Below are 54,617 nucleotides of genomic sequence, written 5' to 3'. Positions count from 1 at the left end.
TCCGGTATCGGCGCCATCGGCGAGCCCAAGGACTTCATCCTGACACGCGCCGAACAGATCGGGCTGCCGACGAACCCCTACGAGTTCCAGGAATTCCCCGTCATCTTCTGGGACCTTTACGGCGAGAAGGGCCATCGCGTCCGCACCACCATGTCGGAGATGGGACCGCTGCTGCTGTCGCGGCTGATGAATGCGACTGACGCGCAGGAAGGCGTGCTCAACATCGCCTTCAAGATCGCCGACCAGGGCGGCCTGCCGCTGCTCGATCTCAAGGACCTGCAGGCGCTGCTCAACTACATGGGCGACAATGCCAGCGCGCTTTCCAACCAGTTCGGCTTCATCTCCAAGGCCTCGGTCGGCTCGATCCAGCGCGAGCTACTGATCCTCGAGCAGCAGGGCGCAGAGCATTTCTTCGGCGAGCCGGCGCTGAAGATCACCGACATCATGCGCACGACCAATGACGGGCGTGGCGCGATCTCGGTGCTGGCGGCCGACAAGCTGATGATGAACCCGCGGCTTTACGCGACTTTCCTGCTCTGGCTGCTTTCGGAACTCTTCGAGGAGCTGCCGGAAGTGGGCGACCCGGACAAGCCGAAGCTGGTCTTCTTCTTCGACGAGGCGCATCTGCTTTTCAACGACGCGCCGAAGGTGCTGATCGAACGCGTCGAACAGGTCGTGCGCCTGATCCGCTCCAAGGGCGTCGGCGTCTACTTCGTCACCCAGAACCCGCTCGACGTGCCGGATACCGTTCTCGGCCAGCTCGGCAACCGCGTCCAGCATGCGTTGCGCGCCTATACGCCGCGCGACCAGAAGGCAGTGAAGACCGCCGCCGACACCTTCCGTCCGAACCCGGACTTCGATTGCGCCACCGTCATCACCAATCTCGGCACCGGCGAGGCGCTGGTCTCGACACTCGAAGGCAAGGGCGCACCGTCGATGGTCGAGCGCACGCTCGTGCGTCCGCCGCAGTCGCGCGTCGGTCCGCTGACCGAGGCCGAGCGGCAGAAGGTGATGGACGTCAGCCCCGTCCGTGGCCTCTATGACGAAGACTTCGACCGCGAGTCGGCCTACGAGATCCTGGCGGCACGCGCCAAGAAGGCAGCCGACGCGCAGGCAGAGGCGCAGGAACAGGCCGAGCAGCAGACGACGCAAGCCAATTCCGGCGGCAGCCGCTGGACGCTGCCGGGCTTCGGCGACGACGAGCCGGAAGCGGCCGGCAAGCAGGCGCGTCCGCGCAGCTCCGGCTACCAGCGCGAGACTGTCGTCGAAGCCGCAATGAAATCGGTCGCCCGCACCGTCGCCACCCAGGTCGGCCGCGCCCTGGTGCGCGGCATCCTCGGCAGCCTCAGCCGGCGCTGACCATGACCGTGAGGGCAACGGTCCCTCGACGACGCTGAGGCGCGGCGGCCGCCGCCTCGTGCAGCGGCCGGACGGAGCATCATGCCCCTTGGAACACAAAGCCCGGCGGAAGAACCCGCCGGGCTTTTGGATTCCGATCGGAATTGAAAAATCAGGCAACCGTCAGCTTGACGTCGATATTGCCCTTGGTCGCGTGGCTATAGGGGCAAACGATGTGCGCCTTCTGGACGAGGTCTTCGAGAACCGCCTTGTCGACGCCAGGCGACGAGATCTCAAGCGCGGCATCGATGCCGAAGCCGGTGCCATCGTCGCGCGGGCCGATCCCGACGGTTCCCGTCACCTTCGTGTCTTCCGGAAGCTTTACCTTTTCCTTGCCGGCGACGAACTTCAGCGCGCCGAGGAAGCAGGCCGAGTATCCGGCGGCGAAAAGCTGTTCCGGGTTGGTGCCGCGGGCGCCGTCGCCGCCGAGTTCCTTCGGCACGGTGAGGGTGACATCCAGAACGCCATCGGCGCTCTTGGCCTGGCCAGCACGGCCACCGGTTGCGGATGCAGTGGTGCGATAGAGAATAGGCATTGGCGGTCTCCTTTGCGTTTCCGAGTGGATGCGAATTAGATATCGCAAAATTCAATTGTGCGCAAATTAATTTTGCAAATTGCATTTTTGGCGTGTTTTTGCGAAAATGCGACGATGACAGACAAGGCGACACATAACGACACCATCCCCGAGGAAGCGCTGGCGCTCGGCCAGCAACTCTGCTTCGCCGTCTATTCGGCGGCGCATGCTTTCAACCGCGCCTACAAGCCGCTGCTCGATCGTTTCGGCCTTACCTATCCACAATATCTCGTGCTGCTCGCGCTGTGGCAACAGGACGAGATGACCGTGAAGCGCATCGGCGAGGAGATCGGGCTCGATTCCGGAACGCTGTCCCCGCTTCTCAAACGCCTGGAGGTGGCCGGATATGTCGCGCGCCAGCGCGATCCGGGTGACGAGCGCCAGGTGATCGTCCGCCTCACGGAAAAAGGCCGCGACCTCAAGAGCGAGGCCTTCGGCATTCTCATGGATATCGGCAAGGCTTCAGGCTGCAGCCTGCAAGAAGCGGGCGAAATCCGGGAAACGTTGCATCAGTTGACGCGGCAGCTCAATTCCGGTCACGACGCGGACTGACAGCAGCGGGAATAGCGAACGCATCCACCGCATGAGCGATGGGACGCAGTGAGCGACGATGCCTGCGGTCTCAGATGACGAGGATCGGCGCCTTGCCGCGCACGCGATCGTAAAGGTCCATGACATCCTGGTTGAGCATGCGTACGCAGCCGGACGAAACGGCCTTGCCGATCGACTTCCATTCCGGCGTTCCGTGAACGCGATAAAGCGTGTCCTGACCATTCTGAAAGATGTAGAGCGCGCGCGCACCCAAGGGGTTGTTGAGACCCGGCGCCATGCCGCCGTTCTTGGCCGAATAGGGTTTCAGATGCGGCTGGCGGGCGACCATGCTGTCCGGCGGGGTCCAGCGCGGCCACTTCTGCTTCCACTGGATGACCCCGCGGCCCGACCAGGCGAACCCTTCGCGACCGAGGCCGACGCCATAACGCAGCGCCCTGCCGCCCGGCTGGATCAGATAGAGGTAGCGGTCGCCGGTATCGACGACGATCGCTCCCGGCTGCTCGCCGAAGGGATCGCTAACCTCCTGGCGATAGAAACGCGCGTCGATCTGGCGGAAGGGAATGGCCGGCACCTGGTAACCGCCGTCGTTTACGGAGGCATAGATGTCGTCGACGTAGAGGTCCTGCGGCGGAAGGCCGGTCGGCAGCGGCCCTGGACCATCCTGCCTCTCATAGATGCCTTCGGCGCGCGGATCGGTAAAGCGTCCCTCGAGCGCGGGATTGCGGAACACCGGCGCCGTCTCATAGCGGAAGACATCCGTGTTCATCGAGGAGGTGCAGCCTGCAAGACCGGCGGAGGCAAGCGCCAATCCGGACGAGCGGAGAAACTGACGACGGGAGAGGAGGACTGAAGAGGACATCGAACTCTGGAGGGCTTGAGTGCGGCCTGAGGAGTGCTGCATGAAATTGCTTAATGAAATGCTACGCACAGCCCCTCGAAATGGGGCGATGCTTGCATCTGCGGCTGGACCGAAGCTTGCGTCGCGGCGTGAAACGGAGAGAACTCAAACGCTGTGGACGTTAAAACGCGGCTGGCGCATCAGCGTTTCAAAATCAGGCGCGGCGAGCGGCCGGCTGAAGAAATAGCCTTGGATCTCGTCGCAACCGCTCTGGCGCAGAAACTCGACCTGGGCCTGGTTTTCCACACCTTCGGCGATGACGCGCAGGCCGAGGTTTTGGGCAAGCGAGATGATCGCCGCGGTGATTGCGTTGTCGTCGAGATCGACTGGAATGTCGGCGACGAAGGACCGATCGATCTTCAGGCGGCGCACCGGGAAGCGCTTCAAGGCGCTGAGGCTCGAATAGCCGGTACCGAAATCGTCGATTGCCAGGTGCACGCCGATCGCCTGCAGTTCGTGCATGGTGGCGATCGCGCCTGGCACGTCCTGCATGATCAGGCTTTCCGTAAGCTCCAGTTCGAGACAGCAGGGCTCAAGCCCGGTTTCGGCAAGAATGGCCGCCACGTGGCCGGCCCAGTTGCGCTCGCGGAACTGGCGCGCCGAAACGTTGACGCTGACGATCAGCGGTGGCAGGCCGGCATCCTGCCAGGCCTTGGCCTGGCGGCAGGCGGCACGCAGCACCCAGTCGCCGATCGGCACGATCAGCCCTGTTTCTTCGGCGAGCGGAATGAACTCGGCCGGCGAGACCGTGCCCCGCTCGGGGTGACGCCAACGCAGCAGCGCTTCGGCTGCGAAAACGCGGCCATTCGCAAGGTTCATCTGCGGCTGGAACTGCAGGAAGAACTCGTCACGCGCCAGTGCCCTGCGCAGTTCCTCCTGCTGGCGCAGCTTTTCGTGCGCCTTGGCAGCCATTTCCTCCGTGAAGACCTGCAGATTGTTGCGACCGAGCTCTTTGGCCCGATACATCGCCATGTCGGCATTGGCGAGCAGCTCGCCAACCGCCTTGCCCTGATTGGGAAAGCAGGCGACCCCCATGCTACAGGTGACCTGCAAGCTCCGGCCCTCGATCTCCATCGGGGCGGCGATGGCGCGGCGAATATCCTCAAGCCTCGCCAGTACGACGTCACGCTCGCAGGGAAGGCCGTTCAAGAGCAGGATGAACTCGTCGCCACCGACACGCACGACCATGTCGGACTTGCGCACCGACGAACGCATGCGCGATGCCGTGACCTTCAACAGTTCATCGCCGGCCGCATGGCCGAGCGTGTCGTTGACCAGTTTGAAATTGTCGAGGTCGAGGAAGGCGAGCACCGCCCATTGACGGGTGCCACGCAGGGCCTCCAGCGCCTCGGCGACCTGCTCCTCGAACAGCGCCCGGTTCGGCAGGCCCGTCAGCGCATCATGATGCGCCATGAAACTGATACGGTCCTCTGCCTGCTTGCGCTCGATGGCTATACCCGCCAGATGCGCCGCCATTGCGATCAGTTCCTTCTGCCCATCGTCGGGAACGCCGACGGAGCCGGAATAGAGCGCGAAGGTACCAAGCACCTTGCGGTCGCGCGAATGGACCGGCGTCGACCAGCAGGAGCGGAAACCATAGGGACGAACGAACTCGCGATAGTCGTCCCAGAGAGGATCGGCGAGAATATCCGAGACGATCACCTGCTCGCCGCGCCAGGCGGCGGTACCGCAGGAGCCCATGCGAGGACCGATCTCGATACCATGGATAGTCGCACAATAGGCCTCGTCGAGGCTTGGTGCTGCGCCGTGGGAGAGATAGCGGCCATCGGCCGACAACAACAGCACCGACCCTTTGATCCCGGGCATCAGCGCCTCGATCAGCAGGATCATGTCCCGGAAGAACTCGTCGAGCGGCCGGCTGTTGGCGATCATCTCCAGGAGGCGGGCTTGCCCTTCGAGCAGGCGCTCGGCGGCCTTGCGGTCGGAGATGTCGCGCGACACGCCGACCACGCCGACGATCTTGCCGCGCTTGTTGCGCAGCGGCACCTTGGAGGTCATCAGCCAGCGGTCGCGGCCCTTGCTGACGATCGCCCGTTCCTCGATGCCGAAAATCGGCTCGCCGGTCTCGATGACGCGGCGCTCGATGTCGGCGATCGCCTTGGCCATATGCGGCGGATGGAGATCGAAGTCGGTCTTGCCGACGATGTCATTCAGCGCCTCCAGCCCGTTGTCGGCAATGGTGACCTGATTGGCGATGAGGAAGCGCCCCTCGACATCCTTGGCATAGATGTAGTCCGGCACATGGTTGATCATCGTTTCCAACCAGTAGTGGCGGTCGGCGATGTCGGGTTCGGCCGGAAAAATGCGCGCAACTTCTTCGGCCAACCGGTGGCTGGCATCGATCAGGCGACGTGTATCCTCATTGCCGCCGCCGTTTAAGGCGGCGTATCGCGGATTGCGGGACGTGTTTTTCGCCAAGCAGCCCTCCCGACGCGTTTCGTCACGTCGCTGGTCGATCTTTCCCCACTTCACGTTAGACGAGCAAGAGTTAGCCCTTCCTAAATAACTTGTAGAAAAATCGTGTAGAGGTTGCAATCTCGAAGTCGCGCCAAGGGAAAGCGACCGGCATGGCGACCGTCGCGAAGATAGGTCGACGATGGGCAGCTTGGCCTATCAAAAGATTTCATGCGTGATATCAGCGGCATCGGCTTCCGCCCTCCCGCGCGCTTGCCTAAGACAGGGGCACGACAACGACGGGAGGAGTTCGACATGCTGACGATCTACGGGGTCTATCGCTCGCGCGCATCGCGCAACTATTGGATGGCGCGGGAGCTCGGCATCGCCTTCAAGTCCGTGCCGGTCATCCAGGCGCGCCGGGTCGCCGATCCGCTTGCCGCCGATGCGCCCATCAACACCAAGTCGCCGGCCTTCCTCGCCGTCAACCCGATGGGGCTGATCCCGGCGATCGACGATGACGGCGTCGTGCTGACGGAATCGCTTGCCAACAATCTCTATCTCGCGCGCAAATATGGCGGCCCGCTGGCGCCGGCCGATATCCGTGAAGAAGGACTGATGGGCAACTGGACGATGTGGGCGGCGACCGAGGTGGAACCGCATGCCGTGCAGATCGTCCTGACCTACGACTACGGCAACGAAGAAACGGATGAAGGCAAGGCAACGATCGCGAGATGCGCCAAGGCGCTCGGTAAGGTATTTGCCCGCATGGAGACCCACCTCGATGGACGCGACTATCTGGTCGGCGATCGCTTCACCGTGGCCGATCTTAATCTCGCAGAGGTCTTCCGCTACACCATGAGCCAGAAGCAGCTTTTCGCGAGATATCCGCGCGTGGCCGCCTGGCTTGCCCGTTGCCATGACCGGTCAGCGTTCAAGGCGATGATGGACGTGCGCCTGGCGGAAGCGGAATAGGCCGCCGGGAACGGCTCGACGGCTCTCCGGGTATCGTCAAGTCATGGTCGCTGCGTCAAAGCGAACACGCGGCGCCCTGAGATCGAGCAGGCGCATGCCCTCTTCCACCTCGTCACGAACCCAGCGCTTGAAGGCGGCTGCGGCTTTGCTTTCCCGCCGGGATGGCGAGCTGACGAAATAGTGGCCGTAGCCCGTCTCGACACGAATGCCGAAGGGCACGACCAGACTGCCCTGGCTGATCGCGAAACCGGCCAGCGTCTGCCAGGCGAGCATGACCCCCTGCCCCGAGATCGCCGCGTCGAGCACCAGCGACGCCTCGTTAAACGTGTGGCGCACGCTCATTTCGGCGCCGGAGAGGCCGACTTCGCGAAGCCACACCTCCCAGCTGAACATCGAGTGACCGTCGATCACGGCAGGGAGCTTTAGAATATCTGCAGGTATGCGCAGATTCTCCGCCATGGACGGCGAGCAGACGGGAAAGACCTCCTGCTGCAACAGCAGTTCGGATTTCACGCCAGTCCATTCGCCCGAGCCGACACGGATGCCGACATCCACATCGGACGTGTCGAGATTGACGAGCTTCGTCGTGGCATCGATGCGCAGGCGAATGTCGGGGTGGCGCTCGGCGAAACGGTTGAGCCGATAAACCAGCCAGCGGGCGGCAAAGACCGGCGCCACCGAGATCGTCAACACGGACTCGTCGCGCCGCCGCGCCGAAGCCACCGCCTCCGCCAGCTCCTGAAAGGCGTTGCTGAGGCGTGCGAGGAACCGCTGGCCAAAGTCGGTCGGGACGAGGCCCCGCGACGTTCGCTCGAACAGGACGCGGCCGAGCTGGACCTCCGCCTTGGCGATCTGCTGGCTGACGGCGCCGGAGGTCACGCCGAGTTCCTCTGCCGCTGCGGCGAGCGAGCCCAGACGACCGGCAGCTTCGACGGCGCGCAGTCCGTTCAGATGGACGGCATTCAGATCTCTCATATAGTTTTTCTAAACTCGTTCGGTACCATTCTCAATTGAAAAGAGAGCGGGACAGGCAGATCATCCAACGATCGAAAGGATGGTCCGCCATGTTGAAGCTTCTCTCGATGTTGACCGCATTCGCCACTTCGGAAAATCGGAAGCAGGATACGCCACTGGCCTGGGCGCGGGACCCGCTGCAGCACCCGGATCTCGAGCGCATGGACGAACGCGAACTCGGTGATCTGCCCTTCCCCGGCTGGCCCTGGCCCCGCGCGGCCGAATGCGCCGGCGACTGCCTGCAGGCCGGGGGCCGGTGACAAACAAGAAGGGCCTTGTGATAGGCTGACGGGATGACCGAGGACCTCGACCGCAATTTCGCGCGCATCGTCAAGCTGGCGGAAGCCGCCGGCCTGCCGGAGGTTTCGGTCGGCACCTCCTACGGCACGCCGGCGCTGCTGGTGAAGGACAAGAGCTTCGCGCGCATGAAGGATGGCGACACGCTCGTCGTCATGTGCGCGCTTGAGGAAAAAGAAATGCTGCTGGAACTCGATCCGCGGCTCTATTTCGAGACGGACCACTACAGGGGCTGGCCCGCCATGCTCGTCCGACTGTCGGAGATCGACGATGAAAGCCTGACCGGGCGGCTGGTTGCCGCCTGGCGGGAAAAGGCGCCGAAGAAGCTTTCTGCAGGCTTGGGCGGCTGAAATCGGCACTTCTTCGCGTGAGCGCGACATCGGCCGGCACCCTTCGGTGTCAAGCCTGCCCGCCGACCTTTTCGATCAGGCAGCCTTTGCCGTCGACATCCGGGGCGAAAATCTCGATGCTGCAGGCGACGCGATCGGATGATGCGGCCTTCCATTTCAGAGCCAGCGCCTATACCGGTGGAAACGATAGCCGCACAGGTGTTCTTCCATGATCGTTCGCGACCGCCCCAACCTTCTGAAACTGTTCTTCATCCTCAGGGGATCGGTAATTCAGCGGATATTTCCGCAGGTATTGTTCGTCTTCGGACTTTCCGCCTTCGTCGTCTGGGCACACCGCTTCGATCCGCAAATCGTGCCGAGCGTCAACAGCGGCCCGTTCGCACTGCTCGGTATCGCGCTTTCCGTGTTCCTCGGCTTTCGCAACAATGCCTGCTACGACCGCTGGTGGGAGGCGCGAAAGGATTGGGGGCAACTGATCTTCACGTCACGCGATCTTGCCCGCCAGACGCTGATCCTGGACGAGGCGGACGAGACATCGGGGAAAGCGGCGCGGCGGCGCCTGCTCAATCTGACGATCGCGTTTGCCCACGCCCTGGTCTGCCACCTGCGGCCGGGCCACCATGCCACCAGGACGCTCGCGCGGATGCCCGACGATCTGGTTCCCGGCTACACAGCGAGCCGCAATCCGCCGGATTTTCTGTTGCGCGAGATGGGCCGCAACCTTGCCGGTCTGCGTGCTTCCGGCACGGTCAGCGATTTTCAGTGGACACTGCTGGACGGTACGGTCGGCAAGATGTCGGCGACGCTCGCTGCGTGCGAAAGAATCCGCAACACGCCGGTGCCCTTCGGCTATACGCTGCTTCTGCACCGCACCGCCTATCTTTTCTGCTTCCTGCTGCCCTTCGGCTTTGCCGATGCGCTCGGCTGGGCGACGCCCTTCGTCACCGCACTGGTTGCCTATACGTTCTTCGGCCTCGACGCGCTTGGCGACGAGTTGGAGGAGCCGTTCGGCGTCCTGCCGAACGACCTGCCGATCGTGGCACTCGCCGAAACGATCGAGATCAACCTGCGCGAGGCGCTCGGAGAAGCCGACCTTCCGCCCCTGCCGCAACCGAAGAACTACATGCTGATGTGACCAGAGCCGCCCGCGGCCTAGAGCGCGGCACAAAGCGGCCGCGCACCTTTGTGCGACCTGTCAGAGCTTGACCGCCGCCAATACCCGGGCAACGGCCGGACGCGCCGTCATGCGATTGCGGTGATCCAGCACTTTCGGAAAAAGGGCGGGGTCGACGCCATCTGCTTCCAGCCAGCCGGCAATGGTGAAAAGGTAGGGATCGGCGATGGAATAGGCCTCGCCCATGACGAAGGGCCCTTCGAACATTCTGTTCTCGATCAGTTCGAAGCAGGCCGTCATGTTGGATGCGACCTTGGCCTTCATCGCCTCGTGCGCGGCGGGATCGTCCGCCCAACGCGCACCACGGCGACCATGGGCATGGGCGACATGCACCGTAGAGCATAGATAGTTCATGAACGACTGCAGCTGGGCAAAAGCAAACGCATCACCCCTTGGCGCCAGGTTCGCCGCCGGATGCGTCTCAGCGATATAGGTGAGGATCGCCGGCGTTTCGGTGACGACGCCGCGGCCGGTCAAGAGCGCCGGCACCCGGCCCTTCGGGTTTACCGCGAGATAATCGGGCTTGGTCTGTTCGGCGGTCGAGAAATCGACGCGGCGCGCCTCGTAGTCAGCACCAGCCTCCTCCAGCGCGATATGCGAGGCCAACGAGCAGGTCCCCGGTGCATAGAACAATTTCAACACTTTAACTCTCCTCTGCGGTCAGGTGGATCGGATGACTTAGCGTCGATCGAGCCGAGCAAACAGTATCAATACTCGCGAATTGAAGCGAATTCGGGCGAAGTCCAACGGGTTTTCTCCGCTCCTATCCCCGCGCGCGGCCCGCAGAAGAACGGATGTCACCCGGATTGACAAGCGGGAACGGATTTCAATAGAACGTCACTGTTACGTTATAACATTATTCGGAGTTACTTATGAAGACGCTCTTTTCCACCTTCATCGCCGCCAGCCTGTTTGCCGCCGCTGCGACACCCGCCTTTTCCCATGGCGCATGGATCGGCGAACGTTGGGGAACGCTCGCCGTCATCTACGGCCACGGCCCGGCGGACGAAGCCTATGATCCGGCCAAAGTAAAATCGGTCTTGGCGCTTGGCGAGGACGGCAAGGCGCTGCCGGTGACGATCGTGCCCGCCGACAACCACGCCTCACTGAAACTCGGCGGCGAACCCGCAATCGTCGCTCTCGAGTTCGACAACGGCTATTGGAGTGAAGGCGCTGACGGCAAATGGGTGAACAAGCCGAAGAACGAAGTTCCCGGCGCCAAGCAGGCGAGCCATTCCGTCAAATACAGCATCGCGCTGGTGCATGCGCATGGCAGCCTGCCGGACTTCCCGGCACAGCCGCTGCAGATCGTTGCTCTCGACAACCCCATCGGCCTGAAGCCCGGTGAAAGATTTCGCGTCCGCCTCCTGCTCGACGGCAGGCCGCTCGAAGGCAAGGAAATCACGCTGGACTACGCCGGACTGCCCGAGCTCGTCTCCGAAAAGACGGACGCGAATGGTGAGGCAGAAGTGACGCTGCGCAATGCCGGCGTCAACATCCTCGCCGTCAGCCACGCGATTCCGCTCGAAGGTAACGCCGCAGCCGACAAGAAGGGGCTGACGGCCACGCTGACCTTCGTCGCCGAGCCGCACGTGCACGAGTAGACCCGCCTCCCCGGTCATGCCGCAGCTCAGCTAGAACATCCACCCTCTGCTTGAGGGCGGCGTGAAGGATTGAACCGCGCATCGGTCCCGAGGATGACGTGCGGAGGCGTTCAGAAGCCACATACTCGGCCCGGCAGGTTATTCCCGCCGGGCCGTTTTCGGTCAGGCAACGAACGCCTCGCCGCAACCGGGCACATCTTCCAGGCGATGGTAGACGGGTATGCCGCGCTCGCGGGCAATGCGCACATCGTTGTCGGCTCCCTTGCTGTCACCCGGCAAGCGCAGCACAGCATCGCAAAGCGCCAGCAGGCGTCCGGCCACCGGGTGGAAGATTTCCTCGTAGAGCTCATCCCCGACCCGCTCGCCGCCCGCCGCATTCCACACCGGCAGCGCCACCCATTCACCGATCATCGGCACGTGCCCGGCTTTAAACAGCGCATAGGACGGCTCTTCCAGCCGCCTCAGGTTGGCGGCCATCTTGTCCGGATCGTCTCCCGTTCCCGAGCGATAGGGGCCCGCGATCAAAATCAGCATGATTTTCTCCACATTTTTGCACGAAATATCCAGATCATTCTGGATATTTCACGATATTTCGTGCAATATCGTGAAGAGTCAAGGAGGCATTCATGCTGACAACACAGAGACGGGCTTTGATTTCGGCACGCCTGACGCGCGACGGCGAGATCGTCGCCAAGCGTCTGGCGGACGAGTTGAACCTCTCGGAAGACACGATCCGGCGCGATCTCCGCGAAATGGCCGCGGAAGGTTTGTTGAAGCGCGTACATGGCGGCGCGCTGCCGCTGGTGCCGGCGCTACCGAACTTTACGGCACGGCAGGAGATCGCCGGCGACGTCAAACGTCGGCTTGGGCGCAAGGCCGCGGCGATGATCGAGGCGGGCCAGACGATCTTTCTCGACGGCGGTACGAGCAATGCGGAAATCGCGCGGGCACTGCCACGGGAGATGCGGCTGACCGTGGTCACCCACGCCCCGACAATCGCCGCCGAGCTCGAACGCCACGAAGCCGAAGTGATCCTCGTCGGCGGTCGGCTCTACAAGCATTCGATGGTTGCTACGGGAGCGGCCCCCTTGGCCGCCATCGCCGACATTCGGGTCGACCTGTTCTTTCTCGGCGTCACCGCCATTCATCCCGTCCATGGCGTCTCGACCGGCGACTTCGAAGAGGCGGCCGTCAAGCGCACGGTCCTAAAGCAGGCCGCAGATACCTATGTGCTCGCGACGCCTGAGAAATTCGGCGCGGTCTCGCCACACCGCGTGGCTGGGATCGCCGATCTGGCCGGCTTCATCGTGGCTGAGGAAATCGAGAAAGGGGTGTTCGCGCCCTATGACGACGCGAACATCGCGGTGATCAGAGCCTGATGTCGCCGACGGATTGACCCGACCGGGACGCTCGCAGACGCAGGAGCCGAGGTCCTCGGCTCCAACATCTCAGGCGGCGAAAGCCTCAGTCACCCTGACATCGCCGACATGGATGCCGTTCCAGTTCCGCATCGAGTGATTGGCCTGCGCCATCAGGGCCGCATGCAGCTCCGGCTCGTCGCGGAAGAAGCGGGCAAGCGTTGCCGCAACCATGGCCTCTGCCGCCCGCGTCGTGCCGTCCTCGCATTTCAAGGCAATCGCAATGCCCTTCTCCGGAATGGCTGCGCAGAAGACACCCTCGGCGCCGGTCTTGGCGAAGATGCGGCCGGGCGCCGTTTTCATGAGCCGCGTGCAAGCACGCTTGGTGCCGGCAACGAAAAAGGGCTCGGCCATGCAGGCGTCGATCAGCCGCTTGGAGGCGCGCGCACGCTCCGGCGCGAGACCGGCGCCGGTCGCCATCTTCGCAAAGCCGTGCGCCAATCCCTTGAGCGGCACGGCATAGGTCGGGATCGAGCAGCCATCGACGCCGCAATTGTCCTTGGCGAGGATCGCACCCGTCAGGCTTTCCATCGTGCCACGGATTTCCCGCTGCAGCGGATGGTCGTAGCCGACATAGCCCTTTACTTCGGTGCCCGAATGGCAGCAGGCGCAGATGAAGCCCGCGTGTTTGCCGGAGCAATTGTTGTGAAGCGCGGTCGGCGCAACGAGGCTGCGGGCCTGGGCGATCAGCGTCTTCTGGTCGGACGACCAATGGGCGCCGCATTCGAGCGCCGAGACATCACGGCCGGCGGCCGCGAGCATCTTGGCGGCAAGCTCCACATGCTCCGGCTCACCGGAATGCGACGAACAGGCAAGCGCCAGTTCCCTGTTGCCGAAGCCGTAGGTGTCAGCGGCGCCGCTTTCCATCAATGGCAGCGCCTGCATTGCCTTGCAGGCCGAGCGCGGGAAGACGGCGGTGTCGGTATCGCCGAGCGAAAAGACGGTGCGGCCGTCGCCATCGACGGCGATCACGAGGCCGCGATGGCGGCTTTCGACGAGGCTTCCACGGGTGACTTCGACGAGAACGGGATTCGACATGCCTTGCCCTCAAATATCCGAAATTGCTCCGTGCATTTAACAGGATTCCAGCGACAGGAAACGGAGTTTTCATGAAATTCGCCCGCAGGCTCGCCGCCCTCTTTCTGGTCATCTACCTGTTGCCGGCGCTGGCCTCGGCCGGCTGGTGGTACATGCAGGATCGGCCGCAAAGCTGGCGCGATGCCGATTGGTCCTCGGCCGGCATCCTGCCAAAGGCCGCGGAAAGCGCCGATGCGGCCGTCTACGTCTTCTCGGCAACGACCGGCGGCATGAAGGGCGCTGTTGCCAGCCACGCGTGGATCGTGACTAAGGAACAGGGCGCCGCCTCCTACAATCGCTACGACAAGGTCGGTTGGGGCAAGCCGATCCGCCAGAACGCCTATCTGCCTGACGCCCGCTGGTATTCCAACGAACCGCGGCTGGTCGTCTCCGTGACCGGCACCGAAGCCAGCCGACTGATCCCGAAAATCGAGGCGGCCATCGCCGGCTATCCCTATGCCTCGCCCGGCGGCTACCGAATCTGGCCAGGCCCGAACTCCAACACGTTCGTCGCCCATGTGTTGCGCTCCGTGCCGGAACTCGGCGCGGTGCTGCCGCCCGACGCCGTCGGCAGGGATTATCTGCCCGAGGGCAAACTGTTCCAGATCGATGCCGATGGCCGCGACATGCACGCAACGCTTTATGGTGTGGCCGGCATTTCGGCCGGGGCGCGCAGCGGCCTCGAGCTACATTTCTTCGGCCTCGTCGCCGGTTTCGATTTTGCCAGACCTGGCATCAAGATCCCGGCACTTGGGCGTTTCGGGGTCTGATCTGCAAGCTTCGCCATATCTGGAGGCCCGGAAGCGGAATGCCGGAAATGGAAAAGGGCCGCCCGAGGCGACCCTTCCATGAGTTCTGGCCAAGTGAGTGGCCCGGGCTTTAGGCCCGAAGGAAGGCGGGGATCAGGCCGAGGGCTGCCTCGACGTGTTCACCTCTCCCATGCCCTTCACCAAGACCGAAATCTCATTAGACATTGGACCACCTTCCTTTCTGTTCGTTGCTGATGAATTGAAGGTAAGCGATCCGTCTCCAATTACAAGACCGACGATAGTCGGAGATCGCCGCAATCCTCGCGATCACATGAACCTGATGATCGGCGCGATCACAGGGGCCTGATGACCGTTCCGATCACAGGGACATGATGATCTTGCCGATATGGTCGCCGCCCTCCATCTGGCGATGGCTGTCGGAAACCGCGCTGAAGGGCAGGACCGAATGGATGATCGGCGCAACCTTGCCCGCCTCCAGCAGCGGCCAGACCTTCTCCCTAAGGCCGTCGCGGATCGCCTGCTTCTCCGCCGCCGTGCGCGGGCGAAGGGCCGAGCCCATGACATGGAGCCGTTTCGTCAGGATCGGCGCGATGTTCGCCCCTTCGACCTTGGCGCCGCCGAGGAAGGCGATGATCGACAGGCGTCCGTCTTTCGCAAGCGATGCAATGTTACGATCGAAGTAGCGCCCGCCAACCATGTCAAGGATGACGTCGACGCCGCGTCCGCCTGTTTCCTCGAGCGCGACGACCTTGAAGTCCTCGTCGCGATAGTTGATCGCGCGCTTGGCACCCAGCGCCTCGCAGGCCCGGCATTTCTCGGCGCTGCCGGCGGTGACGAGAACCTCGGCACCAAAGGCCTTGGCGAGTTGGATCGCCGTCGTGCCGATGCCGCTCGAGCCACCATGGACGAGGATCGTCTCGCCCGCCTTAAGGCCGGCCATGTCGAAGACATTGGCCCAGACGGTGAAGAATGTTTCCGGCAGGGCGGCCGCCTTCACCGCGTCATAGCCCTTCGGCCAGGCGAGCGCCTGGGTCGCGGGCACTGCCGCATATTCCGCATAGCCGCCGCCATTGGCGAGCGCGCAGACCTTGTCGCCGATCCGAAAGCCCTCGGCTCCCTCGCCCAACGCCACGATCTCGCCCGCCACTTCGAGCCCGAGGATCGGGCTTGCGCCCGGCGGCGGCGGATAGTCGCCCTTGCGTTGCAACACATCGGGACGGTTGATGCCGGCCGCCTCCACCTTAACGAGGATATCGCCGGGCTTGACGTCAGGCAACGGCCCCTTCTTCAGGACCATGTTTTCCGGTCCGCCCGGAGCCGGAAGATCGACGAAATTCATTTCTGACGGAAGGGACATGGCATCACCTCATGCTCGCTGATGTGCCACATCTAGCGCCGGCAATGCGTCGCGGAAAGAACTTCCTTCGAATCGATAGAGCTGCCTTCAGCCGACAAAGGCGAGTATGTGTTCGGCCACAAGGACGGGGCTCTCCCAATGCGGGTTGTGGCCGTGTCCGTCCAGCGTGATCGAGCGGGCCGAGCCGAGGGTGGCGGCAAGCTGCTGGCGATGCCCGGCATCGAAAAGCGGATCCTCGCTGCCGGCGATCGCAAGCACCGGCATCCGCAGTTGCCGCGCACTGGCGCGCAGGTCCGTGGCTGCAAGGCCGTCTAGGATGGTGCGCCACATTCGGGTCGGTATGTCCGCGGCCTCGTCGCGCATGTAACCCAGAAATTCGCCATCGACCGGACGGCTGCAGGCGTGCCAGCTGTCGAAGAATGCATTGTCCCGATGAAGCGGATCCTTCAGCGCGCGGATCGCCTGCGCCGTCGGATTGGTCGCGTCGAGCCCGGGTTGCAGGGTGCCGGACAGCAGGACGAGCGCGCGGACCAGATCCGGCCGCAGGGCGGCAAAGGCGATTGCTGTCATCGCCCCCATGGAATGGCCGACGACAACGACGTCGTTTAGCGCCAGCCGGCCTGCCAGGCAATCGAGGTCCCGAGCGAAATCGGCAACAGTCGCCCCCTGCCCCGCGTGCGAGGCGCCGTGTCCGGCAAGATCGGGAATGATGAGGCGACGGCCGGGCAGATGGGGCACAATTAGCGAGAAACTGCGACTGCTGTCAGAATAGCCGTGCAGAAGCAACAGCACCGGACCTTCGCCCTGATCGACATAGGCGAACTGACGCCCGCCAGGCAGTTCGAGCCGCCTCTTCAGTGAAGCCCAGTGCTGTTGGTCGATGCCGGTCACAGCCCGAGCGCGGCCTTGACCGCGGCAGAACCCGGCTGCCCATCGAATGTCGTCACGCCGGCGAGCCAGGCGTCGAGCCGCTGCGGTTCCTCCTTGATCGCCTTTTGCCCGGCCTCATCCGGCGCCAGCCCATCGTTCATCAGGTACCCCATGCCGCGGTTCTCGAAGTCGACGTCGAACACCAGATTGTTGAGGAGTTTCGCCACGTTCGGGCACTCCTGCAGGTAGCCTTTGCGCACCTGGGTCGAAACGGTCGCCGCGCCAAAATCCGGCCCGTAGAACTTGTCGCCGCCGGTCAGATACTTGATCGAGAGCGCCGTGTTCATCGGATGTGGCGCCCAGCCCTGAAACACGACGAAAGATTTGCCGCGAACGCGGCGGGTGACCTCCGCCAACATCCCCTGTTCGCTCGATTCGACCACTTCCCAGCCATCGAGACCGAGACTCGGATCCTTGATCGCATCGAGCATCAGCTGATTGGAGCCCGGCTCGATGCCGTACATCTTCTTCTCGAACCTGTCGGCGAAGGTCTTCAGGTCGGCGAAGTCCTTGACGCCAGCGTCCCAGACATAATCGGGCACGGCGAATGTATATTTCGCGCCCTTGAGGTTGGTGCGCACGGTCTCAACCGAACCGTCGTCCTTGTAGGGCTTGTAATAGCTCACCATCGCCGGATCCCAATAGCCGAGAAAGACGTCGAGATCGCCGCTACGCAGGCTGGTGTAGATGACATCGATGCCGAGCAGCTTGCTCTCCGGCTCATAGCCAAGCGCCTTCAGCACCGTCAGCCCCACGCCCGTGGTGAAGGCCAGGTCGTTCCACCCGGGCTCTGCGAGCCGCACGCGTCGACAGGCTTCGGGGTCGCCGGCAAGGACCGGGCTGGCGGCGGCAATGAGCGCAACGGTGGACATCAAAAGTTTCATGCCTGGCATCGCATCCTCCGTATTGTCCCTGGGGACTAAAAATTGACCCATGGGTCAACAATTGATCTTTCCGGAAAGTTTGTCAATGTGAGAATCGTTTGGAGAGGCCTATGCGACTGACAAAGATAAGCGAGATCAGGCGGCGCGAGCTGCGCCGGGCTGCCTTCGAGGTGCTGCAAAAAGAGGGCATGGCCGGCGCGACGCTGGAGAAGGTGGCAATGCATGCCGGCGCCTCCAAAGGCATCGTGCTGCATTATTTCGCCAACAAGCAGGAGCTCTTCGAACATGCGATGCGCGAGGCGAATGCCGCGCTGAAGGAAGCGGTAGTCGAACGGCTGAACCGGGCGCGCACGCCCCGCGAGCGGCTAGAGGCAATCATCGAGGCGAATTTCGAAGACCGCTTCTTCCAGCCCTCGGTCTGCCACGCCTGGCTTTCGCTCTGCGCGGAGGTGCCACGCGAGCCGCAGTTCGCCCGCATCCAGAAGGTCATTCACGCCCGTATGCGCTCGAACCTTCTCTCCGCCCTGGCGCATCTCCTGCCGCCAGACGAATGCGAGGCCGCGGCGCTCGGCATCACCTCGCTGATCGATGGGCTATGGCTGCGGCTCGGTTTGCAATCAGGCGGGCTGACGCGCGACGTAGCGCTCGCGCAGATGCGTGACTATCTCGCCCACCGCCTGCCCGCTAAGGCGACCTGAACGGTTCTTTGTTTAAGCTTCAACCGCCGATCGCGTCCATGACGAGCCCGGCTTCGCTGGCCTTGGCGCGGGACTTGATTTCGGCGATACGGGCGCTGACGACCTGGGCGTCGGAAAAGACGAAGCCTTCCGGCAGCCCGAGCACCGCGATCGAGCAGCGCATCAGCGGAAATTCCTTCGGCGAGCCGTCGCGGCCATAGCCGCTGATGCACCCTTCCGCCTGATGCTCCGGCGAATAGAGCTGGCGCACGTCGGAACGGAAGTCATCGAGCAGGCGGTTCAGCACCGCCTCCAGTTCCTCGACCGTACAGCCGCTGACGCCGACGAAGAAATCATCGCCGCCGACATGGCCGAGGAACTTTTCCTCGCCGATGAAGTGCCGGCGCAAGAGCGCGGCGAAGAGCGTGATCGCGAGATCGCCTTTCTGGAAACCGTAGGTGTCGTTGAAGGGTTTGAAGTCGTCGAAGTCGCAATAGCAAAAGTAACGCGCCTGATCGCCGTCGAGGATCGCGTCCTGGACGTAGTCGCGGATGGCGCGGTTGCCGGGAAGCCCCGTCAACGGATTCTGCTCCTGCGCCATCTTCAGCTGCTTTTCGTTGATGATCTTCAGAAGCGACGAAGCCGAGAGCGTGCCGGCATAGCGCATGTTCTCCGTCAGAATCAGACAATCGCTGCCGTCCATGCCGGCAAAGATCTTCAGCATCTCGTCCGCGGGCGTATCGAGATCGGCGATCGGCGCCGGGCTGACGAAATGCGAGATCCGCCGCTGGTAGATCCTGTTCTTCAGGAGATCGCGGCCGAAGGGGTGATAGATCAGCTCCTTGACGTGATATTCGTGCAGGATGCCGCGCGGTTCGCCATTGGCGTTGAGCACCGGGAAAAAACCCTGGCGCGGGTTCCGCCGGAAGAGATCGAAGACGGAATCGAGCTCGTCGCTTTCGCGCACCGTCGGGAGCTGCTCGATCTGCTTGCGGATCAGGATGCCGTCAAGCGAGGACGAGGAGCGTCTGCCGCTCACGCTCTGATCGAGATGCGGATAGGCCGGCAGAAGCTCGCTGAGATGTGTCGTCGGCCGGGCGACGTAATAGCCCTGCACGAGGTCGCAGCCGAGATCGCGGCAGGTGAGGAACTCCGCCTCCGTCTCGACGCCCTCGGCGATGACCCGCGTGCCGAGCACGTGGGCTGTGTTGACGGTATGGCGGACGAGATGGCGCTTGCGGGCATCCGCTTCGATGCCGGAGATGAAATGCCGGTCGATCTTTACATAGTCGACGGGCTGGTCGCAGAGCAGCTTCAACCCGTTGAAACCCGCGCCGAAATCGTCAATGGCGAGCTTGAAGCCGGCAAGCCTGAGGTCGCGCACGAGTGCGGAAAAATCCGGCATCTTGCCGCCGTCGAAACGCTCGGAAAGCTCGAAGCAGAGCGACGATGGGGCAATGTTGGCGCGCTTCAAGTGGTTGACGAGCCGCTCGACGATATCGCCCTCGCCGCCGACGAGGCGCGAGTCGAAATTCAGAAACAGCGTACGGGCGGAATGATCGGGAAGCGTCGCGAAGCCGGCGACGGCGCGGCTGTTGATCATGTGCTCCAACGCCAGAAGCTGCCCCGCCTCTTCCGCCTTGTCGAGCAGCTCCAATGGCGAGGCAAAGCCCAGCTTGTGGAAGCCGCGCATCAGGGATTCGTAACCGAAGACGGTGCCGGTCGCGGCTTCTGCGATCGGCTGGAAGGCGCTCTCGATCACCAGCTTGGCGAGCGTGACGATCTGGTCGTCGCCGAACCGGCGCAGCGAGAGGATTTCGGCGGGGGCGGCGGACATGCCGGGCTCCAGAGGCTTAAGAACGGACGATCGGACACCGGCAGCATGGCTCCCAAGAGTCAACGAAGTCTTTCCCCATTATGAAGCTTTGATGAAAGCTATGCGACAGCCGCAATCGCCCAAAACAAATCAAAACACTCTAATGAAATCAGTAGTTTCATGAGCGATTGCTGCCATGGGTCAACGTCCGCCCGGATATCGATCCTCGACCGGGATCGGGTCAGGCGAGAGCAAGCAGCGCCAGGTATCCGGTACCGATAACCAGGCAGAGGGGACCGTAAATGCGGCGGTCGAGCGTCGCGAAGGGTTCGGTGCCGTGGCGTCGGTGAAAGGCCGTCGTGAAAGCCAACACCCCGCGGACGACAAAGATGGCCGCAAGCACGGCAAGGCCGCTATAGGCCAACATCGGCGGCAACGCCCCCTTCAAGATGGGTGTGACGAACAACGGCACAAGCGCTGCGGCGAAAATGAGCGCGGCAACGACGAACGTCAGCCAGACCGGCGGCATCACCGAGCGATGTTTTGTCCCGACCACTGTGCGCACCAGCGATGCCTCGTCGTGACAGGGCCAAAGCCCGCCCAGTGCCCAATAGGCGTGCAGCCCGGCGATACCGGCAAGAACGAGGAAAAGCAGGATCGAGATCGCCGTCAACATGGCAGGTACCTCTTTTCGCCTGTTTGTGGAAGCCGCCTCAGGCGGCCGTGGTTGATGGAGGCCTTCTGCCCGGCCGCGCGCCGATCGCCGCGAGTGCGGCCATGGCGGCGAAGGCCAACCATTGCGGCGTGGTCCAGAGAGAGCCGAGATAAGCCAAACCATAGCTGATGAAGAGGGCCGCGTAGGCGAGATATTGCGCGATCACCGCACCTGCCAGGGATACGCGATAACGCCCGTTCGCGGCGGCAAACAGTAGCGCCAGACTGTTGATCAGGAGGATGGCGCTCGTCGCGTGCCAGAGAAGCGAGACATAGGTCTGCAGCAGCGGCGGTGGGCTGCTTGCTAGCAAGGGCACATGCACCTCGGGCCCGCCGGCGAAGAGATGGATACCCGTAGTCACCAGGGACAGAACGCCCGCCACCAGAAGCCATCCGTTCATGAGTTCATCTCCACTCGTCACCATACGGCAGCGTATGTACGCCGCCAAGTTGCGTTGGTCAATACGGCGGCGTATGGAAAGCCATGATGACAAAAGACACCCTCACGAGCGATGACTGGATCAAGGCCGCGTTCCGCGCTTTGACGGCGGGCGGCGTGCAGGCGATCCGCGCCGAGGCGATTGCCCGTGACCTGAAGGTCAGCAAGGGTTCTTTCTATTGGCATTTCAAGGACGTGGCGGACTTGAAGGCAAAGATGCTTGCCCATTGGGCGTGCGAAGCGACCGACGCCATCATCGCCGAGGTCGAAGCCTCCCAACTGCCGGCGGAAGACCGTTTGCGGCTCCTGGTGCTCGCCGCGACGGATGACCGCACCCTCCCCTATGGCGGGCTGCTTGCCGACAGCGCCGTGCGCGAATGGGCGCGCTTCGACGCCGTCGCCGCAATGACCCTCAAATCAGTCGACGAACGCCGCCTTGGCTACATCGCCGATCTGCTCGGCCTTTGCGGATTTTCGGCAAAGGGCGGCCGCAGTGGCGCCAGCGCGCTCTACGGCGCGCTGATCGGCCTTGAGGCGCTCGCCGCAAACGGCCTGGCCGATCTGCGCGCCGATCTGCTCCGGCTGCTCGAAGCGCTGCTCGACAACCGTGCCACGCGCTAGACTCAGCCCTTCGCCAGCACGCCGAAAGCGATCAGCGACAGACCCTGCATGACGAGGTCGACGGCCAGGAACAGGCCGAGGATCCAGAGGCTGTTGACCGGCCAGCCGGCAGCAATGATCAGGCCGGCCGCAAGTGTGACCAGACCGCCGAGTGCCACCCAGCCCCAGCCCTGCACCGGCCGGAGCTTGAGACCGACCCAAACGCGGAAGCAGCCGGCGACGATCAGCGCGATCGCCATCACGAAGGTCAGGAAGGACGAGGCGAGCAGGGGATTGATGAAGGCGAAGAGGCCGGCGATCGTATAGCAGGCGCCGCTGAGGCTCCAGTAGAGCACGCTGTCCCAGCCCTTGACCTGGAAGGCGTGGGCGAGATTGAAAAGCCCGCCGACCAGCATGATGATCCCGACATAGTAGACCGAAGCGACGGTGGCCATCAGCAGATTGCCGAAGGCGAGACCACCGCACATGATCAACAGCACGCCGAGTGCTACGAACCATCCCCATTTGCCGGCAATCGCTGTCTTGTCGGCCTGATCGAACGCATGGGACATTTCAACCTCCAGTTCTTATGAGCGCAGGATCGCTACCGGGAGGATTGAGCCGGATTTCTTCGGAAAAGGAAAGCAAAAACACCGAAGATTTTTATTGATTGATGAGTCAATCAAAAATAAACTTACCAACGTCAGGGGAGAGAAGGATGCCGAAGGTCGGAATGGAGCCGGTGCGCCGCAAGGCGCTGGTGGACGCAGCACTTCGCGTGATCGGCGACCAGGGCACGCTGACCGTGACCATGTCCGAGATCGCCCGCCATGCCGGCGTCTCCCCTGCCCTCGCCCACCACTATTTCGGCAGCAAGGAACAATTGCTGATCGAGACGATCCGAAGCCTATTAAGGCAGTTGCGCGACGACACGGTGACGGCGCTTCGCACGGTGGCGGGCCCGCGCGAAAGGCTGAGCGCGCTCATCCGCGTCTCCTTCCAGGCAAGCCAGTTCGCCCCCGACACCATCGCCGCATGGCTCGCCTTCTATTCGGAGGCGCAAAGGTCGGAAGAGGTGCGGCGGCTGCTCGTCGTCTATGCCCGGCGCCTGCGCTCCAATCTGATGGCGAGCCTCAAGGCGCTTTGTACCGATGATGACGCGGAACGCATCGCCGAAGGCGCTGCTGCGATGATCGACGGACTTTATATCCGCCAGAGTCTGCACTCCGCGCCGATCAGCATCGAAGCCTCGATCGCGCTTACCGAAGACTACGTCACCTCGCACATCGATCGGCTCAATCGCCGGGGGCTCGCTCAACACGGCCCCAATCACCAGGGAACGGCCGCATGACCGCAAGACCGAACATCCTGATCATCATGGCCGACCAGTTGAACGGAAAATTCTTTCCGGATGGACCGGCCGCGTTCCTGCATGCGCCGAACCTGAACGCGCTCGCCGCCCGCTCGGCCCGCTTCCGCAACAACTACACCTCGTCGCCGCTCTGTGCGCCTGCCCGCGCTTCCTTCATGGCCGGGCAATTGCCGAGCCGCACCCGCGTCTATGACAATGCCGCCGAGTACCAGTCCTCGATCCCGACCTATGCGCATCACCTGCGCCGCGCCGGCTACTACACGGCGCTTTCCGGCAAGATGCACTTCGTCGGCCCGGACCAGTTGCACGGCTTCGAGGAACGGCTGACGACCGACATCTACCCGGCCGATTTCGGCTGGACGCCGGACTATCGCAAGCCGGGCGAGCGCATTGACTGGTGGTACCACAATCTCGGCTCGGTCACCGGCGCCGGCGTAGCCGAGATCACCAATCAGATGGAGTATGACGACGAGGTCGCCTTCCTCGCCAACCAGAAGCTCTACCAGCTCTCGCGCGAGAACGACGATGCGGACCGCCGCCCCTGGTGCCTGACCGTCTCCTTCACCCACCCGCACGATCCGTATGTCGCGCGGAAGAAGTTCTGGGACCTCTACGAGGACTGCGAACATCTGCTGCCCGAGGTCGGCATGCTGCCGGAGCACCAGCAGGATCCGCATTCCAGGCGCATCATGCATTCCTGCGACTACGGCAATTTCGACCTGACGGAAGACAATATCCGCCGTTCGCGCAGGGCCTACTTCGCCAACATCTCCTATCTCGACGAGAAGGTCGGCGAACTCTTGGACACGCTGACGCGCACCCGCATGCTTGACGACACGCTGATCCTTTTCTGCTCGGATCACGGCGACATGCTCGGCGAGCGCGGCCTGTGGTTCAAGATGAACTTTTTCGAGGGCTCGGCCCGCGTGCCGCTGATGGTCGCCGGTCCGGGCGTCCCCCCGGGCCTGCACCTGGCGCCGACCTCAAATCTCGACGTAACGCCGACGCTTGCCGATCTCGCCGGCATTTCGCTGGATGAGGTCAAGCCCTGGACCGACGGCATCAGCCTCGTGCCCATGATCAACGGCGAGGAACGCTCGGAACCGGTGTTGATGGAATATGCAGCGGAAGCGTCCTATGCGCCGCTCGTCGCCATCCGCGAAGGCAAGTGGAAATACGTCCACTGCGCGCTCGATACCGATCAGCTCTACGATCTCGATGCGGATCCGCTGGAACTCAAGAATCTCGCCGCCAATCCGGAAACGCCGGTGCAGGCGGCGACGCTGCAGGCGTTCCGCGACATGTGCGCCGCCCATTGGGACATGGAAGCCTTCGATGCGGCCGTGCGCGAAAGCCAGGCGCGGCGCTGGGTCGTCTACGAGGCCCTCCGCAACGGCGCCTATTACCCCTGGGATCACCAGCCGCTGCAGAAAGCATCCGAGCGCTATATGCGCAACCATATGAACCTCGACAATCTCGAGGAATCCAAACGCTATCCGCGAGGAGAATGAGATGAAAGCCCAACCGCAAGCCTCGCATTTCATCGACGGCGAATATGTCGAGGACATCGCCGGCACCGTCATCGAGAGCATCTATCCGGCGACCGGCGAAGTGATCGCGCGCCTCCATGCGGCAACGCCCGCGATCGTCGAGAAGGCGATCGCCGCGGCCAAGCGCGCCCAGCCGGAATGGGCGGCGATGAGCCCGACGGCCCGCGGCCGAATCCTTAAGCGCGCGGCCGAGATCATGCGCGAGCGCAACCGCGAGCTCTCCGAGCTTGAGACGTTAGACACCGGCAAGCCGATCCAGGAGACGATCGTCGCCGATCCGACATCGGGCGCCGACAGCTTCGAATTCTTCGGCGGTGTCATCGCCACCGCGCTCAACGGTGATTATATCCCGCTCGGCGGCGACTTTGCCTATACCAAGCGCGTGCCGCTCGGCGTCTGCGTCGGCATCGGCGCCTGGAACTATCCGCAGCAGATCGCCTGCTGGAAGGGCGCACCGGCGCTGGCTGCCGGCAATTCCATGGTCTTCAAACCTTCGGAGAATACCCCGCTCGGCGCCCTGAAGATCGCTGAAATCCTGATCGAAGCCGGCCTGCCGAAGGGACTCTACAACGTCATCCAGGGCGATCGCACGACCGGTCCGCTGCTCGTCAACCATCCTGACGTCGCCAAGGTGTCGCTGACCGGCTCGGTGCCGACCGGCAAGAAGGTTGCCGGTGCCGCCGCTGCCGAGCTCAAGCACGTCACCATGGAACTCGGAGGCAAGTCGCCGCTGATCGTCTTCGACGATGCCGATCTCGAAAGCGCCATCGGCGGCGCCATGCTCGGCAATTTCTATTCGACCGGGCAGGTCTGCTCCAACGGCACCCGCGTCTTCGTCCAGAAGGGCATCAAGGAGCAGTTCCTGACGCGGCTCAAAGCCCGCACCGAGGCGATCGTCATCGGCGACCCGATGGATGAGGCAACGCAGCTCGGGCCGATGGTTTCCATGCCGCAGCGCGACAAGGTCTTTTCCTATATCGAGAAGGGCAAGGCCGAAGGCGCGCGGCTCGTGACTGGCGGCGGCATTCCGAATGCCGTCAACGCAGACGGCACCTATATCCAGCCGACGGTCTTTGCCGATGTCACCGACGACATGACGATCGCCCGCGAGGAGATCTTCGGGCCCGTGATGTGCGTGCTCGACTTCGACGACGAAGCCGAGGTGATCGCGCGAGCCAATGCGACCGAATTCGGCCTTTCGGCAGGCGTCTTCACCGCCGATATCACCCGCGCGCACCGCGTCGTCGATCAGCTCGAGGCCGGCACGCTGTGGATCAACACCTACAATCTCTGCCCGGTGGAGATCCCCTTCGGCGGTTCGAAGCAGTCCGGCTTCGGCCGTGAGAATTCGGTCGCCGCGCTCAACCACTACAGCGAGCTGAAGACCGTCTATGTCGGCATGGGGCCGGTGCAGTCGCCGTATTGAGATTGGGGTTTGCCCTCACCCTAGCCTTCTCCCCGCAAGCGGGGAGAAGGTGCCGGCAGGCGGATGAGGGGCGCATCCCATCACCCGCGCGGATGACGGGCATGCCGAGGGGCATTCAGCTAGAAGAAAGACCACGCTTATGCAGGCAGATTACATCATCATCGGCTCCGGCTCCGCCGGCTCGGCGCTCGCCTATCGCCTTTCCGAAGACGGCAAGAATACCGTCATGGTGCTGGAATTCGGCGGATCGGACATGGGCCCCTTTATCCAGATGCCGGCGGCGCTTGCCTGGCCGATGAGCATGAAGCGCTACAATTGGGGCTATCTCTCCGAGCCCGAGCCGAACCTCAACAACCGGCGCATCACTGCGCCGCGCGGCAAGGTGATCGGCGGCTCGTCCTCGATCAACGGTCTCGTCTATGTGCGCGGCCACGCGGAAGACTTCAACCGCTGGGAGGAGCTCGGCGCGCGCGGCTGGGCCTATGCGGACGTGCTGCCCTACTTCAAGCGCATGGAGCATTCACATGGTGGCGAAGCCGGCTGGCGCGGCACCGACGGGCCGCTGCACGTCAAGCGCGGGCCGGTGCACAATCCGCTGTTCCACGCCTTCATCAAGGCCGGAGAGCAGGCGGGCTTCGAGCTCACCGACGATTATAACGGCTCGAAGCAGGAAGGCTTCGGGCTGATGGAGCAGACCGTCTGGCAGGGCCGGCGCTGGTCGGCGGCAAATGCCTATCTGAAGCCGGCGATGAAGCGGCAGAACGTCTCGCTGGTGCGCTGCTTCGCTCGCCGGATCATCCTTGAGAACGGCCGGGCGACCGGCGTCGAGATCGAACGCGGCGGCAAGATCGAGGTCGTGAAGGCGAACCGCGAAGTCGTCGTCTCAGCGTCCTCGTTCAACTCGCCGAAACTGCTGATGCTCTCGGGCATCGGCCCGGCCGAGCACCTCAAGGACATGGGCATCGAGGTGAAGGTCGACCGGCCGGGCGTCGGGCAGAACCTGCAGGACCATATGGAGTTCTATTTCCAGCAGGTCTCGACCAAGCCGGTGTCGCTCTATTCCTGGCTGCCCTGGTTCTGGCAGGGCGTCGCCGGTGCGCAGTGGCTGTTCTTCAAGAAGGGCCTTGGCATTTCCAACCAGTTCGAGGCCTGCGCCTTCCTGCGCTCCGCCCCCGGCGTCAAGCAACCGGACATTCAGTACCACTTCCTGCCGGTGGCGATCAGCTATGACGGCAAGGCCGCCGCCAATACGCACGGCTTCCAGGTCCATGTGGGCTACAACCTCTCGAAGTCGCGCGGCAACGTCTCGCTGCGCTCCTCCGACCCGATGGCCGATCCGGTCATCCGCTTCAACTATATGAGCCACCCGGAGGACTGGGAGAAGTTCCGCCACTGCGTGCGCCTGACCCGCGAGATCTTCAGCCAGAAGGCCTTCGACCACTATCGCGGTCCGGAGATCCAGCCGGGCGAGAACGTGCAGTCGGACGAAGAGATCGACGCGTTCCTGCGCGAGCACCTGGAAAGCGCCTATCATCCCTGCGGCACTTGCCGGATGGGCGCGAAGGACGATCCGATGGCAGTCGTCGATCCGGAAACCCGCGTCATCGGCGTCGATGGCCTGCGCGTCGCCGACAGCTCGATCTTCCCGCACGTGACCTATGGCAATCTCAACAGCCCTTCGATCATGACGGGCGAAAAGGCGGCCGACCACATTCTCGGAAAGCAGCCGCTCGCCCGTTCCAACCAGGAGCCGTGGATCAACCCGCGTTGGCAGGTCAGCGACCGCTAGGTCACTTCGCCGGCTCACCGAGTTGAGGTGATCCAGCTTATCGAGGAGGCGCAATTCCGGACGGAAGCCTTGTCACTGGAATTGCTTCGGACGGCTATCCGACGAAGCCGATCCAGCGGCCGGCGAGCAACGCACCGAGCCATAGGGTGAAGGAGGCCAGCGCCTGCACACGCAGGCGCAGCGATTGTTCCGCCTGCGATGGCGGCAGACCGGCCAAGGCTCATGCGAACCGAAAGCGCGTTTAACGTGCCGAAGCACCAGAAACGCGAGCTTGGTCAGGAATGCCGGATTGGCGAGATAGGCGTAAGGCCTGGCACTGAAGAGGCAAAGGCCGGTGGCGACGGCCAGCACGAGGCCAATGACTGCTGCCTGAGCAAGGAACGGGCCGAGCACCGCGACCGGCGCCACCTTGAGCCGCAGCCTCGCCAGCGCCTATCGCGGCACTGGGCAGCCGCAAGCAGGACGGCTGGGCCGAATTCTGACGGTCGGTGCAGAGAAGGCACGAACCGCCTGGGGCGCGCCTTCTCTCGTTACACGGCTCCATGGCCGCAATTAAAGTATAAAATCTAGTAATTTACTAGTCTATATTCGGTTTTTCGCTGCCTTTCGTTCTGAGAGGCAGATTTGCTCCAAACAAAGAGCATTAGAAACCGCTATTTCTGTCCATTGCCGCATTGGGCTGCGATATTCCGATCAAGTTGGAACAGGACGCAGCCATGACCACGTCATCCCTCGAAACCACCGCCAAGGCACTGAACGAGGCGCTCGAAGGCCTGGATCTCGCCGGGCGGCTGGCGCTTGTCGCGAGCCTTGAAAGGCGTGCGGTTTTCACGACCTCGCTCGGCATTGAGGATCAGGTGATCACGGCGGTCATCGGCAACGACAAGCTTTCCGTCGATGTCGCAACGCTGGAGACTGGTCGCCTGTTCAACGAGACGGTCGCCCTCATCGACAAGACCGAAGAAACTTACGGCATCCTGATCAAGCGCTATCATCCGGAGCAGGCCGACATCGACGCCTATGCGGCGCGTTACGGCCTTAACGGCTTCTACGAGAGCGTCGAAGCCCGGCATGCCTGTTGTGACGTGCGCAAGCTGAAGCCGCTTGCGCGCGCGCTCGAAGGGGCAACCTTCTGGATCACCGGCCTGCGCCGCGGCCAGTCCGGCAATCGCGCGTTGACCCCGTTCGCAGAAGCCGATATCGATCGTGGCCTCATCAAGGTCAACCCGCTGGCAGACTGGGACATCGAGACCATTCGCGCATACGTCGCCGCCAATGCCGTTCCGGTGAACCCGTTGCACGCGCGCGGCTATCCGTCGATCGGCTGCGAGCCCTGCACCCGCGCCATCAAGCCTGGCGAGCCGGAGCGCGCCGGTCGCTGGTGGTGGGAAAACGACGAGAAGCGCGAATGTGGTCTGCACGTTCCGGAAGCCGCCGCAAGTTCCATCATCCCGAATTCGAGCAGCGCCGCCTGAGGCTGGCGCGCTCTTCTGAAGACAAATCCTCCCGGAGACTGAAATGCCCCATATCCATCCGGAAACGGAACTGCATAACCCGCAGAGCACCAAGCCGCCGCTCGACCCGCATCTGAAGGCGCTGGAAAACGAGGCGATCCACATCTTCCGCGAAGTGGCGGCCGAGTTCGAGCGCCCGGTGATGCTCTATTCGATCGGCAAGGATTCCTCGGTGCTCTTACATCTGGCGCGCAAGGCCTTCTATCCTGGCCGCGTGCCCTTCCCGCTGTTGCACGTCAACACCGGCTGGAAGTTCGCCGAGATGATCGCGTTTCGCGACGAGATCGTCGAGCGCTACGATCTCGATCTGATCGAGCATATCAACCCGCGGGGTGCTGCCGAGAACGTCACGCCGTTCAGCCACGGTTCGGCGCTCTATACCGACATCATGAAGACCGAGGCGCTGCGCCAGGCGCTCGACGCCGGCCAGTTCGATGCGGCCTTCGGCGGCGCGCGGCGCGACGAGGAGGCGAGCCGCGCCAAGGAGCGCATCTATTCGTTCCGCACGCCTGACCATCGCTGGGATCCACGCAACCAGCGTCCGGAACTCTGGAACGTCTACAACGGCATGATCCGCAAGGGTGAAAGCGTGCGCGCCTTCCCGCTGTCCAACTGGACGGAAGTCGACATCTGGCGCTACATCCAGGCCGAGGACATTCCGATCGTACCGCTTTATTTCGCCGAGAAGCGCCCCATCGTCGAACGCGACGGCATGATGATCCTTGCCGAGGATCCGCGCCTCGAACTGCTGCCGGGCGAGACCAGGCGCGAAGAAGTGATCCGCTTCCGCACGCTCGGTTGCTTCCCGCTGACCGGCGCCATCCGCTCGAACGCCACGACGCTCGACGACATCATCTCCGAACTCGAAACCGCGACCGTTTCCGAACGCCAGGGCCGCGCCATCGACCGCGACCAGTCCGGCTCGATGGAAAAGAAGAAACGCGAAGGATATTTCTGATGACTGCACCCGCAACCGCGAATGCCGTTCAGGACGTTGCTGCCGGCGAAGTCCTCGCCTTCCCGGCGCAGGAGTCGGTGCGCGCCACCCGTGACAGCCGCCCGCTTCGCCTGATCACCTGCGGCTCGGTCGACGACGGCAAGTCGACGCTGATCGGCCGCCTGCTCTGGGACACCAAGGCGGTCAAGGAAGACCAGGCGGCGACGCTGCAGCGCGATTCCAACGGCAAGCAGAACGATCTCGGCCTGCCCGACTTCGCGCTACTGCTCGACGGCCTGCAGGCCGAGCGCGAACAGGGCATCACCATTGATGTCGCCTATCGCTATTTCTCGACCGACAAGCGCTCCTTCATCGTCGCCGACACGCCCGGCCACGAGCAATATACCCGCAACATGGCAACCGGCGCCTCGACCGCCGACCTCGCCGTGCTGCTCGTCGACGCCCGTGTCGGTCTGCTCGAGCAGACCCGCCGGCATGCGACGATCGCGACGCTGATGGGCATCAAGCAGTTCGTGCTGGCGGTCAACAAGATCGACCTGACCGACTACGACCGCGCCCGCTTCGAGCAGATCAGCCACGAATTCAAGGAATTGGCGCTGTCGCTCGGCGTGCGCCAGGTCACGGCCATTCCGGTCTCGGCACTGAAGGGCGAAAACGTCGTCTATGACGGCAGCGCCTCCATGCCGTGGTACGAAGGCCCGACGCTGATCGAGGTGCTGGAACTGGCAACGACGCGCTCGGCCCAGACCGTCGGTTTCCGCCTGCCGGTACAGCGCGTTTCACGCCCGGGAGAAAGCTTCCGCGGCTATCAGGGCACGGTTGCCGGCGGTTCGGTGAAGCCCGGCGACAGCGTCGTCATCCTGCCCTCCGGGATGGTCGCCAACGTGACCAAGATCGTCACCTTCGACCTCGTGCGTAACGCCGCCGTTGCCGGTGACGCGATCACGCTCGTGCTCGACCGGCAGGTCGACGTGTCGCGCGGCGACATGATCGTGGCGATCGACAGCCAGCCGCTGACCGGCCTTGCCTTCGACGCACAGCTCGTTGCCCTGCAGCCGGAAGGCATCCAGCCGGGCAAGCGCTACTGGCTGAAGAGCGGCAGCCGCCGCCAGCGCGTCCAGGTCCAGCCCATCAGCCAGCTCGACCTCAAGACCGGCAAGTGGAACCATGCGGAGCAACTGCCGATGAACGCCATCGGCAAGGTGCATCTCGCCTTCGACGAGCAGGCGATCTTCGACACCTACGAGCAGAACCGCACCACCGGCGCCTTCATCCTGATCGATCCGGACACCAACAACACGGTGGCCGGTGGCATGATCACGGCGAAGCGTTCGGCGCTCGGCGGCATTCACACGGAAGACGCCCGCGTCATCCTCTCGCTGCCGGCCGACCTCGCCGATCAGTTGATGGCGACCGAACTGTTCTCAGGCCGCCGCGAGGAGGCCGAAGTCCGACGCGTAAGCGCCGGCAAGGCAATCGAGATCATCGACAACATCGACGGCTGACCGACAGCCGCAACAGATAGAAAAAGGGGCCCGGTCGGGGCCCCTTTTTTGTTGCAGGAACGGCGACCGCTCCTGGACGCCTTGGCCTTTGCAACCTGACCTTCCGCCCTATCTCCCTGCTGCATGGGAGAAGCACCATGAAGACGGAACATCAAGGCGAAGATGCGCGGCCGAAAGGCTTTCGCGGGCGCATGATATCGATCCAGGCATTTGCGCGGAAATATCGGCTCAATGCGGAGGAGGCCGACCGACTGGAGGACCAGTTCGGTCCGGCAGCTGGCGAAATCGACCTATTGCAGGCGGCCCGGCGCAACGGCATGCCGGAGGAGTGATGCCCTGCCGGCATTCATCATTAAAGCTGCTGCTCGATCGCCGGAAGGACCATCGTCAACGGCGCAGGCTCGGCGTGCTGCCAAAGTTGATAGCCGACGACGCTGCCAAGGATGGCAGTCCATATGGCGATCTCGCGAAAGGTGAAGATCGGTTCCTTCAACATCTGAGCCTCTCGGGCAAGAACAAGTGTTGAGCGGAATATCGCCCTGATTGTTCACGTTGATAAGACGCCATTCCGTGAACAGGTCGTTTCAAAGTGAACAATAAAACGGCGCGCATCGCTCGCGTAAGAGGGAATCGCCCCGGGATGGAGCGCCGGCTGACACGGGGCCCCGACCCGCTTGTCTGCAGCAGGCTGCCGTGACGCCCTGGAGCCCACACCGTCCCAAAACGGGACAGGGCAGGCAATCGCTTCACCCTGACCCGAAATCGCACAGATCGCACCTTTTCATCCGTCCGCGCATTCGTAAGTTGGCGCGTCGATCATGAGGATCGATAGGGCTGTTTCACCGTTTCTGGACGTCGTGGGACAGTCCGCCTGACCGTGAGCCGGCAGCGGGGATGCGCCCGGCACGCACAGTTTTCCCAGGCCTCTCTCCGCACAGCGGTCCATGTATCTGACATGGCGGTACCGATGGACAGAACCGACCTCTCCGGCGTATCTGGACGACTCTCGCGCGACGATGCGCCGAATCAGGGAGACGAGAAGGTGAGCACGGACAAGCAACCGGAAACCACCGTGAAGGTCGAGAAACGTATCGACGGCAAATGGTGCTTCGTCATCACGTATCGCGGCGTCACCTATCCCGCCCAGGGCAATTTCACGTCGATGCTGCAAGCGCAGGCCGCTGCGCAATCGGCGCTAAAGGCGATCGAGAGGTAGCTCTGACACGCGGACGTAGCGTTGCCATATCGATGATGGAAACGCTCTCCTGCCCCTACCTGTGCGCCGCGCCCGCCTGGTCCTTACTCGACTGCGGCGCGGATGATGTTGCAGAGCCCCTCCTGCACCACCTGTTTGGTGGCCACCTGCCCCACCTGAATATCGAACATCGCATCAACCCTCGTGCCTGAACCACGCTTGCGGGCAACGACGCGCAGCGTCTGCAGCCGTCCGGAGCCGGCGGTATCCTGATAGGCCTCGATGGTGCCCAGCGACTTGTTGACCTCGATCCCCGAAAACCCTTCCGCGGCGACCCCCCGTGCCATCCGCTGCAACGCGGTCTCGGGCTTCAGCTTCGGAAACTCCTGCCAGGTCTTGTAATAGACCGGCGTCACCAGCGGCACGCCCGAGGCCTTGAAATTCTTCTCGCAACTCTGCGCAACTGCCACCGAATGGCCGGCCATAAGCAAAATCGCCGCAATGGATAGGTGCTTGATCGACATTCCCGTTCCTCGTCATTGATCGAATGACGGGAACCTAGAACCTTCGCTTGCGTGCAGACAGGTCGACCCAGGCGCCAATACACGGCTATTCGACAAACGGCTTGGAAGAAGCGACGAACGGCCGAGGCTGGCGGGTGAGAGGGTAAGGATCGACGCCGAACGAGGGGCAAAGATCAAGCGCAATCGGTCCGCCGCCAGGGGCGGAGTACATCAAAGCAAATGTCTAAGGGATTGATTTGGCTGGTCGGAGTGGCAAGATTCGAACTTGCGACCCCCACGTCCCGAACGTGGTGCGCTACCAGACTGCGCTACACTCCGTGACCAGCGGCGCCTCTATAGAACAGGCATTTTGATTTCACAAGCGCCTATCTCGAAAAACCTTGCACCTTTTTCAAAAAATTTGTGGCGGTGGAAAACTCGTGCGGAAATTGCCGTTTAGCGAGGGCCAGCGGCGCCTGAAAGCACGCCCGATAGGGACTTTGTGCAACGCTTCATATTTTCCTGAAATGCAAGGCGCGGCACGGATTTCCTTTCGCCTGGTTTGGCGCTAGAGGCACAACGGAAAGCGTGGAAACCCGGGGGATACGGGCTTCCGCGCCATGCCTATTTCAGAACGAGAGCCAAAGGGACAGAAACATGAACTTCCGCATGATGACGGTGGCGGGCCTTGCGCTCGTGCTTGCCGGCTGCACGACGACAACGACTGGGATCAGCAAGAACGCGGTCGAGGCGCGTTGGCTGGGTCAACCGGCCGGCGGCTTCTTCGCTCAATATGGTCCGCCGATCTCCGACGTCGAAAGCGGCAGCTCCACCGTCTACAGCTGGAAGGGCGGCTACAAGACCCGCAAGGTTCCGGCGCAGTACGAAACCACCAAGGACGGCAAGCGCGGCAAGCGCATCGCCTCGGCTCGCACGGAGTATCTGAGCTGCTCGGTCCAGCTCACCGTCTCGTCCGACTATGTCATCCGCTCGATCCGCATTGCCGGCGACCACAAGCGTGCCGATGGCCCGAGTTGGTGCGAAGAGTTCCTGGGCGCCCCGGCGCAGACCAAGCCGGCGGCAACCGCAGGCTAAGCTCCATGAAACAAAAAACCCGCCGGTGAAAATCGGCGGGTTTCTTCCAGGAGAGTGTGGTCGAACTCAGCTGGTGCTGTTGTCCTCTACGGGCGCGTCGGGACCGTTCTTCTTGATTGAGTCGATGGCGTTCTGCGCGCTGGCCTTGGTCTTGTAGCCTTCGGTCGAGAACATCACTTCGCTGTTGTACTTGAAGCGAACCCGGTATTCACCAGCCTTGTCTTTGTAGATTTCGAATTTGTGAGCCATCTTCTCCCTCATACAAGTAGGAATCACCGCGGTTAGCGTGTCAGTTGCAGCGTCACTTGACAAGAGAACAAGTAGAGTCGGCGCGCGCTGGGCCGTTTCGGATCGGATGATTGGAAGAACGTTGCTGCAGCGCCTGAAGCCCCCAGCTACCTTGAGCAGATGAAGAGCGGCGGCTGGAAGGTTTCTGTCCCGGTGCCGCCTGAACTGGTCAAGGCGATAGGCAAGACGCACCCTGCAGAGTTTCTCTCGACGCCCGCAGCCACACAGAAGCGACCAAGCAAAAGTACGCTGTCGTCGCTGAATTTCTGGAGATTATCGAAGCTGCGCCGACTGGCGTGCACCGCCTCCCTAGGAACTGCTTTTGGTATTGCTGCCCCCGCTGCGTCTTGCCGGTCGTTTTCTGCGGGGTACCAGACGGCTTTTCACGCTCCATAAACAGGCACGCCGTGATCCGATCTATATCGAGCGCCGAATCACGATCGTTCCCTTGAACAAAACTCTCTCCCTGAATTCTTGAAGTATTATTGCGAAAAATAGCCAATTGCATTTGTGAATATGACTGATAATATAGGTACGTTATTCTAACTTAAGTATAATTAGGTGGATCATGTCGAAAGATAATACAAAAGCATTAGAAAACACCCCCGAAGAACTGACATCAGAAGCTGAAGCCCGCCGAAACTTTCTCATGAAGGCTGGGCGTTTTGCCGCTGTAACCCCTCCAACGATAACCCTACTGCTTGGCACAAGCTTAAATTCGCGTGCCATTGCCAAGTCCAGCGGGGGAGGCCCGCGTGGTCATGGAGGGGGAGGCCAGAGCAATGGTCAGCCCAGCCTTCCAATTCCCTTGAACACTTCGCCACCCGTTTCCAAATCGAGCAACAGGCCGGCTTGGACAGAAAGGGAAGATCGCTATTCTCGAGAAAACAGCGACAGCAGGTCATCCCATAGCCGCTGGTAAAGACCGCCCAACCAAAGAAGAAATCGCCCGGCGCTGGGGGCTCGTAGATGTCCCCGACCTCTCCCGCCCTGTGGCCGCAGAAGCGAACCGTTGAGCAGAAAGACCGAGCGCGCGCTGAGGCGCGAGCTTCATCCATGGAAGCGATTGATGCTATCTACTTGAAAATAGATGGCTGGGGCGCCAGGATTCGAACCTGGGAATGCCGGTACCAAAAACCGGTGCCTTACCGCTTGGCGACGCCCCAACGGATTGACGGGACGATACGTCCGCCAAATCGAGCGCCTGATTATCAAAGCTCGCCGCTGGTCACAATCACTAAGTTGGCACTAAGTTGAATTTTCGGCGGATTTGTTGCGCCTTGTGCAAAAGGCAGTCCGGCTCCCTCACATGGCTCGCGCATCCACCCTTCCCTTCGCCGACCGCACCTCCTATTGTCCCGGCGAATGGAGAATGCCATGAGCCAGTTTCGCGCCCGCCCCCCTGCCGTTCCGAGCGTGCTCGTCGATGACGCGGTTGTCAGGATCACCCGCTGGGATTTCGAGCCCGGCGCCGATACGGGCCATCATGTGCACGGCCCCGGCTATGTCGTCGTGCCGATGACCGATTGCCAATTCCTGCTCGAAGAAGAAACGGGCAGCCGCCGCGTCGATATCGCCAAGGGGGCTGCCTATCGCCGCGAGGCGGGCGTGGCGCACAATGTCGTCAATGCCGGCAGCGAGCCGATGTCGTTCATCGAGATCGAGTACAAGTGAAAGCCAGGAAGAGACGCATGCAGGGGCCCGACTTCGATCTCGATTTCCAACCGGCCCATGGCGAGGCCGTGACGGTGGCGGACGACGTGCAGCGCATCACCGTCAACAATCCCGGCCCCTTCACCTTCCACGGCACCAACAGCTACATCGTCGGCAAGCGCTCCGTTGCCGTCATCGACCCCGGCCCGGACGACGAGGCACATTTTCAGGCGCTGATGGCGGCCCTTGCTGGCCGCGAGGTCACTCACATCGCCGTCAGCCATACGCATCGCGACCACTCGCCGCTCGCGCGCCGGCTGAAGGCAGCAACCGGCGCGCTGATCGTGGGCGAAGGCCCGCACCGCTCCGCCCGCCCCCTGCACACGGGCGAAACCAATCCCTTTGCCGAAAGCTCGGACATGGAGTTCGCCCCCGATCTCGTGCTTGCCGATGGCGGGCGCATCGAGGGCGATGGCTGGAGCCTGACGGGGCTGACCACTCCAGGCCATACGGCCAACCACATGGCCTTCGCGCTCGATGGCACCGGCATTCTCTTTTCCGCAGACCACGTGATGGCCTGGGCGACGACGATCGTCGCACCACCGGATGGGGCCATGGCGGACTACATGGCCTCGCTCGAAAAGCTGCTTTACCGCGACGACCATCTCTATCTGCCCGGCCATGGCGGCCCGGTGACCGAGCCGGCTTCCTTCCTTCGGGGCTTGCGCGCCCACCGCAAGATGCGCGAGCGCGCCGTGCTCGAACGCATCCGTGCCGGCGACAATCGGATTCCAGATATGGTCAAGGTCATCTATGCCTCCACCGATGTCCGGCTGCATGGGGCCGCCGCGCTCTCGGTCCTTGCGCATCTCGAAGACCTGATCGAGCAGGGACGGGTGGAGGCCGATGGGCCGCCCTCGCTCCTCGGCACTTACCGGCTGGCGCCCGGCGGAGCCGGCTGATCGTGCGGCGGCAGGCCTACAGCTATCGCAGCGATGCCTCTGTGCCTGCCTTTGCCGATGACAAGCCGCTGATCGTCTTCGACGGTGAATGCGTCCTCTGTTCCGGCTGGGTGCGTTTCCTGCTTCGCTATGACCGGCGCGCGCGGTACCGCTATCTCACGGCGCAGTCGCCGATTGGCCAGGCGCTCTATCGGCACTACGGGCTCGATGCCGGCAGCTTCGAGAGCAACCTCCTGATCGAGGACGGCGTCGCCCGATTCAAATCCGACGGATCGATCCGAACGCTTGCGCGGCTGGGTCTGCCATGGCCGCTGGTGAACGTCTGCCGTATTCTGCCCGCTGCCCTTCGCGACTCGCTTTATGATCTCGTTGCGAAAAATCGCTATCGCATCGCCGGGCGCCGTCAGAGCTGCATGGTGCCGACGCCCGAGGAGCGTGGGCGCTTCATCGCATGAACGCGGAAATCATGGGCCAATGGCAGAGCCGCTGCCAGCAGATCCTCGGGCGCGATTGGGATCCCACCGCCGCATTCGATGATCGCGGCGCCGTTGTGAGCGATTGACGTCACCTGCCGGCACGACGCCGATCAGTCGCCAGCGATGCCGAGCAGCTCGGCATCGAGCGCCCGCAGGAATTGGTCGGCGAAGGCTGCCCCCATGCCGAGGTCATGCGGACCGTAGCGGGAGGCGACGCGCAGGTCGACGAAGGTCGTCTCGGCCTCCTCGCGCAGCCGGATCAACACATCGAAACGGAAGCCGGCAATCAGCGTGCGCCATTCGCCCTGGAGCACGACGTCGCTGGCGCGGCGTCCCGCAATCGCGCCTTCGAGCGACAGCTCCGGCCGCGCCGCCGGCACCGGGACGTTTTCCGGCTCGACGGTCGTCTCCGCTCCGGCATTCGGCCGGACGGCCAGGTCCTCGAGATCGGCGCGAGCGTTTTCGACGCCAAGCTCCTCGGTGATGCCTACGCGGTTCTGTTCGATGACGGTGCGCACGCCCTGGTAAACGCGATCGAGCGCGCCATCATAGCGCCGGCCGGTGAGGCCCGGATAGGCAAGGATCTGCGCTTCCCGGTCCTCGGGCGTCACGGCGTCCTTGCGTTTCAGCCAGCTCTCTTCGGTCTGCGGCACCTTGAGCCATGGCGGCGGCGTCACCGTATCGGTGCTGACATCGTAGATCGCCGGGCGGGTCAGATATTGCACGGCGCCGAAACCGATGAAACCGAGTGCCGGCGCGGCATAGACGAGGGCTGCAGCGGACGCGAGACCACCGATCGCAGCCACCTGCCAGAGGCGGGCAAGGCCGACTACGGCAAGCAATACGCCAAGCAGCGCAAAAACGCCGGACAGGCCGACGAGGGCCAGGAAATGCGGTGTCGTCAATGGCCCGAAGCGGTGTGCGAGCAGCGAGAGCGCGAAGAGCACGAAGGAGACACGGGCGAAACGACGCGCCCAGTGGGCGGCATAGGAATAGGGACGCTCGTATCGGATCATCATGTAGTTGAATCAATCCCCTGCCGCGAAACAGACCGCATTCTTAGACCATGCCCCGTGCCGTGAAAACAGGCAATGCGCCAGTCGACGGCCGTGCCGCGGGCCGCACCTCGGGCCTCGCCGCAAAATCGCCATTCTCGTTAACCACCTATCAACACATGGGAATGTGCCCGCGCGCGCCCAGGAATGGGCCGGCACGCGGAGTTTCAATCGGAGGCAACGGCCGCGCACGGCAGAGAGAGTGCGCGGCGATCGACGGAGAACCGACATGGGCGCATCGCAAGCAGCCGTGGCTATTGCCACCCCCGCCCCTCTTCCTTCGGGTGACGGCGGCATTCCGATGGGGCTCCTCGAATTGGAACTCTCCCTCGACGGTTTTTCCGGAAACAGAGACGATTTCCCTGGTTTTGTCCGGACTGTTGCCGACAATGTCGGCGGCGAGTTTCTATTTGCATTGCCTGCCTCGGAGCTGATCGATGACTGCCTGAGTATCGCCGTACTCCGGCTCGGCGAGGCGGACGCCGAAACCTCGATCCTGTTTGCCTGCCTTGATGAGCAGGGCACGGCCATACGCATCGAACATCCGAGCGATGGCACGCGCGACCTGGAGCGCTTCGCCGAGTCCTTCGTCGGCGTGCTCGAGCGCATGTGATCGCCGCACGGCGGCGCCCTCCACCGGATTTGATGCAAGCGGTTGCACGCCAACGCAGCGAAGCGTTTCGTCGAGAGCTTTCCGTCAGCGCCCTCGCTGGTGCTGCACCTCCACCACTGCCGGCAGACCTGCCGAGAAACCCACCGTCAGCACCACGTCCGTCGGTCGCATGGCACCGTCTGCATACAACCGAAACTCGCCGCAGATTTGCCGCGGTTCGCTTCGATTTTCGGTGCAACACCCTATATTAATTACGATTCGAGAATGAATCCGGCCTCGGCGCGCCGGCACTCTGGAGGCACGAAGATCATGACGACCCGTTTGACGATCCTTGTCGCGGCTGCCTTGCTGCTGACGGCGTGCCAGACGATGACACCGGAAGAGCGGCGCATCGCCGACGGCAATACCTGCGCCTCCTACGGCTTCGCCGCGGTACCGACGCCTTTGCCACCTGCCTGCAACGCATCGAACTCGACCGACGCGCTGAGACGCGCGCCTTCCGCTACGAAAACGACATGATGATGTGGGGCTGGGACCGCCCCGTCGTCATCATGCGCTGACTGGACGTCGTTCAAGCGGAGCAAAGCAGGCGCCGTCATGCCGGCACCGGTTCGCAGGCGTCGGCCTCTAGCCTGCGTAGTCCTTCAATCGTTGCCGGCTAAAGACAACATGCTGCGTTGACCGAGCGCGTCCGAGGAGACGCGCGGCGCCGCAGTCTACCCCTTGCCGTTGATCGCCGCCTGGGCGGCAGCAAGGCGGGCGATCGGCACGCGGAAGGGCGAGCACGAGACGTAGTCGAGACCAGCGTCCTCGCAGAAGCGGATCGAGGCCGGGTCGCCGCCATGTTCGCCGCAGATGCCGAGCTTGAGGCCGTTCTTGGTGCGCCGTCCACGTTCGGCGGCGATCTGGATCAACTCGCCGACGCCGTCGAAATCGAGCGAGACGAATGGATCCTGCTCGATGATGCCCTTCTGCTGATAGGTCGACAGGAACTGCGAGGCGTCGTCGCGCGAGATGCCGAAGGTCGTCTGCGTCAGGTCGTTGGTACCGAAGGAGAAGAAGTCGGCCGCTTCGGCGATCACGCCGGCGCGCAGTGCTGCGCGCGGCAGTTCGATCATGGTGCCGACGAGATAATCTATGTCGATCCCGGCCTCGCCGATCACTTCCTTGGCGACCGCATCGATGCGTTCCTTGACGTAGTCGAGCTCTGCCTTGAGGCCGACCAGCGGCACCATGATTTCGGGGACGACGGCCGCGCCGGTCTCGCGCGCCGCCTCGACGGCAGCCTCGAAGATCGCGCGCGCTTGCATCTCGGCGATCTCCGGATAGGAAATCGCCAGACGGCACCCGCGGTGGCCGAGCATCGGGTTGAACTCATGCAGTTCGTCGACGCGCTGGCGAAGTTCCGACGGGTCGAGCGAAAGGGCGCCAGCGACGTCGGAAATTTCCCCGTCGGTCTTCGGCAGGAACTCGTGCAGCGGCGGATCGAGCAGACGGATCGTCACCGGCAGGCCGTGCATGATCGAGAACAGCTCGGCGAAATCCGAGCGCTGCATCGGCAGGAGCTTGGCAAGTGCCAGGCGCCGGCCAGCCTCGTCGTCGGCAAGGATCATCTCGCGCATGACGTTGATACGGTCGTCCTCGAAGAACATGTGCTCGGTGCGGCAGAGGCCGATGCCTTCGGCGCCGAAGGAGCGCGCGGCGCGCGCATCCGCTGGCGTTTCGGCATTGGTCCTGACGGTCATGCGGCGGCTGGCATCCGCCCAGGCCATGATCTTGCCGAAGTCGCCGGAAAGCTCCGGTTGCAGCATGGCGATCGACCCCTTCAGCACCTGGCCGGACGAACCGTCGATCGTGATGATGTCGCCCTTGCGGAGCGTCACGCTTCCGGCCGTCAGCAACTCGTTGCGAAGATCGACGCGGATGCTGCCGGCGCCGGAAACACAAGGCGTGCCCATGCCGCGCGCGACCACGGCCGCGTGGCTGGTCATGCCGCCGCGCGTCGTCAGGATGCCTTCGGCCGCATGCATGCCGTGAATGTCTTCCGGGCTGGTTTCGACACGCACGAGGATGACCTTGCGGCCCTCCTTGTCGGCCTGAACCGCTTCTTCGGAGGTAAAGACGATCTCGCCGGTGGCGGCGCCCGGCGAAGCCGGCAGGCCGGAGCCGATGATGTCGCGACGCGCATGCGGGTCGATCGTCGGGTGCAGCAGTTGGTCGAGCGAAGCGGGGTCGATGCGGGCGACGGCCTCCTGCTCGGAGATCAGTCCCGCCTCCGCCATGTCGACGGCGATCTTCAGCGCCGCCTTGGCGGTGCGCTTGCCCGAGCGGGTCTGCAGCATCCAGAGCGTGCCGCGTTCGATGGTGAACTCGAGATCCTGCATGTCGCGGTAGTGCCGCTCGAGCGTATCGCAGATCGAACGGAACTCGGCAAAGGCCTCGGGCATCAGCTTTTCGAGCGACGGCTTGTCGGAACCGGAGGCGATGCGGGCCGCCTCGGTGATGTTCTGCGGCGTGCGGATGCCGGCGACGACGTCCTCGCCCTGGGCGTTGACGAGGAACTCGCCGTAGAGTTCGCTTTCGCCGGTCGAGGGATTGCGGGTGAAGGCGACACCGGTTGCCGAGGAATTGCCGAGATTGCCGAAGACCATGGCCTGGACGTTGACGGCCGTTCCCCAGGCAGCGGGGATGCCGTGCAGGTGGCGATAGGTAATCGCGCGGGGGTTCATCCAGCTCGAAAAGACGGCGCCGATCGCACCCCAGAGCTGAACTTCCGGATCCTGCGGGAAGGGCTCGCCCAGCGCCTCTTCGATCGCCTCCTTGTAGCGCGCGATGACGTGTTGCCATTCGACGGCGGAGAGCTCCGTGTCCTGCTCGTGGCCGAGGCGCGCCTTTTCATCTTCCAGGATCTCCTCGAAGACATCGTGGTCGACGCCCATGACGACATCGCCATACATCTGGATGAAGCGGCGGTAACTATCCCAGGCAAAGCGCGCATCGCCGGCGTCATGGCCAAGCGCATGCACCGACTGGTCGTTGAGGCCGAGATTGAGAACGGTATCCATCATGCCCGGCATCGAGGCCCGGGCGCCGGAGCGGACCGAAAGCAGCAAGGGGTGGGTCGTGTCGCCGAAGACCCGTCCGGTCACCTCTTCCATCCGGCTGATGCCCTCGCGCACTTGGTCGCGCAGGCCTTCCGGCATCTGCCTGCCGTTGTCGAAGAAGCTGTTGCAGGCATCGGTGACGATCGTCAGGCCGGGCGGCACCGGCAGGCCGAGGTTGCACATTTCGGCAAGGTTTGCGCCCTTGCCACCCAACCGCTCGCGGTCACCTGCACGTCCCTCGGCCTTGCCCCCACCGAAGGTGTATACCCATTTCGTCATACCTGCTCTCCACCCAGAAACAGTCTTTTATGACGATTTACAGTATATGTTTCAGGCTGAAAATGCATCCGGTGAAGAATTATGCTGCACCGCATCATTTTGTGTAACAATGCAACATATTGGCGGTCTGCAGCGCCGTGCGTCTTATCAGACGCGCAAAGGCCGCAGTAGCACTTTGAATTGCTGTGTGTCTTGGTCCTTAAATCGATTCCGATTTGCGGAATCGTGCAGCAATGCCCGCTAGAGGCCTAGCCGCCCACGTTGCCGGTCCATCACGAAAACTGCCGCAACCTCACGCGATGGGGCGCATTCAAGAATAACCCGTCATGGCAATCCGCTTCAGTCAGCCCGACCTTAATCGATCAGGTCGGGGGACCTCTGATCAGACCACTTCGCGCAGCCGTTCCGCCGTCTGCAGATCGACGGAGACGAGTTGGGATACGCCCTGCTCGGCCATGGTCACACCGAAGAGGCGGTTCATCCTGGCCATGGTGATCGGATTGTGGGTGATGATGATGAAGCGGGTCTCGGTCGAGGCCGCCATCTCGTCCATCAGGTTGCAGTAGCGCTCGACATTGTGGTCGTCGAGCGGCGCGTCCACTTCGTCGAGCACGCAGATCGGCGCCGGGTTGGTGAGGAACACCGCAAAGATCAGCGCCATCGCCGTCAGCGCCTGCTCGCCGCCCGAAAGCAGGGTCATCGTCTGCGGCTTCTTACCCGGTGGACGGGCGAGGATTTCCAAGCCCGCTTCCAGCGGATCATCGCTCTCGATCAATTGCAGTTCGGCGGTGCCGCCGCCGAAGAGATGGGTGAACAGCCGCTGGAACTGCACGTTCACCACGTCGAAGGCGGCGATCAGGCGTTCGCGGCCCTCGCGGTTGAGGTTCTGGATGGCGCTCCTGAGCTTGCGGATCGCCTCGATGACGTCGTCGCGCTCACGGAGGATGAGAGCGAGCTTTTCGGAAAGCTCCTTCTGCTCCTCTTCGGCGCGCAGGTTGACGGCGCCGAGCCGTTCGCGTTCGATCTTCAGCCGTTCGAGTTCACGCTCGATGTTGCGCATGTCCGGCAGAGCTTCGTCGACCGCGAGCCCGGTCAGGCGCATCACCTCATGCGGCGCACAGGAGAGCGCCTCCTGGATGCGCGCTTCGATCTCGACACGGCGTTCGCGGGCCGAGACCAACCGCTCCTCGGCGCGGCCACGCTTCTCGCGCGATTCCGCAAGCTCGGAAAGGGCGGTTGCCGCCTGTCGATCCGCCTCGCGCTGGTGGTTTTCGGCCTCGGCGAGGAGGTCGGCCGCCTCGCGTCGGGCCGCCTCCGCCTTCTGCAATTCGCTCAGCAAGGAGCGGCGCTTGTCATCGAACTCGTCAGGGGCGTCGATCAACTCTTCCACTTCATCGCGGGCTTCCGCTTCGCGGTCGCGCAGCGTCGAGATGTGTTCCTCGGCGCTTGCGGCGCGCGCCTTCCAGGTCTGGCGCTCGTTGGCTATCGCGGTGATGCGTCGCTGGCGCGCCTCGTTCTCACGCGCCAGACCGTCATGGGCGGCACGGGCTTCGGCGACGGCGGCGCGATCGGCGGCGACGTCGGCCGTCTGTGTGCGCAGTTTCAATTCCAGTTCAGAGAGATCGGGCGCATCCGCCAGCGCGTCGTTCGCCGTTTCGATCTGCTCGGCCACTTCCTCGACCTGGGCCTCGATCTGGCTGCGGGTTTCCGCCAATACCGCGCGCCGGCGGCCAAGATCGCCCGAGGCGCGCTCGGCAGCCGCAAGCGCGTCACGGGCTTCGGCGAGCTGCCGCGTGATCATGCGCTGAGCATCACGCGAGAGCCGCAGTCTTTCGTCTTCGGCACGAATGCGCGTGCCGGCGGCTGCAAGTTCAGCCTCGGCGCGGCGCAGCGCCTCTGCGGCACTTTCGGCCTCCATGTCGAGTTCGGCGAGGCGGTTCTTCTGCGCCAGCCGCAGGGCGGCGGCACTCGGCGCCTCGGAACCGGTCACATGCCCGTCCCAGCGCCAGACGGAGCCTTGCTTGGTGACGAGGCTCTGACCGGACTTCAACAATGGCAGCAGCCGCTCCGCTTCCGCCTCGGTTGCCACGATGCCGATCTGCTTCAGCGCACGCGTCAGCGCATCCGGCGCCTTCACATGCGCGATCAGCGGGCTTGCGCCTTCGGGCAAATCGGCGTCGCCGGCATGATCGCCCGGCGCGCGCCAGTGGGCCGGCGCGTGCCTGTCGAGCGGCGAATCGAGATCGTCGCCAAGCGCGGCACCCAATGCGGTCTCAAAGCCGCGGTCGACCTCCATCTCCTCGACGACAGCCGGATAGGCGCCACCGGCCACAGCTTCCAGCATGCGGCGGATCGTGCGCGCTTCGGTTTCTATGCCGTTGAGAGCGGCACGTGCGCGATCGACCGGCGGACGCGCCTCAACCTCCGCGCGCCGCGCGTCAGCCAGAGCCTCCTCGACCGCAAGCACATTGGCTTCCGCTTCTTCGAGCGCGGCCTCGGCGACCTCGACCTGCCCCTGCTTCTCGTGCGGATCGGGAAGTGCAGCCATCTGCCTGTCGAGTTCGTCGAGATCGCGCGACTGCTCGCTGAGCTGCCGGGCAAGCCGGGCCTGTCGCTCCGAGAGATCGCGCAGCGTCCGCTCAAGCTGGTTGCGACCGGCCTGGGCCTCGGCGCGTTCAGCGGTCAATCGCGCCAACAACGCTTCGCTGCCGGCGAGCCTTTCATTCGCTTCCTCCAGCCGCTCACGCGCTTGCGTCGCGCGATCGTCGGCCTCGGCAAGCAAATCGCCAAGTTCGGCCTCCTCCTCGTCGAGCCGCGTCAGAATGCCGGCATTGTCGACGACGAGCCTCTCTTCGCGGGCGATGTCTTCGGCAAGCTGCGCCAGACGGCGCTGCAATTCATCGCGCCGTCTGAGGATCCTGCCGGCATCCTCTTCGAGCTGCGCGCGGGCGATCTGCAGGCGTTGAAGTGCTGCCGCGAACCGCGCCTCGTTCTCGCGCAGTTCCGGCAGCTTCAGGCTGGCAATCGCCTGTTCCTTGGCCGCCTGCATCTGGAACTGCGCCTTTTCGGCGACCAGTGCGGTGATCTGGTTGAGCTGGCTCGTCGCTTCGGCCTCGGCCTCCTTGGCCTGCACCCAGCGGATATGGAACAGGATTGCCTCATGCTTGCGGATATCGGCCGACAGCATCTTGAAGCGATTGGCCTGGCGCGACTGGCGCTTGAGGCTCTCGATCTGGCTTTCGAGCTGCGACGTGACGTCGTCGAGGCGCTCGAGATTGGTCTCCGCTGCCCTGAGGCGCAATTCCGCCTCGTGCCGGCGCGAATGCAGGCCGGAAATGCCGGCTGCCTCTTCCAGAAGCTGGCGGCGGGCCTGCGGCTTGGCGGCGATCAGTTCGCCGATACGCCCCTGCCCGACCATCGACGGCGAACGCGCGCCGGTCGAGGCATCGGCGAAGAGCAACTGCACGTCCTTGGCGCGCGCCTCCTTGCCGTTGATGCGGTAGACAGAGCCCTGCTCGCGCTCGATGCGGCGCGTCACCTGGATCTCGTCGCTATCATTGAAGGCCGCGGGCGCCGTGCGATCGCTGTTGTCGAGATAGAGGCCGACTTCCGCCGTGTTGCGCGCTGGACGGTTGCCGGATCCGGAAAAGATCACGTCGTCCATGCCGGAGGCGCGCATGTTCTTGTAGGAGTTCTCCCCCATCACCCAGCGCAGCGCTTCGACGAGATTGGACTTGCCGCAGCCATTCGGCCCGACGACGCCGGTCAGGCCCCGCTCGATGATGAATTCGGTCGGTTCGACGAAGGATTTGAAGCCAAGCAGGCGGAGCTTGTTGAACTTCATGCGGTGGACGCTGGGGCCAGATACCCCCCTCTACAGGGCCGCGAAACGAAAAAAACGGGCGCACGGCTGCTGCCGTCGCCCGTTTTCAGGAAAAGCGAAGGATCAGAGCTTGCTGTCGATGAGGGCCGACATAACGTCAACCGACATGTCCCCCGAATAGTGCTCACCATTGACGAAGAAGGTCGGCGTCGCCTTTACGCCAAAATCCTTTGCGCCCCGCTGCATGACAGAGTTCACATCATCCAGAAGTTTTTGGTTCGTCAAGCAGGCCTCGAAGCTCTCCTGTGTAAAACCGGCGAGTTTGGACATCTGCAGCAGCGCGTCACGGCCGTTCTGGGCCGCGGCCCACTGCTGCTGCTGCTTGAAGAGCATGGAGATCATCGGGAAATACTGGCCTTCGGGCGCACAACGCGCCAGCATGAAGGCAGCCGCCGCGCGCGGATCGAACGGGAATTCGCGTACGATAAAGCGGACCTTGCCGCTGTCGATGTACTTCGTCTTGATCGCTTCGAACGTCTCGTTGTGGAAGGCCGCGCAGTGCGGGCAGGTCATCGACATGTATTCGACGATCGTCACCGGCGCATTGGCTTCGCCCAGCGCCATTTCCGGCAAAGCGCCCGGCTCGAGCAGCTTGGCCTGATCGACCGAACCCTCCGAGGAAGGAAGCTCGACCTTCGCGGGGGCGGTGGTCGACTGAGCGACTTCGGTGCCTGCGGCCGGCTTGGCTTCGCTGCTTGCCGGGGTCGCAGTCGTCGATCCGGTCGTGGTGGCGTCCGTTGCGGGCTTTGCCGCCGTCTCGGTCGGCGCGGTCGTCGAGGCCGTTTCCTTCTTTTCGTCGCTGCAGGCAGCAAGCACCAGGGCGACGGTTGCGATGGCGGCACCGCTGAGCAGGCGTTTCGTAAGGTTCATTGCGGAAGCGGACATGAATTTGACCCGTGTTCGGAGGGATTATGCTGCGGATTCGATATCTTGCTGCGCGCAGGGCGGCAAGTGGCCGGGCGTCAACAGAATTCAAAGAATTGTGACCGACTGATGGCCCTATCGCCGTCGCGGCGCCAGCACGGCCGTCCCAAGCCGCCGCAAGGCTGCCTTCAGTTCTTCGCTCTCGATGCCCTCGACCATCTCCTCCAGCCGGCGCGCGGGCTCGCCCGAAAGCGGCTTCGGCTTGCCGCGGTGTCTGGGCTGCGGCGAGACGGGCTTCTGAACGATGCGCAGTTGCCCGATGGCATAGAACCCGAAGAAGCCGTTGATGCGCTGGATCAGTTCCCCCTGGGCATGGGTCAGGAAGAGCGCACGCGCGCCTTCGCAGGCAACCGTCAGCACGCCGGGCTGGTAACCGCCCTCACCCGAGATTTCCGAGGCACGGCGCGGCCAAGCGATCTTCTCCGGCCGCGTGCAATCGGCGAAGTCTTCGCCGGCGATTTCGTCCCAGGAGCCGAGCAGCATGGTGTTGATGCCTGCGCGCTTGGCAAGCACGGGGTCGATCAGGCCGTTGGCGACCTCGCTGATCTGGACGACACCCTTGCGGGGCTTCTGCTCACTCACGAAAGCGACTTTCTGTATGCAATGTCGATTGAGCCTTGATGCCGCGGCTCCGCTTCGCCAAGTATAGGCCGGAAAAAGAACTCCCGGCAAATCATGCACGATCCGATACCGGCGGCCGACGCCGCACCCCTTCTTTTGGAATGGTACGACAGGCACCACCGCGACCTGCCCTGGCGGGTCTCGCCGCCTATGGCCAAGCGAGGGGTCGTCGCCGATCCCTATCACATCTGGCTGTCGGAGGTCATGCTGCAGCAGACGACCGTCCAGGCGGTAAAAGCCTATTTCGAGAAATTCCTGTCGCTGTGGCCGACCGTCGAGGACCTGGCGCGCGCCGACAATGAGGACGTGATGAAGGCCTGGGCCGGGCTTGGATACTATGCCCGCGCCCGTAACCTGAAGAAATGTGCTGAAGCCGTCGCGAACGACCATAGCGGCCGCTTTCCCGACACGGAGGAAGGACTGAAATCCCTTCCAGGCATCGGCGATTACACAGCCGCCGCAATCGCCGCGATCGCCTTCAATCGCAAGAGCGCGGTGCTCGACGGCAATGTCGAGCGGGTGATCTCGCGGCTCTATGCAATCGAAATGCCGTTGCCGGCAGCGAAGCCCGAGATGCGCGCCCGCGTCGCCGCCCTTACGCCCGATGACCGTCCGGGCGATTTCGCCCAGGCGATGATGGATCTTGGCGCGACGATCTGCACCCCGAAGCGGCCCGCCTGCTCGCTCTGTCCCTTCCGTTCGCACTGTCGGGCCCTCTCTGTTGCTGATCCCGAGACCTTTCCGCGCAAGGCGCAGAAGAAGGACAAACCGCTCCGGCGCGGCGCAGCCTTCGTCGCGATCGATGCCGACAATGCCGTCTATCTGCGCAAGCGGGTCGAGAGCGGCCTGCTTGGCGGCATGACCGAGGTGCCCGGTACCGACTGGACGGCACGACAGGACGGCGACACCTCGCTCGCCTCCCAACCCTTCGCTGCGCACTGGGAAGACTGCGGGACCATCAGCCACGTCTTCACACATTTCGAGTTGCGTCTCTCCGTCTACCGCGCCAATGTCGCGCGCGCCGGAACGGACGGCGACGGCTGGTGGGAACCCGTTCATTCGCTGAAGGCCCAGGCGCTGCCGACGGTCATGAAAAAGGCGATCGCCCAGGCGATCCCGCATGCCTTCAAGGCGGAACGCTAGAACGGGATATAGAGAAGGCGGGGTCCTCGCCCGCATCCCGGCCTAACTTCTGATCTAAAAGACCAAGTAAGGAATACGTCCATGAGCAGCATCGAGATCCGCCACATCGTCTTCGACATCGGCAAGGTGCTGATTCATTATGATCCCAATCTGCCGTTCAGCCGCATCATCCCCGACGAGGCGGAGCGGGAATGGTTCTTCGCCAATGTCTGCACCCATGACTGGAATATCGAGCAGGATCGCGGCCGCTCCTGGGAGGAGGCCGAAGCGCTTTTGATCAAGGATTTTCCCGATCGCGAAGTGCAGATCCGCGCCTTCCGCAAATATTGGCAGGAGATGGTGCCGCACGCCTATGTCGAGACGGTTTCGCTGCTGGAACGGCTGATCGCCGAGGGGCGCGACGTGACGATGCTGACCAACTTCGCCTCAGACACGTTCCGCGAGGCCCAGACCCTCTATCCCTTCCTGACCCTGCCGCGCGGCGTTACAGTTTCGGGCGACGTCAAGCTCATCAAGCCCGATATCGCCATTTACGAAACGCATGCGCGGACCTTCGGCCTGACGCCGTCGGCGACCCTCTTCATCGATGACAGCGTCGCAAATGTCGAAGCCGCTCGGCTCGCCGGCTGGCACGCGGTGCACTTCGTCGACCCCGAGAAATTGAAGGCCGACCTCGCTTCATACGGCATCCATCCCTGACGCAAGCCGTTTCGCCCGGTCGATGGAACGGCGGCCAAGCTACGGCGCGCCTTCAGCTTTCGGGCGAAACGACGCGCCACGCCAGCCAACCGGCAAGCGCTGCGGCCGCCAGCCAGATGCACAGGATCGCGACCAGGCCGCCGCGGCTGGATGGACGCTCCTCCAATGCCGTCGCCCGGTCCCGAAATTCGTGCATGAGCGCCGGCGGCACGAGACGCACCGCCAGCAGGATGCCGAGCGGAACGATGAGCAAATCATCAAGGTAGCCGAGCACCGGTATGAAATCGGGAATCAGGTCGACCGGCGATAGCGCGTAGGCGGCGACGGCGCCGGCAACGAACTTCGCTGAAAGCGGCGTTCGAGGGTCGCGCGCGGCGAACCAGAGCGCGACGACGTCGCGCTTGATTTGACGCGCCCACTGCTTAGCGCGCTGGAGTCGATCGGGCGAGGTCATGCGGATGCAACCCTTGTTCGGGTGAAGACTGGTTTCTCCGAAACCTATTTCCGGACGCCGGGATTGGCAATCGGCGAAGCTTCCCAGCCTCTCGCGTCAACCGTTCCGGCCCGAAAACATACAAATGCCCGGAATCCCCTTTGAGGATTCCGGGCATTTAAAGCTCTCCTTCCGGGACTGAAGGTACAAAAACCGGTCGGAGCGCCTTTCGAAGGATCTGGCCGAACTGGTTGATCAGTTCAGTTTTGCCAGATCATTTCGAATGACGGTTCTGAGTTCGTCGATGGGCTTCAGGGTGTTCCCCTCTTCGAAGTGCCAGAATGTCCATCCATTGCATGCGTCAAGCCCCTGGACCTTGGCGCCCAGGCGATGAATTGAGCCGGCCTCACCGCCGGAAGCGACCGTGCCGTCGGCGCGGACAATGGCGCTGTAGCGGCGCTTTGCATCCGTGAGCACCGTGCCGGGCTTGATCAGCCCGCTTTCGATCAGCGTATTGAAGGCGACACGCGGTTCGGCCTTCTTGCCGGTCATGACCGACAGCATGGCCTTGCCGAGCGGTTCGACGGCATCGATGCGCGCCGAGGCCGCGTCGATGTAATCCTGCTCGCGCTCGATGCCGACGAAGTGACGACCGAGACGCTTGGCGACGGCACCGGTCGTGCCGGAACCGAAGAAGGGATCGAGCACGACGTCACCCGGTTTGGTCGAGGCCATGAGGATGCGGGCGAGCAGCGCTTCCGGCTTCTGGGTCGGATGCACCTTCTTGCCATCCTCGTCCTTCAGCCGCTCGTGGCCGGAGCAGATCGGGAACAACCAGTCGGAGCGCATCTGCACGTCGTCATTGGCGGCCTTCATCGCATCGTAATTGAAGGTGTAGCCCTTGGCATTGGCGTTCGGCGTCGCCCAAATCAGCGTTTCATGGGCGTTCTGGAAACGGCGGCCCTTGAAGTTCGGCATCGGGTTGGTCTTGCGCCAGATGATGTCGTTGAGGATCCAGAAGTGCAGATCCTGCAGGATGGCGCCGACGCGGAAGATATTGTGGTAGGAGCCGATGACCCAGAGAGTCCCGGTCGGCTTCAGCACGCGGCGGCAGGCGAGCAGCCATGCGCGGGTGAAGGCGTCATAGGCTTCGAAGGAGGCGAACTGGTCCCATTCGTCGTCGACGGCATCGACCACCGACTGATCGGGACGGGTCAGCATGCCGCCGAGCTGGAGGTTGTAGGGCGGGTCGGCGAAAACGACGTCGACCGAATTGTCGGGAAGCGCATTGAGCGCCGCAACGCAGTCACCCTTGATGATGCTGTCGAGCCAACCCAGCGGGCGGGTGGAGCGGGAGACTTCGGCAAGCGAAACAACTGAAGACATGGACAACTCGCAAATACGCTTACTCGGAACGGACTATGGAGCTTATGGTTACCGAAGATGGTTACCAAAGCCTGAAGGCCGTTCCGAAAAAGTGCGTAGTCACGCCATGTTAGTGAGAACTTTTGCTGCGACGATTCATTTGGAGTCGTGAAAGGCGCGGCTGTCGGCCGGTGCTTCACGGCGCTCGTTCAACCCGTAATCGCGGATGACGGAAGCGATGCGCAGGCGATAGTCGGCAAAGACGCCGTGACGTCCCGCATCCTGGGCGGCGCGGTGTTCGGGGCCATTCCGCCACGCTTTCACCGCCTCCTCGTCGCGCCAGAAGGACAGCGACAACACCTTGTCCGGATCAGCCAGGCTCTGGAACCGCTCGATCGAGATGAAACCGTCGATGTCGTCAAGCAGAGGACGCAGGTCGGCGGCAATGCCGAGATAGGTGTCGCGCTGCCCCGCGGCCGGCAGGACTTCGAAGATGACGGCAATCATGATTCACTTTCCTCCGATGGCCGCGGATACGTTCTTCAGGAAAATGCGGTCTTCCTTCAGGATAAACCGTTCGCGGCGGGCGAAGGCATAATTTTCCCTGCCGAGCGGATCGGCTGCAAGTCTTGCCCGATAGGCCTCGTAGGCCGCAAGACTCTCGACATTGTAGACGCCGTAAGCCGTCGTCGCCGACCCCTCATGCGGCCCGAAATAGCCGATGAGATCCGCGCCGCAGCGCGGGATCGCCTCGCCCCAGTTGCGCGAATAGGTGGCGAACTCCTCCTTCTTGAAGGGATCGATTTCGTAGCGGATGAAGCAGGTGATCATCGTCGTCTCCTTGCGGCCTGGCCCGTTGCCCGGCCTTCGATGGGACAACTATGCACGCTTGTCCGACGGGGATGCTTCGACTACGATCGAAGTATGAAGGAAGGTCCTGACATCGCTCTCATCGGCTCCCTGATCGGAGATCCCGCCCGCGCCAACATGCTGACGGCGCTGATGGGCGGTCGGGCGCTTACCGCGACCGAACTTGCCACCCATGCCGGGATCACGCTTCAGACCGCAAGCTCCCATCTTTCCAAACTCGAGACCGGTGGCCTGCTCAGCCAGCGCAAACAGGGGCGACACCGCTACTTCCAGCTCGCCGAGGATGAAGTCGGCCTGATGCTCGAGAACCTTATGGGCTTCGCGGCAAGCCGCGGCATGAACCGCCACCGCCCCGGCCCGAAGGATCCGGCGCTGCGAAAGGCGCGCGTCTGCTACAACCATCTCGCCGGCGACTATGGCGTGCGCATGTATGACAGCCTGATCGCCGAGAAGCAGATCGAGATCAACGGCGACGACCTCGCATTGACGCCGGCTGGCCAAAGCCGGATCGAGGCATTGGGCATCGACTATTCGGCACTGAAGAAATCGCGCCGCCCGATCTGCCGCACCTGCCTGGACTGGAGCGAGCGCCGCTCGCATCTTGCCGGCTCGCTCGGCGAGGCGCTGCTGACGCTTTTCATCGACAAGGGCTGGGCGAAGCGCGAAGCAAACAGCCGCGCCATCCGCTTCACCGCAAGCGGCGAGAAGGCGTTTTCGGAGCTGTTTCCGCAATAGGCGACCGTAGCGCGAACGCGATCTCAGCCAACAATCGAGAAGGCTTCGCGGGTTTCGCCCGCAGCGGTCCTGACCGGCGTCTTGCCGATCCATCCCACGTGGCGCTCGAGGATCTTCGCCGCTTCGTCGCCACGGCCTTCGCGCAAGGCGGCAAGGATGGCGCGATGGTCATGATCCGTGCGCGCTTCCCAGCTCGTGCGCCAGGCGGAGAAGAGAAAACGGGCGCTCGCCGCATGCAGATCGTCGATGGCCGCGAGCAGCCGCGGCATGCCGCAGGGCTGCAGGATCAATCGGTGAAAGGCGCGGTTCGCCGCTTCCCAGGAGCGCACGTCCCGCGAGGTATCGGCGGCAACCGTCGCCGCTTCCGCCCGGTCAAGGATCGCCGGCGTCAGATGCGGGATGGCGTGGCGAAGGGCCAGAACCTCGAGAACCGCACGCATTTCGGCAACCTCCCTCACCTCCTTGAGATCGAAGGAGGCGACGCGAACGCCGCGGCGCGGTTCGCTGACGGCAAGCCCCTGGGCCTCCAGCCGCCGAAAGGCTTCGCGAACGGGAACATGGCTTGCGCCGAATTCCTCGGCGATATGATCCTGCCGCAAGCGCTCGCCAGGCATCAGGATGCCGGAGATGATCCTCTCGGCGAGAGCCCTGCTGATGCGACTTGCAAGCGTATC

General features: G+C 63.1%; 55 protein-coding genes, 2 tRNA genes and 1 pseudogene (2 of these 58 only partly in view). 29 read left to right on the top strand and 29 right to left on the bottom strand.

The features are described 5' to 3' along the window. On the top strand, positions 1 to 1,359 hold the 3' portion of the coding sequence (locus ACQ5BM_RS03715; protein ID WP_429807950.1) for a helicase HerA-like C-terminal domain-containing protein. Its footprint begins 213 nt before the window's first position; 1,359 of the gene's 1,572 nt are visible here — the last part of the coding sequence; the start codon falls outside the window, past its left edge; it ends in the stop codon at positions 1,357 to 1,359. A gap of 151 nt (positions 1,360 to 1,510) precedes the next feature. Here ACQ5BM_RS03715 and ACQ5BM_RS03710 read toward each other — a convergent pair whose 3' ends face one another. Beyond that, entirely contained in the window at positions 1,511 to 1,933 is a 423-nt protein-coding gene (locus ACQ5BM_RS03710) for an organic hydroperoxide resistance protein (RefSeq protein ID WP_173515898.1), read from the bottom strand. A gap of 114 nt (positions 1,934 to 2,047) precedes the next feature. Between ACQ5BM_RS03710 and ACQ5BM_RS03705 the strand changes: the two genes are divergently transcribed. Continuing rightward, positions 2,048 to 2,524 carry a MarR family winged helix-turn-helix transcriptional regulator gene (locus tag ACQ5BM_RS03705; RefSeq protein ID WP_429807946.1) on the top strand — a complete coding sequence of 159 codons (477 nt, stop codon included), beginning with the start codon at positions 2,048 to 2,050 and terminating at the stop codon, positions 2,522 to 2,524. Between the two features lie 70 nt (positions 2,525 to 2,594). Here ACQ5BM_RS03705 and ACQ5BM_RS03700 read toward each other — a convergent pair whose 3' ends face one another. Further along, complete coding sequence (locus tag ACQ5BM_RS03700; RefSeq protein WP_429807944.1) at positions 2,595 to 3,383, bottom strand: L,D-transpeptidase family protein; 789 nt, start codon at positions 3,381 to 3,383, stop codon at positions 2,595 to 2,597. Between the two features lie 144 nt (positions 3,384 to 3,527). Then, positions 3,528 to 5,861 (bottom strand): EAL domain-containing protein, encoded by a 2,334-nt coding sequence (locus ACQ5BM_RS03695; RefSeq protein WP_429807941.1) that lies wholly within the window; start codon positions 5,859 to 5,861, stop codon positions 3,528 to 3,530. A 291-nt stretch (positions 5,862 to 6,152) separates the two neighbouring features. On the opposite strand from ACQ5BM_RS03695, the gene ACQ5BM_RS03690 reads away from it, so the two are divergent. Beyond that, entirely contained in the window at positions 6,153 to 6,812 is a 660-nt protein-coding gene (locus tag ACQ5BM_RS03690) for a glutathione S-transferase family protein (protein ID WP_429807938.1), read from the top strand. 36 nt (positions 6,813 to 6,848) lie between these two features. Here the strand turns inward: ACQ5BM_RS03690 and ACQ5BM_RS03685 are convergent, their stop codons facing one another. Next, positions 6,849 to 7,787, bottom strand: a complete 939-nt coding sequence (locus tag ACQ5BM_RS03685; protein WP_429807935.1) for a LysR substrate-binding domain-containing protein — start codon at positions 7,785 to 7,787, stop codon at positions 6,849 to 6,851. A gap of 89 nt (positions 7,788 to 7,876) precedes the next feature. On the opposite strand from ACQ5BM_RS03685, the gene ACQ5BM_RS03680 reads away from it, so the two are divergent. The 3 genes from ACQ5BM_RS03680 (at position 7,877) to ACQ5BM_RS03670 (ending at position 9,608) form a co-directional block, all read left to right on the top strand. Then, positions 7,877 to 8,086 carry a hypothetical protein gene (locus ACQ5BM_RS03680; protein WP_429807933.1) on the top strand — a complete coding sequence of 70 codons (210 nt, stop codon included), beginning with the start codon at positions 7,877 to 7,879 and terminating at the stop codon, positions 8,084 to 8,086. A 33-nt stretch (positions 8,087 to 8,119) separates the two neighbouring features. Continuing rightward, positions 8,120 to 8,473 (top strand): MmcQ/YjbR family DNA-binding protein, encoded by a 354-nt coding sequence (locus ACQ5BM_RS03675; protein ID WP_429807930.1) that lies wholly within the window; start codon positions 8,120 to 8,122, stop codon positions 8,471 to 8,473. 208 nt (positions 8,474 to 8,681) lie between these two features. Further along, a complete protein-coding gene (locus ACQ5BM_RS03670; RefSeq protein ID WP_429807927.1) occupies positions 8,682 to 9,608 on the top strand; it encodes a bestrophin family protein in 927 nt (308 codons plus the stop codon). A gap of 60 nt (positions 9,609 to 9,668) precedes the next feature. On the opposite strand, the gene ACQ5BM_RS03665 is transcribed toward ACQ5BM_RS03670, so the two are convergent. Then, complete coding sequence (locus tag ACQ5BM_RS03665; RefSeq protein ID WP_429807924.1) at positions 9,669 to 10,289, bottom strand: glutathione S-transferase family protein; 621 nt, start codon at positions 10,287 to 10,289, stop codon at positions 9,669 to 9,671. Between the two features lie 230 nt (positions 10,290 to 10,519). On the opposite strand from ACQ5BM_RS03665, the gene ACQ5BM_RS03660 reads away from it, so the two are divergent. After that, positions 10,520 to 11,251 carry a DUF4198 domain-containing protein gene (locus ACQ5BM_RS03660; protein ID WP_429807921.1) on the top strand — a complete coding sequence of 244 codons (732 nt, stop codon included), beginning with the start codon at positions 10,520 to 10,522 and terminating at the stop codon, positions 11,249 to 11,251. Positions 11,252 to 11,413: 162 nt separating this feature from the next. Here ACQ5BM_RS03660 and ACQ5BM_RS03655 read toward each other — a convergent pair whose 3' ends face one another. After that, positions 11,414 to 11,785 carry a DUF4406 domain-containing protein gene (locus ACQ5BM_RS03655; RefSeq protein WP_429807918.1) on the bottom strand — a complete coding sequence of 124 codons (372 nt, stop codon included), beginning with the start codon at positions 11,783 to 11,785 and terminating at the stop codon, positions 11,414 to 11,416. Positions 11,786 to 11,877: 92 nt separating this feature from the next. Here ACQ5BM_RS03655 and ACQ5BM_RS03650 point away from each other — a divergent pair, with 92 nt between their 5' ends. After that, complete coding sequence (locus tag ACQ5BM_RS03650) at positions 11,878 to 12,630, top strand: DeoR/GlpR family DNA-binding transcription regulator (RefSeq protein WP_429807916.1); 753 nt, start codon at positions 11,878 to 11,880, stop codon at positions 12,628 to 12,630. 69 nt (positions 12,631 to 12,699) lie between these two features. On the opposite strand, the gene ACQ5BM_RS03645 is transcribed toward ACQ5BM_RS03650, so the two are convergent. Further along, positions 12,700 to 13,707: an asparaginase gene (locus tag ACQ5BM_RS03645; RefSeq protein WP_429807914.1), complete on the bottom strand. Its 1,008-nt coding sequence runs from the start codon at positions 13,705 to 13,707 to the stop codon at positions 12,700 to 12,702. A 71-nt stretch (positions 13,708 to 13,778) separates the two neighbouring features. On the opposite strand from ACQ5BM_RS03645, the gene ACQ5BM_RS03640 reads away from it, so the two are divergent. Then, positions 13,779 to 14,516 carry a DUF3750 domain-containing protein gene (locus tag ACQ5BM_RS03640; protein ID WP_429807911.1) on the top strand — a complete coding sequence of 246 codons (738 nt, stop codon included), beginning with the start codon at positions 13,779 to 13,781 and terminating at the stop codon, positions 14,514 to 14,516. 358 nt (positions 14,517 to 14,874) lie between these two features. Here ACQ5BM_RS03640 and ACQ5BM_RS03635 read toward each other — a convergent pair whose 3' ends face one another. The 3 genes from ACQ5BM_RS03635 to choX all read right to left on the bottom strand — a co-directional run bounded on the left by ACQ5BM_RS03635 (position 14,875) and on the right by choX (position 17,675). Then, positions 14,875 to 15,873 carry an NAD(P)H-quinone oxidoreductase gene (locus ACQ5BM_RS03635; RefSeq protein ID WP_429807909.1) on the bottom strand — a complete coding sequence of 333 codons (999 nt, stop codon included), beginning with the start codon at positions 15,871 to 15,873 and terminating at the stop codon, positions 14,875 to 14,877. An 87-nt stretch (positions 15,874 to 15,960) separates the two neighbouring features. Beyond that, complete coding sequence (locus tag ACQ5BM_RS03630) at positions 15,961 to 16,764, bottom strand: alpha/beta fold hydrolase (protein ID WP_429807906.1); 804 nt, start codon at positions 16,762 to 16,764, stop codon at positions 15,961 to 15,963. Continuing rightward, entirely contained in the window at positions 16,761 to 17,675 is a 915-nt protein-coding gene (gene choX / locus ACQ5BM_RS03625; RefSeq protein WP_429808918.1) for a choline ABC transporter substrate-binding protein, read from the bottom strand. The genes ACQ5BM_RS03630 and choX overlap by 4 nt, the downstream gene beginning before the upstream one ends. A 122-nt stretch (positions 17,676 to 17,797) precedes the next feature. Between choX and betI (ACQ5BM_RS03620) the strand changes: the two genes are divergently transcribed. Continuing rightward, positions 17,798 to 18,385, top strand: a complete 588-nt coding sequence (betI, locus tag ACQ5BM_RS03620) for a choline-binding transcriptional repressor BetI (protein ID WP_429807903.1) — start codon at positions 17,798 to 17,800, stop codon at positions 18,383 to 18,385. 19 nt (positions 18,386 to 18,404) lie between these two features. On the opposite strand, the gene ACQ5BM_RS03615 is transcribed toward betI (ACQ5BM_RS03620), so the two are convergent. From ACQ5BM_RS03615 to ACQ5BM_RS03605, 3 genes are all read right to left on the bottom strand, one after another. After that, positions 18,405 to 20,201 (bottom strand): EAL domain-containing protein, encoded by a 1,797-nt coding sequence (locus ACQ5BM_RS03615; RefSeq protein ID WP_429807901.1) that lies wholly within the window; start codon positions 20,199 to 20,201, stop codon positions 18,405 to 18,407. A gap of 220 nt (positions 20,202 to 20,421) precedes the next feature. Then, complete coding sequence (locus ACQ5BM_RS03610; RefSeq protein WP_429807899.1) at positions 20,422 to 20,856, bottom strand: DUF3995 domain-containing protein; 435 nt, start codon at positions 20,854 to 20,856, stop codon at positions 20,422 to 20,424. A gap of 37 nt (positions 20,857 to 20,893) precedes the next feature. Next, positions 20,894 to 21,295 carry a hypothetical protein gene (locus tag ACQ5BM_RS03605; protein ID WP_429807896.1) on the bottom strand — a complete coding sequence of 134 codons (402 nt, stop codon included), beginning with the start codon at positions 21,293 to 21,295 and terminating at the stop codon, positions 20,894 to 20,896. A gap of 86 nt (positions 21,296 to 21,381) precedes the next feature. On the opposite strand from ACQ5BM_RS03605, the gene ACQ5BM_RS03600 reads away from it, so the two are divergent. Beyond that, the gene (locus ACQ5BM_RS03600; protein WP_429807893.1) at positions 21,382 to 21,954 is read left to right on the top strand and encodes a TetR/AcrR family transcriptional regulator; all 573 of its coding nucleotides are present in this window, start codon (positions 21,382 to 21,384) and stop codon (positions 21,952 to 21,954) included. Between the two features lie 2 nt (positions 21,955 to 21,956). On the opposite strand, the gene ACQ5BM_RS03595 is transcribed toward ACQ5BM_RS03600, so the two are convergent. After that, positions 21,957 to 22,505: an HdeD family acid-resistance protein gene (locus ACQ5BM_RS03595; RefSeq protein WP_429807890.1), complete on the bottom strand. Its 549-nt coding sequence runs from the start codon at positions 22,503 to 22,505 to the stop codon at positions 21,957 to 21,959. A gap of 146 nt (positions 22,506 to 22,651) precedes the next feature. Between ACQ5BM_RS03595 and betI (ACQ5BM_RS03590) the strand changes: the two genes are divergently transcribed. From betI (ACQ5BM_RS03590) to ACQ5BM_RS03555, 8 genes are all read left to right on the top strand, one after another. After that, positions 22,652 to 23,284, top strand: coding sequence for a transcriptional regulator BetI (betI, locus tag ACQ5BM_RS03590; RefSeq protein ID WP_429807887.1), 633 nt, complete (start codon positions 22,652 to 22,654; stop codon positions 23,282 to 23,284). After that, positions 23,281 to 24,816 (top strand): choline-sulfatase, encoded by a 1,536-nt coding sequence (gene betC, locus ACQ5BM_RS03585; protein WP_429807884.1) that lies wholly within the window; start codon positions 23,281 to 23,283, stop codon positions 24,814 to 24,816. Before betI (ACQ5BM_RS03590) ends, betC begins: the two co-directional genes overlap by 4 nt. Position 24,817: 1 nt before the next feature. Next, on the top strand, positions 24,818 to 26,281 hold the full coding sequence (betB, locus tag ACQ5BM_RS03580; protein WP_429807881.1) for a betaine-aldehyde dehydrogenase: 1,464 nt from the start codon (positions 24,818 to 24,820) through the stop codon (positions 26,279 to 26,281). Positions 26,282 to 26,420: 139 nt separating this feature from the next. Further along, positions 26,421 to 28,070 (top strand): choline dehydrogenase, encoded by a 1,650-nt coding sequence (gene betA, locus ACQ5BM_RS03575; RefSeq protein WP_429807878.1) that lies wholly within the window; start codon positions 26,421 to 26,423, stop codon positions 28,068 to 28,070. Between the two features lie 716 nt (positions 28,071 to 28,786). Continuing rightward, a complete protein-coding gene (locus tag ACQ5BM_RS03570; RefSeq protein ID WP_429807876.1) occupies positions 28,787 to 29,545 on the top strand; it encodes a phosphoadenylyl-sulfate reductase in 759 nt (252 codons plus the stop codon). Positions 29,546 to 29,588: 43 nt separating this feature from the next. Then, positions 29,589 to 30,542 (top strand): sulfate adenylyltransferase subunit CysD, encoded by a 954-nt coding sequence (cysD, locus tag ACQ5BM_RS03565; protein WP_429807873.1) that lies wholly within the window; start codon positions 29,589 to 29,591, stop codon positions 30,540 to 30,542. Further along, positions 30,542 to 32,047 carry a sulfate adenylyltransferase subunit CysN gene (gene cysN, locus ACQ5BM_RS03560; protein WP_429807870.1) on the top strand — a complete coding sequence of 502 codons (1,506 nt, stop codon included), beginning with the start codon at positions 30,542 to 30,544 and terminating at the stop codon, positions 32,045 to 32,047. The genes cysD and cysN overlap by 1 nt, the downstream gene beginning before the upstream one ends. A 137-nt stretch (positions 32,048 to 32,184) precedes the next feature. Then, on the top strand, positions 32,185 to 32,379 hold the full coding sequence (locus ACQ5BM_RS03555) for a hypothetical protein (RefSeq protein WP_429807867.1): 195 nt from the start codon (positions 32,185 to 32,187) through the stop codon (positions 32,377 to 32,379). A 20-nt stretch (positions 32,380 to 32,399) separates the two neighbouring features. Here ACQ5BM_RS03555 and ACQ5BM_RS03550 read toward each other — a convergent pair whose 3' ends face one another. After that, positions 32,400 to 32,543, bottom strand: a complete 144-nt coding sequence (locus ACQ5BM_RS03550) for a hypothetical protein (protein ID WP_093232085.1) — start codon at positions 32,541 to 32,543, stop codon at positions 32,400 to 32,402. Between the two features lie 471 nt (positions 32,544 to 33,014). On the opposite strand from ACQ5BM_RS03550, the gene ACQ5BM_RS03545 reads away from it, so the two are divergent. Continuing rightward, positions 33,015 to 33,263, top strand: coding sequence for a hypothetical protein (locus ACQ5BM_RS03545; RefSeq protein ID WP_429807864.1), 249 nt, complete (start codon positions 33,015 to 33,017; stop codon positions 33,261 to 33,263). An 83-nt stretch (positions 33,264 to 33,346) separates the two neighbouring features. Here the strand turns inward: ACQ5BM_RS03545 and ACQ5BM_RS03540 are convergent, their stop codons facing one another. Together ACQ5BM_RS03540 and ACQ5BM_RS03535 are read right to left on the bottom strand one after the other, a co-directional pair. Then, positions 33,347 to 33,760 (bottom strand): hypothetical protein, encoded by a 414-nt coding sequence (locus ACQ5BM_RS03540; protein WP_429808915.1) that lies wholly within the window; start codon positions 33,758 to 33,760, stop codon positions 33,347 to 33,349. A gap of 247 nt (positions 33,761 to 34,007) precedes the next feature. Further along, positions 34,008 to 34,084: transfer RNA gene (locus ACQ5BM_RS03535), tRNA-Pro, on the bottom strand. A gap of 318 nt (positions 34,085 to 34,402) precedes the next feature. Here ACQ5BM_RS03535 and ACQ5BM_RS03530 point away from each other — a divergent pair. Then, a complete protein-coding gene (locus ACQ5BM_RS03530) occupies positions 34,403 to 34,840 on the top strand; it encodes a hypothetical protein (RefSeq protein WP_429807861.1) in 438 nt (145 codons plus the stop codon). Positions 34,841 to 34,906: 66 nt separating this feature from the next. Here the strand turns inward: ACQ5BM_RS03530 and ACQ5BM_RS03525 are convergent, their stop codons facing one another. Both ACQ5BM_RS03525 and ACQ5BM_RS03520 read right to left on the bottom strand, forming a co-directional pair. Further along, positions 34,907 to 35,089, bottom strand: coding sequence for a YegP family protein (locus ACQ5BM_RS03525; RefSeq protein ID WP_173515864.1), 183 nt, complete (start codon positions 35,087 to 35,089; stop codon positions 34,907 to 34,909). Between the two features lie 1,130 nt (positions 35,090 to 36,219). Next, a tRNA-Gln gene (locus ACQ5BM_RS03520) sits at positions 36,220 to 36,294 on the bottom strand. 211 nt (positions 36,295 to 36,505) lie between these two features. On the opposite strand from ACQ5BM_RS03520, the gene ACQ5BM_RS03515 reads away from it, so the two are divergent. Genes ACQ5BM_RS03515 through ACQ5BM_RS03505 form a run of 3 tightly spaced genes read left to right on the top strand, consistent with a single transcriptional unit; the run spans position 36,506 to position 38,198 of the window. Next, positions 36,506 to 36,802, top strand: coding sequence for a cupin domain-containing protein (locus tag ACQ5BM_RS03515; protein ID WP_429807857.1), 297 nt, complete (start codon positions 36,506 to 36,508; stop codon positions 36,800 to 36,802). Between the two features lie 17 nt (positions 36,803 to 36,819). After that, positions 36,820 to 37,743 (top strand): MBL fold metallo-hydrolase, encoded by a 924-nt coding sequence (locus ACQ5BM_RS03510; protein ID WP_429807854.1) that lies wholly within the window; start codon positions 36,820 to 36,822, stop codon positions 37,741 to 37,743. A gap of 2 nt (positions 37,744 to 37,745) precedes the next feature. Further along, a complete protein-coding gene (locus ACQ5BM_RS03505) occupies positions 37,746 to 38,198 on the top strand; it encodes a thiol-disulfide oxidoreductase DCC family protein (RefSeq protein ID WP_429807851.1) in 453 nt (150 codons plus the stop codon). A gap of 131 nt (positions 38,199 to 38,329) precedes the next feature. Here ACQ5BM_RS03505 and ACQ5BM_RS03500 read toward each other — a convergent pair whose 3' ends face one another. Further along, positions 38,330 to 39,238, bottom strand: a complete 909-nt coding sequence (locus tag ACQ5BM_RS03500; protein ID WP_429807848.1) for a DUF1499 domain-containing protein — start codon at positions 39,236 to 39,238, stop codon at positions 38,330 to 38,332. A gap of 265 nt (positions 39,239 to 39,503) precedes the next feature. On the opposite strand from ACQ5BM_RS03500, the gene ACQ5BM_RS03495 reads away from it, so the two are divergent. Both ACQ5BM_RS03495 and ACQ5BM_RS03490 read left to right on the top strand, forming a co-directional pair. Beyond that, positions 39,504 to 39,887: a hypothetical protein gene (locus tag ACQ5BM_RS03495; RefSeq protein WP_429807845.1), complete on the top strand. Its 384-nt coding sequence runs from the start codon at positions 39,504 to 39,506 to the stop codon at positions 39,885 to 39,887. Between the two features lie 309 nt (positions 39,888 to 40,196). Further along, a pseudogene (locus ACQ5BM_RS03490) lies at positions 40,197 to 40,447 on the top strand (hypothetical protein). Between the two features lie 156 nt (positions 40,448 to 40,603). Here ACQ5BM_RS03490 and ppdK read toward each other — a convergent pair. The 4 genes from ppdK to ACQ5BM_RS03470 form a co-directional block, all read right to left on the bottom strand. After that, complete coding sequence (gene ppdK, locus ACQ5BM_RS03485; protein WP_429807843.1) at positions 40,604 to 43,270, bottom strand: pyruvate, phosphate dikinase; 2,667 nt, start codon at positions 43,268 to 43,270, stop codon at positions 40,604 to 40,606. Positions 43,271 to 43,652: 382 nt separating this feature from the next. Further along, positions 43,653 to 47,114, bottom strand: a complete 3,462-nt coding sequence (gene smc / locus ACQ5BM_RS03480) for a chromosome segregation protein SMC (protein WP_429807840.1) — start codon at positions 47,112 to 47,114, stop codon at positions 43,653 to 43,655. 102 nt (positions 47,115 to 47,216) lie between these two features. After that, complete coding sequence (locus tag ACQ5BM_RS03475) at positions 47,217 to 48,038, bottom strand: DsbA family protein (RefSeq protein ID WP_429807837.1); 822 nt, start codon at positions 48,036 to 48,038, stop codon at positions 47,217 to 47,219. A 114-nt stretch (positions 48,039 to 48,152) separates the two neighbouring features. Next, on the bottom strand, positions 48,153 to 48,659 hold the full coding sequence (locus tag ACQ5BM_RS03470; RefSeq protein WP_429807834.1) for a DUF721 domain-containing protein: 507 nt from the start codon (positions 48,657 to 48,659) through the stop codon (positions 48,153 to 48,155). 93 nt (positions 48,660 to 48,752) lie between these two features. Between ACQ5BM_RS03470 and mutY the strand changes: the two genes are divergently transcribed. Continuing rightward, complete coding sequence (gene mutY / locus ACQ5BM_RS03465) at positions 48,753 to 49,841, top strand: A/G-specific adenine glycosylase (RefSeq protein WP_429807831.1); 1,089 nt, start codon at positions 48,753 to 48,755, stop codon at positions 49,839 to 49,841. 81 nt (positions 49,842 to 49,922) lie between these two features. Next, positions 49,923 to 50,540, top strand: a complete 618-nt coding sequence (locus tag ACQ5BM_RS03460) for an HAD family hydrolase (RefSeq protein ID WP_429807828.1) — start codon at positions 49,923 to 49,925, stop codon at positions 50,538 to 50,540. A 52-nt stretch (positions 50,541 to 50,592) separates the two neighbouring features. Here the strand turns inward: ACQ5BM_RS03460 and ACQ5BM_RS03455 are convergent, their stop codons facing one another. From ACQ5BM_RS03455 to ACQ5BM_RS03440, 4 genes are all read right to left on the bottom strand, one after another. Then, positions 50,593 to 50,994: a YkvA family protein gene (locus ACQ5BM_RS03455; RefSeq protein WP_429807825.1), complete on the bottom strand. Its 402-nt coding sequence runs from the start codon at positions 50,992 to 50,994 to the stop codon at positions 50,593 to 50,595. 234 nt (positions 50,995 to 51,228) lie between these two features. Next, the gene (locus tag ACQ5BM_RS03450) at positions 51,229 to 52,359 is read right to left on the bottom strand and encodes a site-specific DNA-methyltransferase (RefSeq protein ID WP_429807822.1); all 1,131 of its coding nucleotides are present in this window, start codon (positions 52,357 to 52,359) and stop codon (positions 51,229 to 51,231) included. Between the two features lie 135 nt (positions 52,360 to 52,494). Continuing rightward, on the bottom strand, positions 52,495 to 52,845 hold the full coding sequence (locus tag ACQ5BM_RS03445; protein ID WP_429807819.1) for an antibiotic biosynthesis monooxygenase family protein: 351 nt from the start codon (positions 52,843 to 52,845) through the stop codon (positions 52,495 to 52,497). Positions 52,846 to 52,848: 3 nt separating this feature from the next. After that, a complete protein-coding gene (locus tag ACQ5BM_RS03440; RefSeq protein WP_429807816.1) occupies positions 52,849 to 53,169 on the bottom strand; it encodes an NIPSNAP family protein in 321 nt (106 codons plus the stop codon). A 93-nt stretch (positions 53,170 to 53,262) separates the two neighbouring features. On the opposite strand from ACQ5BM_RS03440, the gene ACQ5BM_RS03435 reads away from it, so the two are divergent. Next, positions 53,263 to 53,943: an ArsR/SmtB family transcription factor gene (locus ACQ5BM_RS03435; protein WP_429807814.1), complete on the top strand. Its 681-nt coding sequence runs from the start codon at positions 53,263 to 53,265 to the stop codon at positions 53,941 to 53,943. A 23-nt stretch (positions 53,944 to 53,966) separates the two neighbouring features. Here the strand turns inward: ACQ5BM_RS03435 and ACQ5BM_RS03430 are convergent, their stop codons facing one another. Next, on the bottom strand, positions 53,967 to 54,617 hold the 3' portion of the coding sequence (locus tag ACQ5BM_RS03430; protein ID WP_057250651.1) for a GntR family transcriptional regulator. The gene runs 18 nt beyond the window's last position; only the last 651 of its 669 coding nucleotides appear in the window; its start codon lies off the right edge, out of view; the stop codon is at positions 53,967 to 53,969.

It is taken from the genome of Ensifer sp. B1-9 (genome assembly GCF_050474445.1).
In the GTDB taxonomy this organism is placed as follows: domain Bacteria; phylum Pseudomonadota; class Alphaproteobacteria; order Rhizobiales; family Rhizobiaceae; genus Ensifer.
Note: the sequence above shows the minus strand (reverse complement) of the source record. Positions and strands in the feature narration are given on the sequence as shown.

Bases quoted from the DNA above. Each gene is read 5' to 3' on its own strand.
- ACQ5BM_RS03680 (WP_429807933.1), top strand. From the start codon at position 7,877: ATGTTGAAGCTTCTCTCGATGTTGACCGCATTCGCCACTTCGGAAAAT.
- ACQ5BM_RS03610 (WP_429807899.1), bottom strand. From the start codon at position 20,856: ATGTTGACGGCGATCTCGATCCTGCTTTTCCTCGTTCTTGCCGGTATC.
- ACQ5BM_RS03435 (WP_429807814.1), top strand. From the start codon at position 53,263: ATGAAGGAAGGTCCTGACATCGCTCTCATCGGCTCCCTGATCGGAGAT.
- smc (WP_429807840.1), bottom strand. From the start codon at position 47,114: ATGAAGTTCAACAAGCTCCGCCTGCTTGGCTTCAAATCCTTCGTCGAA.
- cysD (WP_429807873.1), top strand. From the start codon at position 29,589: ATGCCCCATATCCATCCGGAAACGGAACTGCATAACCCGCAGAGCACC.
- ACQ5BM_RS03515 (WP_429807857.1), top strand. From the start codon at position 36,506: ATGAGCCAGTTTCGCGCCCGCCCCCCTGCCGTTCCGAGCGTGCTCGTC.
- ppdK (WP_429807843.1), bottom strand. From the start codon at position 43,270: ATGACGAAATGGGTATACACCTTCGGTGGGGGCAAGGCCGAGGGACGT.
- betI (WP_429807887.1), top strand. From the start codon at position 22,652: ATGCCGAAGGTCGGAATGGAGCCGGTGCGCCGCAAGGCGCTGGTGGAC.
- cysN (WP_429807870.1), top strand. From the start codon at position 30,542: ATGACTGCACCCGCAACCGCGAATGCCGTTCAGGACGTTGCTGCCGGC.
- ACQ5BM_RS03595 (WP_429807890.1), bottom strand. From the start codon at position 22,505: ATGTCCCATGCGTTCGATCAGGCCGACAAGACAGCGATTGCCGGCAAA.
- ACQ5BM_RS03705 (WP_429807946.1), top strand. From the start codon at position 2,048: ATGACAGACAAGGCGACACATAACGACACCATCCCCGAGGAAGCGCTG.
- ACQ5BM_RS03450 (WP_429807822.1), bottom strand. From the start codon at position 52,359: ATGTCTTCAGTTGTTTCGCTTGCCGAAGTCTCCCGCTCCACCCGCCCG.
- ACQ5BM_RS03500 (WP_429807848.1), bottom strand. From the start codon at position 39,238: ATGATGATCCGATACGAGCGTCCCTATTCCTATGCCGCCCACTGGGCG.
- ACQ5BM_RS03530 (WP_429807861.1), top strand. From the start codon at position 34,403: ATGAACTTCCGCATGATGACGGTGGCGGGCCTTGCGCTCGTGCTTGCC.
- ACQ5BM_RS03440 (WP_429807816.1), bottom strand. From the start codon at position 53,169: ATGATCACCTGCTTCATCCGCTACGAAATCGATCCCTTCAAGAAGGAG.
- ACQ5BM_RS03445 (WP_429807819.1), bottom strand. From the start codon at position 52,845: ATGATTGCCGTCATCTTCGAAGTCCTGCCGGCCGCGGGGCAGCGCGAC.
- ACQ5BM_RS03475 (WP_429807837.1), bottom strand. From the start codon at position 48,038: ATGTCCGCTTCCGCAATGAACCTTACGAAACGCCTGCTCAGCGGTGCC.
- betB (WP_429807881.1), top strand. From the start codon at position 24,818: ATGAAAGCCCAACCGCAAGCCTCGCATTTCATCGACGGCGAATATGTC.
- ACQ5BM_RS03700 (WP_429807944.1), bottom strand. From the start codon at position 3,383: ATGTCCTCTTCAGTCCTCCTCTCCCGTCGTCAGTTTCTCCGCTCGTCC.
- ACQ5BM_RS03655 (WP_429807918.1), bottom strand. From the start codon at position 11,785: ATGCTGATTTTGATCGCGGGCCCCTATCGCTCGGGAACGGGAGACGAT.
- mutY (WP_429807831.1), top strand. From the start codon at position 48,753: ATGCACGATCCGATACCGGCGGCCGACGCCGCACCCCTTCTTTTGGAA.
- ACQ5BM_RS03685 (WP_429807935.1), bottom strand. From the start codon at position 7,787: ATGAGAGATCTGAATGCCGTCCATCTGAACGGACTGCGCGCCGTCGAA.
- ACQ5BM_RS03660 (WP_429807921.1), top strand. From the start codon at position 10,520: ATGAAGACGCTCTTTTCCACCTTCATCGCCGCCAGCCTGTTTGCCGCC.
- ACQ5BM_RS03640 (WP_429807911.1), top strand. From the start codon at position 13,779: ATGAAATTCGCCCGCAGGCTCGCCGCCCTCTTTCTGGTCATCTACCTG.
- ACQ5BM_RS03615 (WP_429807901.1), bottom strand. From the start codon at position 20,201: ATGTCCGCCGCCCCCGCCGAAATCCTCTCGCTGCGCCGGTTCGGCGAC.
- ACQ5BM_RS03525 (WP_173515864.1), bottom strand. From the start codon at position 35,089: ATGGCTCACAAATTCGAAATCTACAAAGACAAGGCTGGTGAATACCGG.
- ACQ5BM_RS03635 (WP_429807909.1), bottom strand. From the start codon at position 15,873: ATGTCCCTTCCGTCAGAAATGAATTTCGTCGATCTTCCGGCTCCGGGC.
- ACQ5BM_RS03495 (WP_429807845.1), top strand. From the start codon at position 39,504: ATGGGCGCATCGCAAGCAGCCGTGGCTATTGCCACCCCCGCCCCTCTT.
- ACQ5BM_RS03545 (WP_429807864.1), top strand. From the start codon at position 33,015: ATGGACAGAACCGACCTCTCCGGCGTATCTGGACGACTCTCGCGCGAC.
- choX (WP_429808918.1), bottom strand. From the start codon at position 17,675: ATGTCCACCGTTGCGCTCATTGCCGCCGCCAGCCCGGTCCTTGCCGGC.
- ACQ5BM_RS03675 (WP_429807930.1), top strand. From the start codon at position 8,120: ATGACCGAGGACCTCGACCGCAATTTCGCGCGCATCGTCAAGCTGGCG.
- ACQ5BM_RS03550 (WP_093232085.1), bottom strand. From the start codon at position 32,543: ATGTTGAAGGAACCGATCTTCACCTTTCGCGAGATCGCCATATGGACT.
- ACQ5BM_RS03645 (WP_429807914.1), bottom strand. From the start codon at position 13,707: ATGTCGAATCCCGTTCTCGTCGAAGTCACCCGTGGAAGCCTCGTCGAA.
- ACQ5BM_RS03690 (WP_429807938.1), top strand. From the start codon at position 6,153: ATGCTGACGATCTACGGGGTCTATCGCTCGCGCGCATCGCGCAACTAT.
- betC (WP_429807884.1), top strand. From the start codon at position 23,281: ATGACCGCAAGACCGAACATCCTGATCATCATGGCCGACCAGTTGAAC.
- betA (WP_429807878.1), top strand. From the start codon at position 26,421: ATGCAGGCAGATTACATCATCATCGGCTCCGGCTCCGCCGGCTCGGCG.
- ACQ5BM_RS03600 (WP_429807893.1), top strand. From the start codon at position 21,382: ATGACAAAAGACACCCTCACGAGCGATGACTGGATCAAGGCCGCGTTC.
- ACQ5BM_RS03650 (WP_429807916.1), top strand. From the start codon at position 11,878: ATGCTGACAACACAGAGACGGGCTTTGATTTCGGCACGCCTGACGCGC.
- ACQ5BM_RS03605 (WP_429807896.1), bottom strand. From the start codon at position 21,295: ATGAACGGATGGCTTCTGGTGGCGGGCGTTCTGTCCCTGGTGACTACG.
- ACQ5BM_RS03510 (WP_429807854.1), top strand. From the start codon at position 36,820: ATGCAGGGGCCCGACTTCGATCTCGATTTCCAACCGGCCCATGGCGAG.
- ACQ5BM_RS03455 (WP_429807825.1), bottom strand. From the start codon at position 50,994: ATGACCTCGCCCGATCGACTCCAGCGCGCTAAGCAGTGGGCGCGTCAA.
- betI (WP_429807903.1), top strand. From the start codon at position 17,798: ATGCGACTGACAAAGATAAGCGAGATCAGGCGGCGCGAGCTGCGCCGG.
- ACQ5BM_RS03460 (WP_429807828.1), top strand. From the start codon at position 49,923: ATGAGCAGCATCGAGATCCGCCACATCGTCTTCGACATCGGCAAGGTG.
- ACQ5BM_RS03710 (WP_173515898.1), bottom strand. From the start codon at position 1,933: ATGCCTATTCTCTATCGCACCACTGCATCCGCAACCGGTGGCCGTGCT.
- ACQ5BM_RS03670 (WP_429807927.1), top strand. From the start codon at position 8,682: ATGATCGTTCGCGACCGCCCCAACCTTCTGAAACTGTTCTTCATCCTC.
- ACQ5BM_RS03555 (WP_429807867.1), top strand. From the start codon at position 32,185: ATGAAGACGGAACATCAAGGCGAAGATGCGCGGCCGAAAGGCTTTCGC.
- ACQ5BM_RS03570 (WP_429807876.1), top strand. From the start codon at position 28,787: ATGACCACGTCATCCCTCGAAACCACCGCCAAGGCACTGAACGAGGCG.